At 53.6% G+C, this 56828-nt stretch carries 60 protein-coding genes (1 of these 60 running past the window's edge); 27 read left to right on the forward strand and 33 right to left on the reverse strand.

What is annotated here, in order from left to right; translation table 11 throughout:
- Positions 1–11 precede the first annotated feature (11 nt).
- The 5 genes from Q0835_RS25850 to cyoA form a co-directional block, all read right to left on the reverse strand.
- Positions 12–677, reverse strand: a complete 666-nt coding sequence (locus Q0835_RS25850; protein ID WP_298965708.1) for a hypothetical protein — start codon at positions 675–677, stop codon at positions 12–14.
- Positions 678–1129: 452 nt separating this feature from the next.
- A complete protein-coding gene (cyoD, locus tag Q0835_RS25855; RefSeq protein ID WP_298965710.1) occupies positions 1130–1435 on the reverse strand; it encodes a cytochrome o ubiquinol oxidase subunit IV in 306 nt (101 codons plus the stop codon).
- Between the two features lie 10 nt (positions 1436–1445).
- Positions 1446–2054 (reverse strand): cytochrome o ubiquinol oxidase subunit III, encoded by a 609-nt coding sequence (cyoC, locus tag Q0835_RS25860; RefSeq protein ID WP_298965713.1) that lies wholly within the window; start codon positions 2052–2054, stop codon positions 1446–1448.
- Positions 2051–4093, reverse strand: coding sequence for a cytochrome o ubiquinol oxidase subunit I (gene cyoB, locus Q0835_RS25865; protein ID WP_298965716.1), 2043 nt, complete (start codon positions 4091–4093; stop codon positions 2051–2053). Before cyoB ends, cyoC begins: the two co-directional genes overlap by 4 nt.
- Positions 4093–5025 (reverse strand): ubiquinol oxidase subunit II, encoded by a 933-nt coding sequence (gene cyoA, locus Q0835_RS25870; RefSeq protein WP_298965718.1) that lies wholly within the window; start codon positions 5023–5025, stop codon positions 4093–4095. The genes cyoB and cyoA overlap by 1 nt, the downstream gene beginning before the upstream one ends.
- A 329-nt stretch (positions 5026–5354) precedes the next feature.
- On the opposite strand from cyoA, the gene Q0835_RS25875 reads away from it, so the two are divergent.
- From Q0835_RS25875 to Q0835_RS25905, 7 genes are all read left to right on the forward strand, one after another.
- Positions 5355–5540 carry a DUF4089 domain-containing protein gene (locus Q0835_RS25875; RefSeq protein ID WP_298818142.1) on the forward strand — a complete coding sequence of 62 codons (186 nt, stop codon included), beginning with the start codon at positions 5355–5357 and terminating at the stop codon, positions 5538–5540.
- Positions 5537–6949 (forward strand): AtzE family amidohydrolase, encoded by a 1413-nt coding sequence (locus Q0835_RS25880; RefSeq protein WP_298965721.1) that lies wholly within the window; start codon positions 5537–5539, stop codon positions 6947–6949. The genes Q0835_RS25875 and Q0835_RS25880 overlap by 4 nt, the downstream gene beginning before the upstream one ends.
- Before the next feature lie 143 nt (positions 6950–7092).
- Entirely contained in the window at positions 7093–7875 is a 783-nt protein-coding gene (phnX, locus tag Q0835_RS25885) for a phosphonoacetaldehyde hydrolase (RefSeq protein ID WP_298965725.1), read from the forward strand.
- A 205-nt stretch (positions 7876–8080) separates the two neighbouring features.
- Positions 8081–8899 (forward strand): trypsin-like serine protease, encoded by an 819-nt coding sequence (locus Q0835_RS25890; RefSeq protein ID WP_298965727.1) that lies wholly within the window; start codon positions 8081–8083, stop codon positions 8897–8899.
- Between the two features lie 163 nt (positions 8900–9062).
- The gene (locus Q0835_RS25895) at positions 9063–9824 is read left to right on the forward strand and encodes an NAD kinase (RefSeq protein WP_298818134.1); all 762 of its coding nucleotides are present in this window, start codon (positions 9063–9065) and stop codon (positions 9822–9824) included.
- A 105-nt stretch (positions 9825–9929) separates the two neighbouring features.
- Positions 9930–10454: an Hpt domain-containing protein gene (locus Q0835_RS25900; protein WP_298965730.1), complete on the forward strand. Its 525-nt coding sequence runs from the start codon at positions 9930–9932 to the stop codon at positions 10452–10454.
- 72 nt (positions 10455–10526) lie between these two features.
- Entirely contained in the window at positions 10527–12263 is a 1737-nt protein-coding gene (locus tag Q0835_RS25905; RefSeq protein WP_298965731.1) for a caspase family protein, read from the forward strand.
- Between the two features lie 14 nt (positions 12264–12277).
- Here the strand turns inward: Q0835_RS25905 and Q0835_RS25910 are convergent, their stop codons facing one another.
- The 4 genes from Q0835_RS25910 to Q0835_RS25925 all read right to left on the reverse strand — a co-directional run bounded on the left by Q0835_RS25910 (position 12278) and on the right by Q0835_RS25925 (position 16356).
- On the reverse strand, positions 12278–13432 hold the full coding sequence (locus Q0835_RS25910; RefSeq protein WP_298965734.1) for a DUF2336 domain-containing protein: 1155 nt from the start codon (positions 13430–13432) through the stop codon (positions 12278–12280).
- Positions 13433–13524: 92 nt separating this feature from the next.
- The gene (locus tag Q0835_RS25915) at positions 13525–14835 is read right to left on the reverse strand and encodes a transglycosylase SLT domain-containing protein (protein WP_298965736.1); all 1311 of its coding nucleotides are present in this window, start codon (positions 14833–14835) and stop codon (positions 13525–13527) included.
- Between the two features lie 317 nt (positions 14836–15152).
- The gene (locus Q0835_RS25920; protein WP_298965737.1) at positions 15153–15755 is read right to left on the reverse strand and encodes a flavin reductase family protein; all 603 of its coding nucleotides are present in this window, start codon (positions 15753–15755) and stop codon (positions 15153–15155) included.
- A 4-nt stretch (positions 15756–15759) separates the two neighbouring features.
- Positions 15760–16356, reverse strand: a complete 597-nt coding sequence (locus tag Q0835_RS25925) for a nitroreductase (RefSeq protein ID WP_298965740.1) — start codon at positions 16354–16356, stop codon at positions 15760–15762.
- A 315-nt stretch (positions 16357–16671) separates the two neighbouring features.
- Here Q0835_RS25925 and Q0835_RS25930 point away from each other — a divergent pair, with 315 nt between their 5' ends.
- Complete coding sequence (locus Q0835_RS25930) at positions 16672–17763, forward strand: hypothetical protein (protein WP_298965743.1); 1092 nt, start codon at positions 16672–16674, stop codon at positions 17761–17763.
- Between the two features lie 47 nt (positions 17764–17810).
- Here the strand turns inward: Q0835_RS25930 and Q0835_RS25935 are convergent, their stop codons facing one another.
- From Q0835_RS25935 to Q0835_RS25945, 3 genes are all read right to left on the reverse strand, one after another.
- On the reverse strand, positions 17811–18659 hold the full coding sequence (locus Q0835_RS25935) for a lysophospholipid acyltransferase family protein (protein WP_298965745.1): 849 nt from the start codon (positions 18657–18659) through the stop codon (positions 17811–17813).
- Positions 18660–18813: 154 nt separating this feature from the next.
- Entirely contained in the window at positions 18814–20784 is a 1971-nt protein-coding gene (gene thrS / locus Q0835_RS25940) for a threonine--tRNA ligase (protein ID WP_298965749.1), read from the reverse strand.
- Positions 20785–20964: 180 nt separating this feature from the next.
- Positions 20965–21417, reverse strand: coding sequence for an Lrp/AsnC family transcriptional regulator (locus Q0835_RS25945; RefSeq protein WP_298965752.1), 453 nt, complete (start codon positions 21415–21417; stop codon positions 20965–20967).
- A 134-nt stretch (positions 21418–21551) separates the two neighbouring features.
- On the opposite strand from Q0835_RS25945, the gene Q0835_RS25950 reads away from it, so the two are divergent.
- A complete protein-coding gene (locus Q0835_RS25950) occupies positions 21552–22451 on the forward strand; it encodes a DMT family transporter (protein ID WP_298965756.1) in 900 nt (299 codons plus the stop codon).
- A gap of 39 nt (positions 22452–22490) precedes the next feature.
- On the opposite strand, the gene yidD is transcribed toward Q0835_RS25950, so the two are convergent.
- Together yidD and Q0835_RS25960 are read right to left on the reverse strand one after the other, a co-directional pair.
- Complete coding sequence (gene yidD / locus Q0835_RS25955) at positions 22491–22841, reverse strand: membrane protein insertion efficiency factor YidD (RefSeq protein WP_298965758.1); 351 nt, start codon at positions 22839–22841, stop codon at positions 22491–22493.
- A 20-nt stretch (positions 22842–22861) separates the two neighbouring features.
- Complete coding sequence (locus Q0835_RS25960; RefSeq protein ID WP_298965836.1) at positions 22862–23314, reverse strand: iron-sulfur cluster assembly scaffold protein; 453 nt, start codon at positions 23312–23314, stop codon at positions 22862–22864.
- A gap of 297 nt (positions 23315–23611) precedes the next feature.
- Here Q0835_RS25960 and folE point away from each other — a divergent pair, with 297 nt between their 5' ends.
- Together folE and hisI are read left to right on the forward strand one after the other, a co-directional pair.
- Positions 23612–24247, forward strand: coding sequence for a GTP cyclohydrolase I FolE (gene folE / locus Q0835_RS25965; RefSeq protein WP_298818108.1), 636 nt, complete (start codon positions 23612–23614; stop codon positions 24245–24247).
- Positions 24248–24290: 43 nt separating this feature from the next.
- Positions 24291–24746 carry a phosphoribosyl-AMP cyclohydrolase gene (hisI, locus tag Q0835_RS25970; RefSeq protein ID WP_298965760.1) on the forward strand — a complete coding sequence of 152 codons (456 nt, stop codon included), beginning with the start codon at positions 24291–24293 and terminating at the stop codon, positions 24744–24746.
- Between the two features lie 28 nt (positions 24747–24774).
- Here the strand turns inward: hisI and Q0835_RS25975 are convergent, their stop codons facing one another.
- The gene (locus Q0835_RS25975; RefSeq protein WP_298965762.1) at positions 24775–26094 is read right to left on the reverse strand and encodes a methyltransferase; all 1320 of its coding nucleotides are present in this window, start codon (positions 26092–26094) and stop codon (positions 24775–24777) included.
- Positions 26095–26435: 341 nt separating this feature from the next.
- Here Q0835_RS25975 and Q0835_RS25980 point away from each other — a divergent pair, with 341 nt between their 5' ends.
- Entirely contained in the window at positions 26436–26954 is a 519-nt protein-coding gene (locus Q0835_RS25980) for a ferredoxin-type protein NapF (protein WP_298965765.1), read from the forward strand.
- Positions 26955–27079: 125 nt separating this feature from the next.
- Here the strand turns inward: Q0835_RS25980 and Q0835_RS25985 are convergent, their stop codons facing one another.
- The gene (locus tag Q0835_RS25985) at positions 27080–27511 is read right to left on the reverse strand and encodes a CBS domain-containing protein (RefSeq protein ID WP_298818100.1); all 432 of its coding nucleotides are present in this window, start codon (positions 27509–27511) and stop codon (positions 27080–27082) included.
- 98 nt (positions 27512–27609) lie between these two features.
- On the reverse strand, positions 27610–28398 hold the full coding sequence (locus Q0835_RS25990) for a rhomboid family intramembrane serine protease (RefSeq protein ID WP_298965769.1): 789 nt from the start codon (positions 28396–28398) through the stop codon (positions 27610–27612).
- Positions 28399–28999: 601 nt separating this feature from the next.
- On the opposite strand from Q0835_RS25990, the gene Q0835_RS25995 reads away from it, so the two are divergent.
- From Q0835_RS25995 to Q0835_RS26005, 3 genes are all read left to right on the forward strand, one after another.
- Positions 29000–29644, forward strand: coding sequence for a PAS domain-containing protein (locus tag Q0835_RS25995; protein ID WP_298818096.1), 645 nt, complete (start codon positions 29000–29002; stop codon positions 29642–29644).
- Between the two features lie 349 nt (positions 29645–29993).
- Positions 29994–30629 (forward strand): PilZ domain-containing protein, encoded by a 636-nt coding sequence (locus Q0835_RS26000; RefSeq protein ID WP_298965771.1) that lies wholly within the window; start codon positions 29994–29996, stop codon positions 30627–30629.
- Positions 30630–31034: 405 nt separating this feature from the next.
- Positions 31035–31649: a transglutaminase-like cysteine peptidase gene (locus tag Q0835_RS26005; RefSeq protein WP_298818092.1), complete on the forward strand. Its 615-nt coding sequence runs from the start codon at positions 31035–31037 to the stop codon at positions 31647–31649.
- Positions 31650–31857: 208 nt separating this feature from the next.
- Here the strand turns inward: Q0835_RS26005 and Q0835_RS26010 are convergent, their stop codons facing one another.
- Both Q0835_RS26010 and Q0835_RS26015 read right to left on the reverse strand, forming a co-directional pair.
- Entirely contained in the window at positions 31858–32385 is a 528-nt protein-coding gene (locus Q0835_RS26010) for a gamma carbonic anhydrase family protein (protein ID WP_298818090.1), read from the reverse strand.
- A 5-nt stretch (positions 32386–32390) separates the two neighbouring features.
- Positions 32391–32714, reverse strand: a complete 324-nt coding sequence (locus Q0835_RS26015; protein ID WP_298818198.1) for a hypothetical protein — start codon at positions 32712–32714, stop codon at positions 32391–32393.
- A gap of 213 nt (positions 32715–32927) precedes the next feature.
- Between Q0835_RS26015 and Q0835_RS26020 the strand changes: the two genes are divergently transcribed.
- Positions 32928–33617 (forward strand): hypothetical protein, encoded by a 690-nt coding sequence (locus Q0835_RS26020; protein ID WP_298965776.1) that lies wholly within the window; start codon positions 32928–32930, stop codon positions 33615–33617.
- An 88-nt stretch (positions 33618–33705) separates the two neighbouring features.
- On the opposite strand, the gene Q0835_RS26025 is transcribed toward Q0835_RS26020, so the two are convergent.
- On the reverse strand, positions 33706–33921 hold the full coding sequence (locus Q0835_RS26025) for a DUF3126 family protein (RefSeq protein ID WP_152501308.1): 216 nt from the start codon (positions 33919–33921) through the stop codon (positions 33706–33708).
- Between the two features lie 133 nt (positions 33922–34054).
- Entirely contained in the window at positions 34055–34879 is an 825-nt protein-coding gene (cysE, locus tag Q0835_RS26030) for a serine O-acetyltransferase (RefSeq protein ID WP_298818085.1), read from the reverse strand.
- A gap of 179 nt (positions 34880–35058) precedes the next feature.
- Here cysE and Q0835_RS26035 point away from each other — a divergent pair, with 179 nt between their 5' ends.
- Complete coding sequence (locus Q0835_RS26035; protein ID WP_298965778.1) at positions 35059–35871, forward strand: enoyl-CoA hydratase-related protein; 813 nt, start codon at positions 35059–35061, stop codon at positions 35869–35871.
- Between the two features lie 94 nt (positions 35872–35965).
- On the opposite strand, the gene Q0835_RS26040 is transcribed toward Q0835_RS26035, so the two are convergent.
- Together Q0835_RS26040 and Q0835_RS26045 are read right to left on the reverse strand one after the other, a co-directional pair.
- Positions 35966–36850 (reverse strand): alpha/beta hydrolase, encoded by an 885-nt coding sequence (locus Q0835_RS26040; RefSeq protein WP_298965780.1) that lies wholly within the window; start codon positions 36848–36850, stop codon positions 35966–35968.
- Positions 36851–36907: 57 nt separating this feature from the next.
- A complete protein-coding gene (locus tag Q0835_RS26045; RefSeq protein WP_298818079.1) occupies positions 36908–37663 on the reverse strand; it encodes an alpha/beta hydrolase in 756 nt (251 codons plus the stop codon).
- 216 nt (positions 37664–37879) lie between these two features.
- Between Q0835_RS26045 and Q0835_RS26050 the strand changes: the two genes are divergently transcribed.
- The 5 genes from Q0835_RS26050 to Q0835_RS26070 all read left to right on the forward strand — a co-directional run bounded on the left by Q0835_RS26050 (position 37880) and on the right by Q0835_RS26070 (position 41647).
- Positions 37880–38125, forward strand: a complete 246-nt coding sequence (locus Q0835_RS26050; protein ID WP_298818077.1) for a zinc-finger domain-containing protein — start codon at positions 37880–37882, stop codon at positions 38123–38125.
- 15 nt (positions 38126–38140) lie between these two features.
- On the forward strand, positions 38141–39343 hold the full coding sequence (locus Q0835_RS26055) for an FAD-dependent monooxygenase (RefSeq protein ID WP_298965783.1): 1203 nt from the start codon (positions 38141–38143) through the stop codon (positions 39341–39343).
- A 75-nt stretch (positions 39344–39418) separates the two neighbouring features.
- On the forward strand, positions 39419–40162 hold the full coding sequence (locus tag Q0835_RS26060) for a competence/damage-inducible protein A (RefSeq protein WP_298818073.1): 744 nt from the start codon (positions 39419–39421) through the stop codon (positions 40160–40162).
- A gap of 15 nt (positions 40163–40177) precedes the next feature.
- Positions 40178–40687, forward strand: a complete 510-nt coding sequence (gpt, locus tag Q0835_RS26065) for a xanthine phosphoribosyltransferase (RefSeq protein ID WP_298818071.1) — start codon at positions 40178–40180, stop codon at positions 40685–40687.
- 276 nt (positions 40688–40963) lie between these two features.
- On the forward strand, positions 40964–41647 hold the full coding sequence (locus Q0835_RS26070; RefSeq protein ID WP_298965786.1) for a L,D-transpeptidase: 684 nt from the start codon (positions 40964–40966) through the stop codon (positions 41645–41647).
- A 21-nt stretch (positions 41648–41668) separates the two neighbouring features.
- On the opposite strand, the gene sfsA is transcribed toward Q0835_RS26070, so the two are convergent.
- Together sfsA and Q0835_RS26080 are read right to left on the reverse strand one after the other, a co-directional pair.
- Entirely contained in the window at positions 41669–42373 is a 705-nt protein-coding gene (gene sfsA, locus Q0835_RS26075; protein ID WP_298818066.1) for a DNA/RNA nuclease SfsA, read from the reverse strand.
- A gap of 45 nt (positions 42374–42418) precedes the next feature.
- Entirely contained in the window at positions 42419–43843 is a 1425-nt protein-coding gene (locus Q0835_RS26080; RefSeq protein WP_298818196.1) for a TrkH family potassium uptake protein, read from the reverse strand.
- 428 nt (positions 43844–44271) lie between these two features.
- Here Q0835_RS26080 and Q0835_RS26085 point away from each other — a divergent pair, with 428 nt between their 5' ends.
- On the forward strand, positions 44272–46389 hold the full coding sequence (locus Q0835_RS26085) for an EAL domain-containing protein (protein WP_298965799.1): 2118 nt from the start codon (positions 44272–44274) through the stop codon (positions 46387–46389).
- Position 46390: 1 nt separating this feature from the next.
- On the opposite strand, the gene Q0835_RS26090 is transcribed toward Q0835_RS26085, so the two are convergent.
- The 4 genes from Q0835_RS26090 to Q0835_RS26105 are packed head-to-tail and all read right to left on the reverse strand — an operon-like array spanning position 46391 to position 49575.
- Complete coding sequence (locus Q0835_RS26090; RefSeq protein WP_298818060.1) at positions 46391–47065, reverse strand: class I SAM-dependent methyltransferase; 675 nt, start codon at positions 47063–47065, stop codon at positions 46391–46393.
- Positions 47062–47874, reverse strand: a complete 813-nt coding sequence (gene phnE / locus Q0835_RS26095) for a phosphonate ABC transporter, permease protein PhnE (RefSeq protein WP_298965801.1) — start codon at positions 47872–47874, stop codon at positions 47062–47064. The genes Q0835_RS26090 and phnE (Q0835_RS26095) overlap by 4 nt, the downstream gene beginning before the upstream one ends.
- A gap of 13 nt (positions 47875–47887) precedes the next feature.
- The gene (locus Q0835_RS26100) at positions 47888–48703 is read right to left on the reverse strand and encodes a phosphonate ABC transporter ATP-binding protein (protein ID WP_298965803.1); all 816 of its coding nucleotides are present in this window, start codon (positions 48701–48703) and stop codon (positions 47888–47890) included.
- Positions 48703–49575 (reverse strand): PhnD/SsuA/transferrin family substrate-binding protein, encoded by an 873-nt coding sequence (locus Q0835_RS26105; RefSeq protein ID WP_298965805.1) that lies wholly within the window; start codon positions 49573–49575, stop codon positions 48703–48705. Before Q0835_RS26105 ends, Q0835_RS26100 begins: the two co-directional genes overlap by 1 nt.
- Before the next feature lie 295 nt (positions 49576–49870).
- Between Q0835_RS26105 and phnC the strand changes: the two genes are divergently transcribed.
- The 4 genes from phnC (at position 49871) to phnE (Q0835_RS26125) (ending at position 53532) form a co-directional block, all read left to right on the forward strand.
- The gene (gene phnC, locus Q0835_RS26110; RefSeq protein WP_298965807.1) at positions 49871–50692 is read left to right on the forward strand and encodes a phosphonate ABC transporter ATP-binding protein; all 822 of its coding nucleotides are present in this window, start codon (positions 49871–49873) and stop codon (positions 50690–50692) included.
- A gap of 90 nt (positions 50693–50782) precedes the next feature.
- The gene (gene phnD / locus Q0835_RS26115; RefSeq protein WP_298818050.1) at positions 50783–51694 is read left to right on the forward strand and encodes a phosphonate ABC transporter substrate-binding protein; all 912 of its coding nucleotides are present in this window, start codon (positions 50783–50785) and stop codon (positions 51692–51694) included.
- A 60-nt stretch (positions 51695–51754) separates the two neighbouring features.
- Positions 51755–52669: a phosphonate ABC transporter, permease protein PhnE gene (gene phnE / locus Q0835_RS26120; protein WP_298965809.1), complete on the forward strand. Its 915-nt coding sequence runs from the start codon at positions 51755–51757 to the stop codon at positions 52667–52669.
- 2 nt (positions 52670–52671) lie between these two features.
- Positions 52672–53532: a phosphonate ABC transporter, permease protein PhnE gene (gene phnE, locus Q0835_RS26125; RefSeq protein WP_298818046.1), complete on the forward strand. Its 861-nt coding sequence runs from the start codon at positions 52672–52674 to the stop codon at positions 53530–53532.
- 19 nt (positions 53533–53551) lie between these two features.
- Here phnE (Q0835_RS26125) and Q0835_RS26130 read toward each other — a convergent pair whose 3' ends face one another.
- The 4 genes from Q0835_RS26130 to Q0835_RS26145 all read right to left on the reverse strand — a co-directional run.
- On the reverse strand, positions 53552–54382 hold the full coding sequence (locus tag Q0835_RS26130) for an ABC transporter permease (protein ID WP_298965811.1): 831 nt from the start codon (positions 54380–54382) through the stop codon (positions 53552–53554).
- A complete protein-coding gene (locus Q0835_RS26135) occupies positions 54375–55142 on the reverse strand; it encodes an ABC transporter ATP-binding protein (protein WP_298965813.1) in 768 nt (255 codons plus the stop codon). Before Q0835_RS26135 ends, Q0835_RS26130 begins: the two co-directional genes overlap by 8 nt.
- A gap of 63 nt (positions 55143–55205) precedes the next feature.
- Positions 55206–56216: an ABC transporter substrate-binding protein gene (locus tag Q0835_RS26140; protein WP_298818040.1), complete on the reverse strand. Its 1011-nt coding sequence runs from the start codon at positions 56214–56216 to the stop codon at positions 55206–55208.
- A 24-nt stretch (positions 56217–56240) separates the two neighbouring features.
- On the reverse strand, positions 56241–56828 hold the 3' portion of the coding sequence (locus tag Q0835_RS26145) for a GntR family transcriptional regulator (protein ID WP_298965815.1). 81 nt of this gene lie beyond the right edge of the window; 588 of the gene's 669 nt are visible here — the last part of the coding sequence; its start codon lies beyond the right edge, outside the window; it ends in the stop codon at positions 56241–56243.

A 56828-nucleotide genomic window follows, 5' to 3' on the forward strand; every position in this document is an offset into this window, starting at 1 on the left:
GTCATTCTTATTCACTTCACGCTAAAGCGGGCTCGTCTGAAGACGAGGGGTTTCCTCCAAGGCGTGGATACTAAATACCCCGAGGTCCATAGCATCGACTGGGTGTTCAGCGAAAACACCGGTTCAATTGCCAATATGTAGAGGAACAGGGACAGGAAACTGCCGATGTTGCTGGCTCCGTAAAGGAAATAGGGATCATCGGCATGTGAATGACCGGACCGCGCAAACCAGGCTTGAAGCATTGGGGCATTTGCAGAGACCGCAAAAAACGGCACGCCTATGGACGACGCGAACAATCCCAATATCCAAAGTTCCTGATGTTCGTTGGGTGGCGAAATCCAATTTTGCGATAGCCCCAGAGGCAGAAATACAAATGCGAATACAAGCACACTTCCGTGCACCAAAATTGCTTTTTGAAACGAGAAATACCTCACCAGCAGATGCGCGTAGGTGTAGGCCAATAGCAGGACGCCTTGAAAAAAGACCATGGCGACCGACCAGACCCCCGGCGACCCGCCGAGTTTTGGAACAACCAGTTTTGTGAAATAGGGCTGCACCGAAAAGAGCAGAAAAGCGCTCAGAAAAATTGTTGTTGCAAATGCCGGTAAAATCGATGCTCGCAACAAGGCATTCGAACTTTGCCGATCAAAAAAATACTTCGCATTTGAATAAAACACTCGTGACACCTCTCCGCAAATGCAGAGATTTACTAGCAAATCGACAAGTAAAGAAAAGCTGAAGCATTTCTGACCGGAAGACACCGGCCACAGTCGGAAACCAGTCCGGCGATCAAGCTAAAAAAATCCATATACTATTGAAAAATAACATAAATTCTCTCAACAGCGCAAATCTTCAGCTTACTTCATACGAGATTTACGACGATCAAAGATTAACTTCACGCGCCTTTTTCGTCGATTTCATAAAATACAAATACTTGCAAAAACAAATAAATATTCAATAAAATATGATTTTAATTTTAATGAAATTGAAAATATCCAAATTCACACCAACGATTACTTATAAATTCGCGCACGATGACTTGCTGCCTGTAAAAAGAAGAGACATAGGCCGACACACTCGGCGCGCCCTGAAATCACAGCAGTGCCGGAGGCATTCTCCATTCAGCTTCTCACATCATCCTATGGTGCAGATCGTTCATGATCCAAAGGCTGCCGCCAACCATAATGATGATCAGAACCGCTGCGAACGCCAGAAAGAACAGATTTTCAGCCGGGGTCGATTTGAAATTAAGATGAAGGAAGAAAACCAGATGCACCATCACCTGCAGCACCGCAGCAACCGCGATTACTGCATAGACTGCAGGGCCAGTCAGCAGGCCACCCCAAACCACTGCAAAAGGTATTGCTGTCAAAACCACCGCCAGGACGAAGCCGACGAGGTAAGTGGTCAAACTGCGTTCAGCCGTTGGGGTCATGTCGCTTTCCTCACATCACACCGGGCAGATAGACGACCGAGAAGATCCCGATCCAGACAATATCGAGGAAGTGCCAGAAAAGACCAAGGCGAACCAGCCGAGATCGCACCGGCAAAGTCAGTCCCTTAATCAGAACCTGACCAATCATCACGCAAATTCCGAGTGCTCCGAAGGCGACATGCAATCCGTGTGTTCCAACGAGCGTGAAAAAGGCGGACAGGAAACCACTAACCTCGGGACCCGCCCCTTTTTCGAGCATCCCCTGAAATTCAACAAATTCCATCGCCAGAAAACAAACGCCAAGCAGCAGTGTGACAATCAGCCAGAAAACAACGCGTCCGGACCGCCCGAGCGTCATCGCAATGGTCGCGAACCCGAAGGTGAGACTGGACAAAAGCAACAGTGCCGTTTCAAGTGCCGTGTGAGAAAGTTCAAACACATCGTTGGATGTCGGGCCAGCTGCGGAGTTATTCGCCAGAACCGCATATGTGGCAAAGAGAAGCGCAAAAATGACGGCATCTGTCATCAAGTAGATCCAGAACCCGAATTCTCGCGCTTCTAAAGAGGTCTTTTCTTCCTCTTCCAGAAGGACAGCATTCCCACTTGAAATGTCGGTCACATCCCCCTCCCCGGAAGCGCTTCACCCGATGCTTCTCCCAGCGGCACGAAATCTCGCATATCGTGCAGATCCGCCGGTGATATCTGTGCAAGCCTTGCGCTCTCGATTTTCGCGACTTCTGCTGCTGGAAGAACAAACTCAGAATTGTCGTCACACGCCCGAATGCCGACACACACCAGTGAAAGCACAAAACAAAGCGCTACCAGCCACCAGATATACCAGACAAAGGCAAACCCCAGCCCGAATGCCAAAGCGCCAAGAATAGGCCCAAGTGGTGTGCTTTTCGGCATGACAATGTCTTGGTACCGAACAGGTGGAGCATAGGCAGTACCGCGGATTTTCATCTCGTGAAAAGCGTCAATATCGCTTACGTCGGGGATGATCGCAAAGTTATAGGGTGCGGGCGGAGAAGAGGTGGCCCATTCCAGCGTTCTGCCGTTCCATGGATCACCGGTGATGTCCCGCGAAGACCCCCAGTTCCTCGCGGACACGACCAGCTGGATGGCGATGCAGGCTATTCCGATCAGAACGCAGATTGCACCAAGTGCTGCCACAACGAGATAAGGCTGCCAGTTCGGGTCCGCATAGTGCTCCATGCGTCGGCTCATGCCCATGAAACCGAGCACGTAGAGGGGCATGAAGGCGAGATAGAAGCCGATAAGCCAGAACCAGAATGACCGGATCCCCCATTTACGGTCCAGTTTGAACCCGAATGCCTTCGGAAACCAGTAGTTCAGACCGGCGAAGTAGCCGAACAGAGCACCCGGGATGAGCATGTTGTGAAAATGTGCGACCAGAAAGGTCGAATTGTGCATCAAGTAGTCGGCGGGGGGCAAAGCAAGAAGCACGCCCGTGACACCACCTATGACGAAGGTGACCATGAAGCCGATTGTGAATACCATGGAAGGGTGGAACTCGATCCGTCCCCGGAACATGGTGAAAAGCCAATCGAAGATTTTGACCCCGGTCGGCACCGCAATGATCATCGTGGCAATCCCGAAAACCGCGTTGACATTGGCCGAAGACCCCATCGTGAAGAAATGGTGCAGCCAGACGGTAAAAGACAAAAGTGCGATACACGCGGTTGCATAAACGAGCGACGGATAGCCAAACAACCGTTTGCGGGAAAAAGTCGCCACCACCTCGGAGAAAATGCCGAAGGCCGGAAGGATGAGAATATAAACCTCCGGATGTCCCCAGATCCAAAGAAGATTGGCATACATCATCATGTTGCCGCCGTCGCCATTGGTGAAGAAGTGGAAGCCCAGTGTCCGGTCCAGCGTCAGCTGCGCGGCAACCACTGTCAGCGCCGGAAAGGCAAAGGCAATCAGGATCGAAATGCAGAGTGTCGTCCATGTGAACATGGGCATGCGCATGAATGTCATGCCCGGACAGCGGTTCTTGACGATCGTGACAATGAAGTTGATGCCTGACAGCGTGCTGCCAACGCCGCTGACAATCAACGCCCACAGCCAGTAGTCCACCCCGACACCGGGACTGTATTCAATGCCCGAATAAGGCGGATAACCTGTCCAGCCCGCCTGCGAAAACTTGCCAATCACCAGCGAGACCAACACAAGTGCTGCACCTGTCGCGGTCATCCATAAGCTCACGGAATTCAAGAACGGAAAAGCTACGTCGCGCGCTCCGATCTGTTGTGGAACGATGATATTGATCAACCCGGTCAGAAAGGGCATCGCCACGAAAAAGATCATGATGGTGCCGTGGGAAGAGAAGATTTGTTCAAAATGCTCTGGCGGCAGATAGCCCTCGCTGTTGAGCGCGATTGCCTGCTGGGCCCTCATCATCAGCGCGTCGACAAAGCCGCGTACCAGCATCACGAGCGCCAGGATGACATACATGATACCGATCTTCTTGTGATCGACGCTTGTCAGCCAGTCGGTCCAAAGAACTTTCCAGGCACGCAGATACGTAATCAGCAAGAAGACCGCAACGCCGCCCGCAACGGTTACAAACGCGCCGCCCATGGCAACCCAGGAATAAAACGGAAGAGCCTCAACGGTCAGGCGACCAAGCATCAAGAAGCTCCCTCTTCTGTACTGTCATCATGATGATGGGGTGTGCTCACCGGTGCATATTTCTTCATGATGTTCCTGAAAAGCTCGGATTCGTATGAGCTGAAATAACGCACCGGATCGGCAACGCTTTGCTTGTGCAGATCTGTGTAAACATCCGCATCAAGCGCTGTGCCTGTATCGGACGCCTTTCCCTGCCATGCCTGGAAATCCGGCTCGCTCATTGCATGAGCCTTGAAGTGCTGATCGGAGAACCCGTCACCGGAAAACATTGTGTTTCGGCCCATGAAGACGCCAGGCCCATCAGCCATGAGATTGATTTCGGAGCGCATACCCGCCATCGCGTAGATCTGTCCGCCCAGGGCCGGTATCATCAGCGAATTCATAACCGTGTCGGACGTGATCTCAATGGAAACTGGCCTGTCTGCGGGAAACGCCAGTTCATTGACGCTTGCCAGACCGAGTTCGGGGTAGAGAAACAGCCACTTCCAATCGAGTGCAATCGCCTGCACCTTGAAGGCGGGTTTGTCGGAAACAAGGGCTTTGTACGGATCAAGCTTATGCGTTGAGGTCCAGACAAGCGTCCCCAATGCAACAATGATGACCGCAGGCACAAGCCAGACAACGGTTTCGATTTTCCACGAACCCTCCCAATTCGGCGTGTAGGCAGAGTTCTCGTTCGACCCACGGTATCGCCAGGCGAAATAGAGCGTCAGCAGGATTGCCGGAATTGCGACAATCATCATCAGCCCAAAGGCCGTGAAAAGCAGATCTCTTTCTGCAAGCGCGACAGGTCCTTTGGGTGAAAGAACAGGCGCGTCCGACAGCGAGCAACCACTCAGCAGAAGCAATAAAAAGATCGATATGATCGAAATTCGTGCGCTCACAAAAAGCGAGTCGCGTCTCCGCACCCAGTCGGGAATCACTTCAATCATTGCTCCTCCTAAAGAGGATGAAGAAATCAATGCAAAGATTTGAGCCTACTAAAGAAAACGATCGGCCGACTCAATCAAAATTGCCCCAAGTACGCCTGCTCACACAAAAGAACGAACCGCGCAATCGCAAGCCTAGCTGAGCGGAGTTCTCAATAAAAGGGTAGCTTTCCCAAAAAGTTGAGCAGAAAAAGGTTCAATGCCTGTCTTCACACCCAAATTTATATCGACAGGACACTTTCTTTCACCCGTTCACCCAATTCTTCACTGGACAGAACATGGCTGCCTTTGAATGATGCGCCCTGTAATTGTTGACAAGATCAGGACGCACCATGTCGAAGCCATTTCAAGCCGAAGACCACGTTGCTCACATGGAGCAAGCCCTTGGCCTCACGATTGAGGATGATTGGCGCCCTGTCGTGGCAATGCACATTACTGCAATTGAAAAAGCTGCACAGTCCGTTCTTGAGTTTCCCCTGGAAGACGACATTGAAGCAGCACCGGTGTTTCGTCCATGAGTGCTGAACAAAACGCGCTTCGTTCCTGGACGGCGACCCAGATTGCGGATGGGGTATCATCCGGCAATATCAAGGCACTTGAGGTCACCCATGCCGCCTTAAAGGACCTTGAGGTCCTGAACCCCAAAATCAATGCTTTCACGGAGACCACACCGGAACGCGCGCTAGCCGAGGCCAGAAACGTTGATGACGCCATTCAATCCGGAGCACATTTGCCGCTCGCAGGCGTGCCCTATGCCGTCAAAAATCTTTACGGCATCAGAGGCATAACCACACGAGCCGGCGCAAAAATCACGCAAGAAAATGCACCCGAAAGCAACGATGCCACGCTCGTCAACAAACTTCACTCCGCCGGCGCCGTCCTCGTAGGAGCAACGCATATGGGTGAGTATGCCTACGATTTCACCGGTGAAAATGCGCACGACGGTAACTGCTTGAACCCACACAATACGGCTCACATGACCGGAGGCTCATCCTCAGGGTCCGCAGCGGCAACAGCATCGGGCATCGTTCCATTCGCTATGGGTTCAGACACGAATGGTTCTATTCGGGTGCCGGCTTCCTTTTGTGGCCTCTTCGGACTGAAACCCACTTATGGAAGGTTGAGCCGGGCCGGAACCTATCCGTTTGTCGGCAGTTTCGATCACCTCGGGCCCCTCACCCGCTCTGCGGAAGATCTGGCTTTGATATTTGATGTGCTTCAGGGGCTGGATCGGGCTGACCCTGCACAAACGGACCACCCTGAAATCGAGACGCATCAACGATTGAACGAAGGTGTCGACCAGCTGAGAGTGGCAGTCGCGGGAGGTTACTTTCGCGAAAATCTCCTGCCTGCTGCGCTTGACGCAGTCGATCTGGTCGCAAAAGCCTTGGGGGCAAGCCACGAAATCGATATTCCCGAGGCAGCGAGGGCACGGGCGGCGGCGTATGTAATCACCGCCGCGGAAGGGTCGACATTACATCTCAATCGGATCCGTGAACGACCACAGGATTTTGACCCCGAGACGCGGGACAGATTTCTTGCTGGTACTATGGTGCCAGCGATCTGGGTCCAGCAAGCTCAACGCTTTCGCAGCTGGTTCCGCGACATGATGCACGGCCTTTTTGACAAGGTCGACATTCTGATCGCCCCAGCAACGCCCTTTCAAGCACTCCCCTCAGGCACAAAAACTTTCACGCTCAACGGCGAAACAGTCCCGGCACGCCCTAACATCGGTATCTTTACCCAGCCGATTTCCTTTATCGGCCTTCCGGCTGTCACTGTGCCTATTTGGCTGGATGGCGAAGACTTGCCCATCGGCGTTCAGCTGATAGCGCCCGCCTGGCGGGAAGATCTGGCCTTGAGGGTCGCACACCATCTTGAAAAAGCCGGCACGGCCCGAGCTCCGATTGCAAATCTGGGCGTGTGAAGGGCATGGGAAATCTAAGGCTTCTCCGTCGCAGCAGCGACATATGAGACAGCTAATAAGACCAGTAGCAACTACACAGAAAAGGGTCGTTGGCGACCATTGACGGCGAAACCACTGCCGGCTCGCGCAGCGCAGGAAAAGACATGAGTAAATTCAAAGCCGTTGTGTTCGATTGGGCTGGCACAATGATCGATTTCGGATCCTTCGCCCCGATGGGCGTCTTTATCAAGGCGTTTGAACACTTCGGGATAAATGCATCAATCGAACAGGCACGTGAACCTATGGGCAAACCCAAGTGGGATCACATTCGCTCAATGATGGACGACCCTGAAATCGCCGCACAGTGGAACAACAGGTTCGGCCAGATGCCAACTGATGCTGATGTCGATAGGGTCTATGAGGTTTTTGTCCCGATGAACGAAGAAGTCGTGGCAGATTATGCAGATCTCGTCCCCGGCGCGGCCGACGTGGTAAAAACTCTTCGCGACAAAGGCCTCAAGATAGGCTCAACCACCGGCTATACGCGTTCGATTATGGAACGGGTTATTCCTGTGGCGGCCGCGCAAGGTTATGAACCGGACAATCTGGTGTGCTCTGATGATCTACCAGAAGGAAGACCCGGTCCACTCGGCATGTATCAATGCTTTGTGGATCTTGTGGCCTATCCGCCAGGTGCGGTCATAAAAGTGGACGATACCGAACCAGGGATAGCTGAAGGCGTTTCGGCAGGATGCGTTACGGTCGGGCTTGCTTTGTCCGGGAACTATGCGGGAAAGACCGCGGATCAGCTTGCCGAGCTGTCAGATCCGGAGATTGAGGCTCTAAGAGGCTTTGCAACTGAAAAACTGAAGTCAGCCGGCGCGGATCACGTAATCGATACGGTTGCGGACTTGCCGGACTTGATTGTTTCACTTGAGCGCGAATAAATGCCCGGTGCTCTTTCACGCTGAAAGGTTCCCGAATTTTCAATCAACGGCACGAGGCCACTTTCGCGTTGGGCCACTTTTCAGCAGCACAAAACGGTCTGAGCGAGGGCGCATTTGCCGGTGCCTCCTGAAAAACAGGCCGCGCGGTTTGAATTCAAGTCCCGTTAAGGCGTCTTGTCCAAGATGCCCTCGAACAGGATCAACCATGACAAGATTTTTCTTGCGGAAATTGAACGCATTTCAAAAGCCGTTTCGGTTCACTCCGCTCGCATTTGTTCTGTTGATTGCAACTGGTCTTGCCATACCGGCTTCCTTTGCACAAACGGATCGAAGACTTGAGGTCATCGACAGCAAGGAAGACCCCTGGCCTTCTATCGGGCGGGTCAATGTCGCCGGTTACAGAACCACCTCCATGTGCACCGGCACCCTGATTGCACCCAACCTTGTCCTCACAGCCGCACATTGCTTTTACGACAAGCGAACCCTCAAGCCATTTCCAACGAAAGACGTCCTTTTCATCGCCGGTGTGCGCCGGGACGAATTTGCGGCACGGTTGGAGGCCGCCTGTCTATTGACCGCAAAGGGATACCAGCCCAAGAAGCAACCACAGCTGCGCGATGTGAGATTTGACATCGGCCTCATCGTGCTGAAGCAAAGGAGCGACCTTCACCCGATTGCACCTCTTGAGATCGCTGAGGCCAAATCTCTATCGAAAGAAACACGCTTTCAATCTGCTGGATATCGCCGTAGCCGACGGTATCTGCCAACACTGGTGAAGGACTGCAAGGTTCTTGGAACAAGGGAAGACAGCTGGGTTACCAATTGCCCTTCAGAGAGTGGGGCATCTGGTGGACCATTCCTTGTGGAAACGGAAAAAGGCCCCAGGGTTGCAGGTGTCATGTCTGCAAAACTCAACGAGGAACGGTCCGTCATTGTTCCTTTTCTGGAATGGCAGGACCTTCTGAAAAATCCAAGCTGCACAGTCGATCCGGCAGTAAAGTCTTCAAACGAAAGCCAGAACTGAGAAAATTTCGCTACCGCTTCTCAAAAAGCCGGGTAAGGTAAAGTCCGATTTTCGTCTGACACGATTTCGCAAAGCGGGTCTACGCCGCCTTGACGCTTAGTTATTTGGGCCAATGAACCATTCCTCACATATTCCGCAATCTTCCAGTCATCGACCTGTTTCTATGGCGAAACTTGGCTTTGTTGCCAGCGACACCGAGGAAGCACAAAAGGCACAGGAAGATCTGTCAGCGCGCTACGGCGGTGTACCGGCTCATGATGCCGACGTCATAGTCGCCCTTGGCGGTGACGGCCTTATGCTGCAAACGCTCCATGAGCACATGGGCAGTGGCAAACCTATCTACGGCATGAACCGTGGCTCTGTCGGTTTTCTGATGAATGAGTACCGCGAAGATCAACTGCTTGAACGGCTATCAAAAGCTGACGTGACAACCATCCGTCCGCTGGAAATGACCGCGACAGCGAATGATGGGACGATCCACAAAGCCCAGGCGATCAACGAAGTGTCACTGCTGCGGCAAACTTCTCAAGCAGCACGCCTGAAGGTCTCCGTAGATGCCCGGTTGCGTCTGGAAGAATTGATCTGCGATGGCATTCTGGTCGCGACACCGGCAGGCAGCACTGCCTATAACTTGTCCGCGCACGGGCCGATCCTCCCGATAACCGCGCAACTCCTGGCCTTGACCCCGATCAGTGCCTTTCGGCCCCGCCGCTGGCGTGGTGCACTTTTGCCAAATCGGGCGCGGGTCGACATCGAAATCCTGGATCCCAAAAAGAGGCCGGTCAGCGCCTCGGCGGATCATACCGAAATCCGCCACGTCACCCACGTGTCAGTGTGTGAATCGACAGAAGCCGTGGGCGTGATCATGTTCGATTCCGATCACGGCTGGGATGAACGAATTCTGACGGAGATGTTCCGCTATTGACGGGGATTCTTCTGTTTCGCGCCAGAACGGCAACTGACTGTTAAGTATGAATGCCCATACTTGCGGGTATCATTTGCCGGCATCGCGACAAGGACGAACGCTGCAATGGCTAACGACGCCAAAGATCAGAATTACGAGATCGTGTCGCCACCGACGGATCTGCGCAGCAAGGTTCGGGAACTATCTCCCCGCGAGGCCAAAAAGTTTGACCCGGTCAAGGCAGCCGAAGCAGCATTGAACCGTCTGTCCTCTCACTTTGGCGGATGGATGGACAACGAGACCGTAGCGCTTAACGGCGCTTGGGAAAACGTTCAGGCCAACGGGATTTCAGAAGAAACCATCGAGCCACTTTTTCAGGCGGCACATAACATCAAGGGTCAGGCCCTGACACTCGGTTTTCCGCTCGTTGGGCAGGTCGCAGCTGGCTTTTGCCAGCTGATTGAGAACGTACCCTCGCCTGACTCCTTGCCGACCGAACTTGCCGGACGTTATGTCGAAGCGATCCGGGCTATGGTCATGGAAGGCGCTAAGAACGATGACAACAAAACCGGCGTAGCGCTCCTGGAAACACTTCAAAGCGTCACCGACGCCTATCTCGCACAGTTCCCGACCAAGACAAACGAAGACTGATTGGCACAACGCCCGGAATTTGACACAAATAAACCCGCCCAATAAGCTTTAATGCTTATGGGAGGCGCGCTTTTGAAGCACTTTCTGACAATATTTTTTTATTTTGTTTTGCTTCTTGGGTCTGCTTTCGCCGAGCGGCGTGTGGCCTTGGTCATTGGGAATTCAGACTATCAGAACGTCCCTCGGCTTCAGAACCCCAAGAACGATGCAGATGGCATGAGCAGGAAGCTTACAAGCCTCGGCTTTGAAGTAACGACCGGCATCGATCTGAGCCTCACCGAGATGCGAACCACTATTCATTCTTTTGTAAAAAATCTTAAGGGAGCCGACCTAGCTTTGTTCTTCTACGCTGGGCATGGTTTGCAGGTTAACGGATCCAACTATCTTGTGCCGACCGACGCCCAACTTGGTTCCTATCTAGATCTTGAATTCGAGGCGATGCCAGCCGACCTGATCCTGAGCGCAATGGAGCGCAGCGCCAGTGTGAACCTCGTTTTTCTTGATGCTTGCCGCGACAATCCTCTTGCGGAAAACCTCGCTCGATCGATGGGTACACGATCCGGGTCAGTCGGCAAAGGACTGGCAAAAATTGGGTCTGGCGTGGGCACATTAATTTCCTTCGCAACCCAGCCTGGAAACGTTGCTCTGGATGGTCGCGGTGCCAACAGCCCCTTTACGAATTCATTGTTGAAGCACCTTGGTACACCCGGACTTGATATCACGCGTGAGCTCGTTCTAGTTCGCCGTGATGTGTTGGCCGCAACAAACGGCAAACAGGTACCATGGGAGAACTCTTCACTCACAGGTGAAGTCATTTTGAGACAACAAGATCCGCAAATTCCAATTGAACCCAAAGTGGATCCACAAGTCGAACTAACCTTTTGGAATTCGATCAAAGACAGCAAATCCGCTGCGTATTTCAAGTCTTATCTGAAGCGATATCCCGAGGGCCAATTTGCAGAGATCGCAAATCTTCGTATTCAAGAAATCAAAGACCAAAAAGCAGACGAAATCAGAGCACACGACAACCAAAGAGACGCAATAGAAGTCGCTTATTGGCAATCTATTCAAAATGCCATCGAACCAGCGATGTTTGAGAGCTACCTCGGCAAGTACCCCGAGGGTGTCTATGCGCATTTAGCGAGATTAAAAATCGCCGCGCTTAAGAAACAGAACATCGCACATTTACAAGAGAAAGCGCTAAGTGCTCCGTCGCAAGGTTCAGGTCCCGCAGAACCGTTGTCGCCTGCTGCACCTATTGAAAGCACACATCAAGTTGCAAGCCTTCCGGCACTGAATGCACCCCAAGCGCCACAAGTCGAGTTTTCAGAGAAGCAGACGGACACCAAAGAATTGGCAAGAGCCATGCAGATCGAGTTGAATCGTCTTGGGTGCTCTGTCGGTCAGGTAGACGGAATTTGGGGCAAACGCAGCAAAAACGCCCTTAAGACCTATACGAAGGAAGCAGGATTCGAGTTTTCCTCTTTGGATCCAAGTCCCGACTCTTTGGAAAAACTAACTCAGTCAAAAGGCCGTGTTTGCCCACTGGTGTGCGGACGCTCGCAGGAGCTAAAGAATGGTAAGTGCGTTGCTGTAAAGGAGCCAGCTTTTAGCAAACCCGAGACAAGAAAAAATGAGAAAACGACAAAATCAGCAAGCAGCTGCCCCAGCGATCCCACGGCCGATTCATTTCGCTATCGTGCTAGGCGACGACCGGGAAGTGACAGCCGCTACTACACGCATCCATGCGGGCGAAGCGCCCACTGCACTTCACAAGCCAATCTTCCAAGAAAGTGTTTCTGGCAATAGAAACAATTGAAGGATCACGCCGCGGCAGTAATGGCCAAACCGCTGTTTTTGACCAGCAACCTTGCTTCAAGCCTCGCTACGTCAATCGCGAACCGGCGCAGGAATGCCGTGACGTCTTCATCCGCGCCAAGCGAACCGTCCTGCATTTCAGCAAGAAGTGTTTCGGTCAGCATCCGGGCCTCATCCAAAGCCAGATCATAAGTGAAATCAGCTTCGGCCTTGCGCGCAACGTCGATAGCCAACAGGAACGCACTGTGAGATCTGAGTGGAAGGCCAGCCTTGCGAAGCACGGCCTGCAATGCGGACCGGCGAACGGTCATCAAAAGCCTGCAAAGCCTCGGCAAAGGCACCTGCCCCAAATTGGCCAGCGCCGCAGCGAAGAACCTTAACCGACCACAGCAGACCGCACGCAGCAAAAGTCGTGTGGTCAGTTTTTCATTCACACGCAGATGCTCGACAAACTCCGGCAGGTCTTCAACGCCCGCTTCGAGCGCAAGCCGGAGCACGACCTTGTCTTCTGCATCGCTCAAGAAAGTATGCCGCTGGTTCTCAGGCACCCTTTCCAGCACGATCGGATGATCATCCAGATTTTCTGCAAGACGCATCAGCAGCTCGTAACGCATTGCCAACGGCAGATCGCGGGTTCGCAGAAGTTGATCGCAAATATCCGGCCGATCTTCAAAACGTTGGGCAAGCCTTAAAAGCGACGATTGAAGAACATGTGCGTTGGTATTTTGAAGCAAGGAACGGCATGCCGGCTCACTGCCGACCTCGCAGATGGCTGCGCTGATGCTTGCCGACAGATCGCTCCGCGAAGCGATTGCACACTGAACGGCATCGCTGCCCTCAGCAAGAAGGTCGACAAGCTCCGCTTCCGAAAGCATAGGCGACGACTTCAATATGGGAATTGCGACTTCGTCGACATCGCTGGCCAGGCAACGGATGACATGACCGGGCGCATGTTCGCTGGACGCGAGAATATTCGCGATCGCCTTTCGGACAGACCGGCTGGGGTCATCCAGCAGAATTGTCAGTGCGGCAGCCATACTGGTCCGCTCCTGGCTGCCCATTTCGGCGTCCAGATATCGCTGCGCAAACTCTTGCGCGGCCTGAATGTCCAAGGTGCAGTCATTGTCATCGTTCAGCTGCAGAATGTCGTGTACGGTCATGGCGGTAAAACAATCTTCCCAAGTGTCAGATACATCCTGACATCAAAGGCTTAACGATCGGTTCACCATAATTTTGACAATAACCAGCATCTTCACGCCGGTGGCAGGAGGTCTTTTTGCTCTTCCTCCGCCTTGAGCCTCAAAAAGCGGGTCAAATCCAACGGTCCACCCTGGTCGGCCAAGGCCAGCTCCTGGGCAGCGACCTGGTTCGATGTGCCTGACAATGCACTGAAGCGCTCCGCTTCCTCAACGGCCGCAAATGCTGAGGCGAATCTCGGATTGACACCGGCTTGTTTAGAAGCTTCGTCGTTTCGGAACAGGGCCTCAAACGGGTTCAAGGTTTCGGCGGCCTGGAAGGCTGACAACACACGTGAATTGGCGGCCTCTCCATTGGAAGGGTTTATCGAGGCGTCTTTCGGGTCGTGCGGAGCCGGTCTGGCACCTGCTGCTGCAACAACCTGCTCCTGCAAGAAGACAGCGCTCGGCGAGGCCTGGTTCGTTTCACCCGTCAGGCTATCCGGTATCGACAGCTTTGCCTTTGCAAGCTCGACCGGGTTGTTCTCGGGAAGTGCTGGAACGCCCTGCTCAAACGCGGCAAGCTGCGGCGCAATTTGCGGTTTGCCCCGCATCGCGAAGGCAGCAGCCGGGTCTCCGGCAAGGTGATCGATCTGCTGCAGATTGAGGGAGGGAAGATTTTGGACAGGTTTGGCATTCGGCAGGGTTGCCACCTGTGTCAACGCTCCGGATGTCCTCAGGTTTTTCTTCCCACTCACCTCGGCAATCATCGTTACGGCATCATGTTTTGAAACGATGACTTCGTAAACTTCCTGCATCGACCGTGCCGTACCGTTCCGATTATAGAAGATCGGCTTGTTGGCTCTGGCCTGAGCTGAGAAGACAGAATCCGCACGCGTGTTTGGATTGGCGTTGGTCGCATCTATGAGCTTGCTGGCACCGTGCGCACCCAGGAAGTGCGCCATGTAGAGCTCGCCGTCCGTAGGCGATCGACCGATCTTCTGCTCAAGGTATTGAGAATTCTTTTGCGTCAAAGCACCGGCCATCATCGACGAGATTTCCGGATCCTTTCTCAGATCCAGGATTTCGCGGCGCATATTGGCATCGCTTACGTAGTACTTCCCGCTTTTGGACCGCTTGATATGTTCAGAGTAGTTTTCCAATCCATGCTTGGGTCCAGCTTCCTTCATTGTTTCCAACCAGGTGGATTCAATGAACTGAAACAGACCTGTCGCACTCGAAGTCTTGGCCTTCGCAGACGGATTGAAAGACGACTCTCGCGCGGCCGTCTTTACCAGATAGTCGAATGACGTACCTGTTGAAGTACTCGCAGACTGAAACGCAAGCTCGATCCGAGACGCGACCGAGGTAGTGTCAGCGACATGCATGACCCTGTCTCCTCGACGGAACTGATTTATTACTTTGTTAACTTTCGCGCCGAAAAGGTTAACAAAACCTTAACAAGTCACAGCCAAGTGTGCTTACAACTTCTGACTTCGGCTTTTTCTGACAAAGTTGAGCAGTTCCGCTGAAATTGGCGTCGGTACATGTGGAAATTCAGCAAAAACCTAGAGTTTTCTTTGGATATCCAGCTCAAATCTTCGACTCAACTCAAGCCTGATAGCGCTCCTTTGCGTGAGTCGGCAACCGGAAATGAAAAAGGCGCCGCTGCAGCCTGCGCCTTTTTCAAACAATAGTTGCGACTTCAGGTCTTGGGACGCCCCATCTCAAACACTTTCTCGATGACCGCATAGTCCATGTAACCGAGCCGCGAGAGCGGTTTGTACCGCGTAACATCCACCCTCCCGTCGACAATGATACTGTCGTCGATGTGAACACCAACGACCTGACCGAATACCACCCAGCTGTCGGCCTCCTCGCCATCAAGTCCCTTCATTTGAAGGGTCTGCAAGTGCTTGCACTCCAGCGCGGTAACCGCCTTGGCCACTCTTGGCGGACCAACCAGGCGTGAAGGCGCCATTTCAAGGCCCGTCAGATCGAATTCCGACGTCTCATGTGGCACAGCCGCCGAGGACAGGTTCATTTCGTCCTTGAGATCCCAGCTCGCCATATTGCAGACGAACTCGCCGGTGGTATCGACGTTTGCGACGCTGTCCTTGTAGCCGGATGAGGAAAACAAAACGATCGGCGGCCGGTCACATACACAGTTGAAGAAACTGTAAGGCGCTAAATTTGTACGGCCACCCTTGTCCTGTGAAGAAATCCAGCCGATTGGCCGAGGCGCAACAATTGCCTTGAACGGATTATGTGGCAGGCCGTGATCGTTTTTCTCGGTATCGTAAAACATATGGTCAGTCTGCTTGTGTCCAGTTGGAGATCAATTGTGAAAGATCAGGGCGTTGACGCTCAACGGGAGGTTGCGTCGCCGTACCGATATGCACGAAACCCGCAAACCGCTCATTGTCACCGGCGCCCAAATACCGGCTTGCCTCTTCGTCAAACGCGAACCATTCGGTCAACCATTGCGAAACAAATCCTGATGCGGCGGCCGCCGTCACAAGGTTCATGCACACCGCGCCGGCCGAAAGCTGCTGCTCCCAAATGGGTATTTTCGGATGTACGGCTGCGGTGCTAATGACGCCGATGACGAGCGGTGCACGGGTGAATCGGCTCAACTCCTTCTGACGCTGCTCGCCGTCAAGTGGCCCGTTAAGGCTCTCATAGCGCGCAGCCAACCAGGTTCCGATAGCTTCACCCTGCTCGCCCGCATAAAGAACGAAGCGCCAAGGATTCAGTTTGCCGTGGTCCGGAACGCGTGCAGCGATTGTCAACATGTCCTGAATCCGGTCGTCGTCTGGTCCGGGAGACGACATTGTAACAGAAGGATGAGACCTTCTTTGCCGCAGAAACGAGAGAGTTTCCGGCGACATTGTGTCTTGATTGGGCATGAACTTATCCTGCTGAGATAGTTTCATTTGCAACTATCAACTAATTGATTAGCCGCAAATGTCAACTTCTATCTGAAACGTCTTGAATTCGCCCGAATTTAAGTCCCATTAGGGGCCGAAATTCAATCCGGTTTATTGAATAAAAATCCGCTGCTTTTTGTTGGCGTTTTCGGCGGATTGAAATGGACCGCTCTCCCAAGCTCCAACAAAAAAAGGCATTGGCGCAGCAGCTTTGGTCCCGACCGGCATCTGCGATTGGAATAAAATGCAAAAGACTGGTAAAACACGTCGAGTCAAAAAGATAATGAAACGGGCATGTTAAAAACACTTATTGTCTCAGGTGTGTACGGTTTGAAGAAACCTGTAGCAGCGGCAGCGCAAGCGATGCTTGTTTGCATGTCGCTCCTGTTTGTTAGCAGTTCCGCTTTTGCACAGACTCAAGACGCTCCTATGCCTCCGGCCATGAAACCGGACCCCAACGCACCCGTTGAGAACCCGATCATTAATTTGCTCGACCGTGAACCCGAGCCGCTGTTTTCGGACGTAATACTTCCTAGCCCATATGCTCCGACGAGATCCTCGGCGACAGACGTCGCAAGCGGTCTTCAGGAAGGCGCGCTCTATCTTATGGCCAAGCTCACCGCTGACGCTAAGCCACTCTATGATGGCCTGATCTGGCGGATCTATTCCGAGACAACAAATACGGATGGACGGCTGCAACTTGTGGCAACACACAAGGGCGGTGACGCGGAGTTTCGCCTCGAGCCGGGCTCCTATCTCATCCACACCGCCTACGGCTATGCCCAATCCACCAACAGGATCATGATTGGTAAGGAAGTCCAGTCAAAGATGGTGACGCTGAATGCAGGCGGCATCAAGTTCGGAGCATCTCTCAAGGACGGTGAAACGATTGATGGCAAACCCGTTTCTTTCGACGTGTATGGACTGGAGTTTGATGAACGCGGCGAACGGGATCTTATTGCCAGTAATGTAAAGCCCGGTTCGATTGTCCGTCTGAATGCCGACACTTATCATGTCGTCAGCCGCTACGGTGACGTCAATGCTGTGGTTCGTGCCGATGTCCAGGTTCTGCCTGGAAAACTGACCGAAGCGACGATCTTCCATAAGGCTGCGGGTATTACGCTGAAACTCGTCAACGAACGCGGCGGTGAGGCAATTGCCAACACCACCTGGTCCGTCCTGAGCCCCGGCGGAGATGTTGTCGTTGAAGCGACCGGGGCTTTCCCCGACTTCGTACTGGCGGCTGGAGAGTATGAAGCACTCGCGCGCAACAACGGCCGGACCTATCTTCACACATTCGAAGTCACTCCCGGTGAAGACCGGGAAGTTGAAGTGGTCACATCAGTCAGTGAATTGTCGTCTCAGCAAGCAACGATCAACAACTGAACATCAAAACCGATCTTAATGAAGGTCGGTCATCGGCAGTGCGCTTCCTAATCGCGTCGCCCGAGCAGTTTGCCAACGCTGTCGCCAGGCCCCATCTCCAATACCTTGGTCTGAAGAAAATCCATGACTTCCTTCTGATCCTTGAAACCTGACATGGTTTCGTAGGAAATCGGACTTCCGGCCCGTGCCGTGATCACCGTCCCGAGAATGCGCCTGAACTCACGCACCAGCAGCGACAGTCGCAACGTCAGCGAGTACTTGCTGACCAGATGAAACAACCAGGAATTCTGCCCCGCGAAATAGAGCGGTAGAACAGTCGCCCGCGATGATCGGATCATCTTGGCCGTAAATGTTTTCCAGGGCAGTTCTTCAGCACGGCCGAACGGCTTGGCTGCGGTCGCGACACCACCACCGGGGAACACGATGATTGTCGTACCTTCCTGAAGCAACTTCAGCGCTTCTTTTCGTGTCTGCATGTTGGTTTTCAGAGCCTGCTTGGTTTCTTCAAAATCAACGGGCAGAGAAAATGGCCGGACTTCGGGAACCTTCAACAACTCGTTGTTGATGAGGATCTTGAAGGGCCGGTCCAGCTGTTCAGCAAGCGCCAGGATCGCCAGACCATCGCCAATGCCGTAGGGATGGTTCGCAATCAGGACCAGCGGTCCTTGGGGAAGGTTCTTCGGCGGCCATTCGCCATCGGTAACGGCGACATCCAGATTGATCAGTCCAAGCAAATCGCTCCAGATGTAGTCGGACGTCCCGACCATAGTGTGTTTCCACACTTCATAAAGGTCGACAAGCTTGCGACGTCCCGACAATCCCTCAATGGCACGTATGGTCCACCGCTTCAGCGGCGGGTGCTCGGGATTTGCGTAACTGAATTCAGCGTAGTTCACGGCCGTTGTCTTGAACCTGATGGAACCCTGGTAAATCAGAAACCCAATACCAGAAGCTCCGTTTCAACAATGTGACAGCACATTGCCCCAGGGGATACCCCAGCGTAAGGGCAATGTGCAAGCTGTTAGAATCTCCTAGTTAGGAGACAACGCACTAGCGAAGATCCGGCGGTGTTGCTTCCTCGACGAAGGCTGCAACCGCCTCCTCCAGTCCCATGGCCTTCTGGTCCTTGGAACCCAGGCGGCGTATATTTACCGTCTTTTCTTCCGCTTCACGCATGCCGCAGACAATGATTACCGGAACTTTGGCAAGCGAATGTTCGCGAACCTTGTAATTGATCTTTTCATTCCGGAAGTCTGTTTCGACTTTCAGCCCTTTCGACTTCAAAAGATCGGCAACCTCCTGCCCGTAAGCATCGGCCTCTGAAGTAATAGTCGCAACCACGATCTGCAAGGGTGCAAACCAGAGCGGAAAGTGTCCGGCATAGTTCTCGATCAAGATGCCTAGGAAGCGTTCCATCGACCCGCAGATCGCTCTGTGGATCATGACCGGTGTTTTCTTTTCGCCGTTATTATCGACATAGAACGCACCGAAGCGCTCAGGCAGGTTGAAATCCACCTGCGTGGTACCACACTGCCATTCACGGCCGATCGCATCTCGCAAGGTGTATTCGAACTTCGGACCGTAGAATGCGCCCTCACCTGGTAGAACATCGGTTTTCACCCGTCCTTCGGACTCCGCCTCGATCCGCTTCAGCACATCGGCCATGATCGTTTCGGCATGATCCCAGGCTTCATCGGTGCCAACACGTTTTTCTGGACGGGTCGACAGCTTGACAACAATCTCGTCAAATCCGAAGTCCTTATAGACCGAGAGAATGAGATCATTGATCTTCATGCATTCGTCGGCCATCTGTTCTTCGGTGCAGAAGACGTGAGCATCATCTTGCGTAAACCCTCGAACGCGCATCAACCCATGTAGGGCGCCGGACGGTTCATAGCGGTGCACCACACCAAATTCGGCAAGGCGCAACGGCAGGTCACGATAGCTTTTCAAGCCGTGTTTGAAGATTTGCACGTGCCCTGGGCAGTTCATCGGCTTCAAGGCAAAGACACGATTGTCCTCGGCTTCAGGGTCAGCGGACTGCACCGAGAACATGTTCTCTTTGTACCAGGTCCAGTGGCCGGATGTTTCCCAAAGCGAAGTGTGCAGAACCTGCGGTGCATTCACTTCCTTATAAGTGTCTCGCAGCACACGGCGTTTATAGGCAATCAGGTTCTGGAACATGTCCCAGCCCTTTGGATGCCAGAAAACGACGCCAGGTCCCTCTTCCTGGAAATGGAACAGATCCATTTCGCGTCCGAGCTTGCGGTGGTCGCGCTTTTCCGCTTCTTCCAGCATGCGAAGGTAGCCTTTCAGCTCCTTCTCATTTTGCCAGGCTGTTGCGTAGATGCGGGACAACATTTCGTTGTTGGAATCACCGCGCCAATAAGCCCCGGCAACCTTCATCAGTTTGAACGCATCGCCGATCTGCTTTGTTGACGCCATATGCGGTCCGCGACACAGATCCAGCCATTGCCCCTGCTTGTAGATCCGGAGCTCCTGATCTTCGGGAATGGCATCGATCAGCTCGACCTTGTAGTGCTCACCCTTCGCGGCAAAGAAAGTTTTTGCGTCTTCGCGGCTCCAGATTTCCTTGGTGAACTGAGCGCCGCGACCGATGATCTCACGCATCTTTTTTTCGATGACAGGCAGCTCTTCCGGATGGAAAGGCCAGTCTTCGTTGGTATCCGGTTTGACGCGTTTGAAATCGTAGTAGAAGCCATTCTCGATGACCGGACCGATGGTCACCTGGGTTCCTGGCCACAACTCCTGAACGGCCTCGGCCATGACGTGGGCTGCATCATGCCGGATTAGCTCAAGCGCACGCGGATCTTCGCGAGTTACGATTTCAATCTGATGGTTGGCATCGATCGGATCTGAAAGATCTTTCAGCTCCCCGTCCAGCGTCATTGCGACCGCCTTCTTGGCGAGCGACTTGGAAATGCCTTCGGCGATTGCCAGGCCAGTTGTGCCGGCTTCGTATTCGCGCACGGAATTGTCGGGGAAAGTCAGTTGGATCATCTTTTTTCTCCTGCTCACTCCTGCAGACAAGGCAGGTAAGCTTTTCAAAGGTATTTGGATCGCCTGCTGATAGGGGATTCAGACCGGATCGGCAACCCTTTCCGCTAGGTAGAGGCTTATTCAGTGGCGGTATGCCGGCAATAGGTTATCAGAGCAGGCTTTGGTCTAGCACCACCCATTTCAATCGCTATCGCGATCAATGACCAAGGGCGGTGGCCGCCGCCGGATCGGCTGCGACTTCACGATAGAGGTGCTTGTTTCCGCCTTGTCTGAAATTTTGTCGAGGATGCCATCAAGGTCTTCGATGCTCGGAACTGCAAGACGCGCAACAAAACAGTCTTCACCCGTCACCTTGTCGCATTCGCAAAACTCGGGGATGTCTTGAATGAGCTGCTGCACAATGTGCAATTTTCCCGGCAATGGACGGATCCGCACGATTGCCTGGAGACTGTAGCCCAGCGCTTTCAAATCGACCTCTGCTGAAAAACCGCGCACGATGCCACGATCTTGCAATCGGCGGAGCCTCTCCGAAACACCCGGCGAAGACAGGCCCGCATGCGCAGCGAGGTCTTTCAATGACATACGCGCATCGGAAATCAAAGCCTCAACGATTTTTCTGTCCGCCGCATCCAACTTTATTTTCTTCACCTTTTTTGACAAAAAACCTTACTTAACAAGATCAGAAATAACATGAACCTAATTTCCATTATATATTCCGTCTATTCACTTTGCCATCCTTGGTAGTGTCAGAACCAAAGGAGGCTAGAGTGGACAAAACTCTCCGCGGCGCGGCAGAAATGACGGCGGCCATGACAATTCTGGGAACCATCGGCCTGTTCGTTGTCCTGTCAGGAGAAGGCGCAATTGATGTCGTTTTCTGGCGCTGCGCCTTTGGCGCCCTCACATTGCTGGTCATTTGCTCGGCCCAGGGCTTGCTGCGGGGCCAGCTGACACTCAAGACGCTTTTGATGGCCGTGCTCGGCGGATTCGCGATCGTCGTGAATTGGGCGATGTTGTTCAGTGCGTATGGCGAAGCATCTATCGGGGTCGCTACCGCCGTTTACAACACCCAGCCTTTCATATTGGTGGGTTTTGGAGCCTTGTTCCTGAGGGAACGTATTTCTTCGGCAAAACTTGGTTGGCTTGCGTTCGCATTCTTCGGCGTCCTGTTGATCATTCTGGCCAAACCTGCAACGGCCGACTATATCGGTTCCAATTATGCACTTGGGATTGCCCTGGCCTTGTCAGCGGCGTTTTTCTGGGCGGTAGCCGCTCTTCTCACGAAAAAACTGACTGGTACACCGCCTCAGTTGATCGCTCTGATCCAGGTCAGCGTGGGCATCTTGATGCTTGCACCGTTTGTAAGCTGGTCGGCTTTGCCACAGTCCGGGGCAGCCTGGGCTGCACTTGCAACCCTTGGCATCGTCCATACCGGCATCATGTATGTTTTGATGTATGGCGCGGTCCAGAAACTGCCGACCTATTTGCAAGGCGCGTTTTCGTTCCTCTATCCGATTGTCGCGATCCTGGTCGATTACGTCGCTTTCGGCCATCAGTTGCAGGTTCCTCAACTGATCGGCGCTGCTGCAATTGTCCTTTCCGCCATGGGGCTGACCTTTGGCTGGAAACTCTCAATTGGCTGCAGAAATGGCGAATGCGTATCCTGAAAAGTCAGACTTCGGATTCATACGAGGCGAATTGAGCCGTCAGTTCAGGCGATGGTCATCCGGAATATGACGTCCAGTCCACCGACCGTATCGCCAGGGACACCACCAACTCGCATCTTGAGGCAAGGCATCCGGGATTGGATCAAATCCGGATGCCCCCCAGGGATTGCATCTGAGAATGCGTGACAAACCGACCCACCCGCCTGCCCAGAAACCATAACGCCTGATTGACTGCTCGGTGTAGTCCGAGCATGTCGGCGCGTATCGGCAGGATCGCCCCATGACCAGGGAAAGAGAGTGGCGGTAAATCCAGATCAAGCCGATCGCTATGCGGCCGGGCACCGTGAGCGGTTGGGAGGTTTCTTTGTCGGGAGAGACTGGTGAACACATGTCAGCGCATGTGATTGCCCTTAAGCAACCACACTGTCCTGACCCACCTTGGCCTCGATTTGATCAAGGGCGTCGACAACGGCATCAAAGGTCAAAAGCGTCGAGGCATGACGGGCCTTATATTCACGCACTGGCTCGAGAAATTTAAGATCTTCAAAACGTCCGGCCGGCGCTTCGCCTCCCTCCTTCAGCATGGCTCGCATCGTGTCGCGAATATCACGCAATTCATCGGTGCTGGCGCCAATGACATGACGCGCCATGATCGAGGAAGAGGCTTGACCCAATGCGCAGGCTTTTACGTCATGGGCAAAATCCGTCACTACACCGTCTTCGACACAAAGATCCACAATAACGGTTGACCCACAAAGTTTTGAATGGGCCTTTGCGGTGGCGTGAGGATGCTCAAGACGGCCGATCCGTGGGATATTACCTGCAAGTTCAAGGATCTTTGCGTTGTAAATGTCGTCCAGCATTCTCGCCTCTTCGTGAAAGCCAGTGATCGCGTGCCACATTGATGGCATGGTGCTTTCATATATATAGATCAGTCGCCACGGCAATTTCGCAAGGGGCAGAGTGGTCGCAGTTGGAAATTATGCGTGATGGATGCACGTTTGATACCGACTAAACCCGCTCAGAAACTGTGCGTTCGCTTTTTGTGTGGAGTATGATAATGGACCCGGCTTCAATAGAAAATAGAGGGCCGTCCCTTTGATCTGTGCACAGGCAAGCGCCGTATGACGAGTGAAACGGGTAATTTTGCGAGGATCCCCATGGATGCTGTCCTCAAGCCGGTTGAAAAACCGTTTGAAAGAAAATCGCCGGATCAATTGCACCGGCCAAATCGTGAGGAAGTTGAAGCGGCAGTGCGAACCATTCTTGCCTGGACTGGGGATGATCCGGACCGTGAAGGTCTGGTAGAAACTCCAAAACGGGTCGCCAAGGCACTGAGCCAGCTTTACAGCGGGTATTTTGAAGATCCTGCCGAACATCTTGAGCGTACTTTCGAGGATGTCGGGGGATACAAGGACATTGTACTTGTGAGGGGCATCCCCTTCCATTCGCATTGCGAACATCACATGCTGCCGTTCATCGGCGAGGCCCACATTGCCTACTATCCGGCCGAAGGCGTTGTTGGCCTTTCGAAGCTCGCCCGCGTTGTCGACATTTTTGCAAAGCGTCTGCAAACACAGGAAAACTTGACGGCACAGATCGCATCGGTCATTGACGATGCCCTGGCGCCGCGGGGACTGGCCGTGATGCTGGAAGCTGAACATCAATGCATGACCATGCGCGGCGTTCAGAAACAAGGCGTCTCAACAATTACCACCCAGTTTACCGGAGTATTCCAGGACGACCCGGCCGAGCAGGCCAAATTCATGTCTCTGGTGCGCGGCAAGGGCATTTGACACCAAGGCCCTTGCCGGAATTTTTCTGACAAGGGCTTTTCTCATGACTGACATCGTTTTTTCCGAGCGCAGCGACAAGGAAACGGTCGAAACGGGCGATCTTCTGATGCCCAAGTACGACGCTGACGGACTTATCGTTGCCGTGGTAACAGAACATAAGTCCGGCGAAGTTCTGATGGTCGGTTACATGAATGCAGAAGCGCTCAAACGAACGCTTGAAACCGGCGAAGCCTGGTATTGGAGCCGCTCACGTAGAGGCTTCTGGAAAAAGGGTGAAACATCCGGTCAGGTCCAGACCGTTCATGAAATCCTGACCGATTGCGACCAGGATGCCCTGGTTCTGAAGGTGTCGGTCGCCGGCAATGGCGCGACCTGTCACGTCGGCTATCGCTCATGCTTTTTTCGCAAAGTGACCAGCCCGGTATCGGGTAAAGCACGGCTGGAGCGCGTTGAAGCGGAACGTGTTTACGATCCGAACGAAGTTTACGGCAAACACTGACGTTGATCGCAAAAAGGTGGGGCGGACATTAGCCCGCTTCCAACGAAACCTTTGGATCCTTGAAAACATGAAAAACCAGACCTTCGACGCCCTTGCCAAATTCTTTGCGCAGGACTGAAGTCTCCTCTGGTCCATATCTCAACCCCACAGCCTCGACTGTTCGCCCGATATGGTCTGCATTGTGGGCGTAACGCCCGCTAGCGTTCAGTTTGAACGCCTCTTCGCCTGTTTCCAGTACTTCAACACTGGCCACCAAGATGCCTCCCGGCTTCAGTGCCTTTTCGAGCGCTTCAAAAAACGGTGTCAGATCACCCAGATAACAGAGTGTATCCACGCAGACGCATAAATCGAATTGAGTTGGCAGATCTGCATTCAGAAATGCAATCAGTTCTCCCTCCACCAGAAAGTCATATACATTGCGTTGGGCTGCCTTCTGCAACATGCCAGGAGACAGATCCACCCCCGTCAGCCGGCCACTTACATCGCGTATCAAGGGACCGCACAAACCGGTCCCACAACCGAGATCCGCAACATCTGGAAACTGTGCGCCGGACTGTGCAGCAAGAAGATTTACGGCATTAGCCACTCTTTGAGGCGTGTTATATTCAAGTATTTCAAGCACTTCATCAAAACTGTCTGAAAAACTGTCGAAATGCGATTTGACATAGTCTTCCGGAACTTGCGCCAGTTTCTCTCCACGCGCAGCTGCCAGATGAAACTTGAGCGAGGTGTCTTCCGGATTTTGGTCAACCAGTTTTTCCAGATGTTCGGTTGCACGATCCCCATGGCCGAGCTCATGTAAAAACCGCACCGCCCTGACTGCGTGAAAAGGCGATTCGACTCCGAGCGTCAGGCCTTTGTCGAGTGCTTCGGCTGCCTGGTCGAGCATACCCGCCCGCCCTGCAGCCAGACCGAAGATACGCCAGGCATCCCCCTTGTCCGGATATCGGTCCCTCAGATCGGCAAGTCTTCTCAAAAGCTCCTGACTGCGGCCAGCTTCTCCGGCTAAAATTCCAAGGTTGTGCCAAGCGTCCTTTTGGTTCGGATCCAGTTCTACGGCCAAAATATACTCAGCAAACGCTTCCTCCCTGCGGCCGATCAGTTTGAGAATGTTGCCGAGATTGTTCCTGGCAAACGCGTTGTTCTCGTTGACGTGCAACGAATGCCGTATGAGCGATAGTGCGTCTTCGGGGTCATCTTTTTTGAAAAGCAAAAGTCCGAGGTAATGAAGTCCGTCGGGATGATCCGGATTGACAGCCAGTACATCCTTGTATGCGGCCAAGGCCTCTTCGCCATTTCCTTCCCGGTGCGCTTCCAGACCTTCTGCAAATCGCGTTTCGATATCCAATGACTTGCCCCCTCAACGGCCACTGACTCGCAACTAGCGGCTCTTGCTCTGCATAACTTTAAGGAAGCTCACAACCGTTCGCTATATTTTCTTTCAAATTGGCGTCTCTGGTTTGAAAAAATCATTCCGAAACAAGTTGAAATAGATGATTTTCTCAAAACTATTGCAGTATAAAAACATGAGTGTTTCTCCGCACGTTGGAATACTGATCAGCACTCGTATTTCATGTTACGTTTGCGTATTAGTCCGAATATTTTCCAATGCCGTTTTTGCCTACACTTATCAAAATCAAGAAATTCGAATGTCGACACCGGTCGAAAACCTGATCACGGGAGGGGATCATGTCTATCGAGCGAGATTTTCCAGCAGCGCGTTTGAAGCTTCGAGATGTATCCAGCTCGCCGGAAGACAGGCCTATCAGGCCTCCCTGGACAACCGAAACATCAATTCAGAACCATTGCACAGGCTGCGACGCGTGCGTTCGTGCCTGCCCGCAATTGATCTTGCGGCCTGACAAGGACAACAAACCATTTGTCGATTTCGATGCAGGAGAATGTACGTTCTGCGAGAAGTGCGCACTCGCCTGCGAAGAACCGGTCTTCGACCTTGCCAAAAGCGCCCCTTGGAAACACACATCAGTTGTGGCTTCCAACTGTCTGCAGAACAATGGCACAAGCTGCCAATTGTGCAGCGATGTTTGCCCGGTCTCAGCGTTCAAGATTGAGACGGCCGGAGCCCGAGAAGGTCATATCGTGGTAGATGCAGGACTGTGTACAGGATGCGGCTCCTGTGTCAGCACCTGTCCTTTGGGTGCGGTTTCTGTGAAAGAATTGCCGGAAGCAAACCCTGTAGCTGCCTGAAGAGCTTTCTCGTCAACGGAAATATTCTGGTCTGCTCGCGCAGGAAACGCGGCAACTCTGACTCGCCAGAAATTGCCGCTCGAGAGTTTTCTCAAGGACGCGGCTCGATCAAAAGCCGCTTTAGTCTAGGCCATTGTGATGTAGCTGCGCATTTGTTCAGCTTCCAACTCAACCTGAGCAATCTTGTATTTGACGACGTCGCCGATTGAGATCACCCCCGTCAGCTTGCCGTCCTTGACAACAGGCATGTGACGGAAGCGTCCCTGGGTCATCCGCGCCATCACTTCGTTGACACTGTTTTCTTCAGTGCACGTGACAACTTCTTTCGTCATCACGGCGGTGACTGGAACATTCAGCGAAGACGGACCCTTGGTTCCAATCGTCCGGACAATGTCGCGTTCAGAAATGATGCCTTCTATTTCCTTGTCGCCATTGCAGACAACCACGGCACCAATCTTGTGTTTTGCCAGGGTTTCACAAATCTCGCTCAGAAGTGCATCGCTCCGCGCGGTAATTGTGTCGTGGCCTTTCCCACTCAAAATTGCGGCAACGGTCATTTATAAACCTCCCATGGCATCAATCCCCGATACAGGCGGGGTTCGCGCATCATTGCAAAAAAAACAGTCCGCGCAAACCGTTCTGATGCCGCAGTTGGTCAGGAAGATCGTCGCTGTGGAACAGGATCGAAAAACGGAAACAGGGCGAGACCTGCGAGGAAACCGCCAATGTGGGCCTGCCAGGCGACACTTGCAGGTTGCCCCGCCACGGGTCCGCTCATAATGCCGAAGAAGAGGTTCAAACCGAACCAGACCGCGACAAAAACAAGAACCTGTTGATTGCGGAAGCATTCGGCAAGCGGCTGTGCAGGAACAAAATAGGCTGCTTGATCTGATCTACGGAATGCGCCGAGCGGCCCCCCCAGTTCGAACACGAACCGGATTGCAGCGGCCATCTGACCTGATACGGCAGCAGAAGCACCGATCATCGGTGCCGATTCCCCCCAATGTGTGGCCAGATGCGCAAAAGCGCCGCCAATCGAGCACACTGCAGAAAACGCCAAAAACCGCCCAATTCCAAACCGGCGAGCCACCGCGCTGCCGAAAATCGCCATCCAGAGCAGATTGAAAATGATGTGCATTGCGCTGCCATGCAGCAACGAATAGGAGATGAAGCTCCAGAAACTGGAAACCATCTCTAGAAACGACAGGCTGGAAAGAGCCGTGAATTTGACCGGCCAAAATGCAAACAGATAAAGAATCCAATTGTCCCAATTGGCTGGCAACACAATTGTACGCAGCAGATGAATGACGATCATCGCGGCTGCGAGCCAGATAATGATATTGGGCAAATTGAACACCGGGGGTTCAGATGGACGGTTCTGCCTCTGATCCTGCTCAGCTTTCTCGCGTCGGGCGCGTTCTTCGTCAAATCGATATACGTTCATCAACCTTCAGCCTTTCCATCTCTCTTCTAAGCCAGATCAACAACAAAACAAGTGCAGCCTTCATCGGCACGCCCTGCATCGTGTGACATGGTGAATTTCAGTGAGAGATCGGAAGCAGCTTTCACGCCTGTCAGAAGCTGCTGCGGAAATAACAAAGCGCCGGCTGTCGCAAACGACAACCGACGCTTCGTAACGCCCCCCTTAAACCGGTCGCGTCCCCACAACGCTCCGTCAAGGACAATGGTCCACGTCTCCGGCGCAATTATCACGAAGTGGCGTTTTCAGCTCTTTTCTTCGCTTCGCTGCCTGAAATACCAATAACAGGCTCCTCCCACCCATCATCAGCGTGAACTGATCGTTAAGCTGCCAGCCCCCACCTCCAAAAACAAGCTTTACCGATCATTAACCTTAATTTCTGCCGTCAGCAGTACCAGCGACCGGAATGAGCCACCGCACAGACACCCAATCGCCTCTCAACTTGGCATGCGCCCTGCTTTGTATGGAGCAAACACCTACAGGGAAACAAAAAACGTCCCGTTTTGAAACAAGAACTGTCTTGAGACGAAACAAAGGGACCAAATCGGCATAGAGGCGATACCAGATGAAACACGGCGTGACGCAAACTCTTTATTCGTACTGGGACAACCTGCGCGGCGCCCGCCCTGCCCCGAACCGCAGTGAAGTCGATCCCGGTGAAATTCGCGGCCTGTTGGGTGACACTTTTATTCTGGAAACAAACGGCCCCAGGGACGTACGTTATCGTCTGGCCGGAACCCGTTTGTGTTCGGCTCATTGCCGTGAACTGAAAGGCCGCAACTTCCTGCGAGGCTGGAACGACAAGGACCGGGAAGCGCTGGAAAGCCTGATTGCCGCAATCACTGAAGATGCTGCTGCCGCCGTTATTGGTATCAACGGACACACTGAACGCGACCAGATCCTCCAGATGGAGATGCTGCTGGTGCCATTGAACGTACCTGGTGAAGGACGCATCCGCATTCTTGGCAGCTGCACTCCCATGGAAAAACCATACTGGATCGGTCTGCACCCGGTCCTGAAACAATCCATTAGCAGCCTGCGCCTGGTCTGGCCCGACGAACGCCCCTATTTTGTCGACGCACCAGTCGCTCTCAATCCAATCGTTCCGCGCTTTACTGCCGAAGGCATGTCCATGCCAACACCGCCCCTGCCAAAGGGAGCTGAAAAGAAAGTCGGTCATCTGACAGTCTATTCTGGCGGAAAGTCCTGACCACTCTTGAAGCCGCCGGTTCATCAATTTGCCACCGGCGGCACTTGTCTTCGCATTGCTGCACGCTTCATTTGCGTCTCAGTTTCCCAAAGACTTGTTCGACTCACCGCATCAAAGACCTGTCCCGGCTTGCTGCAAATGACCCTAAAAGCTCGTTTTACGCGAAATTTCGCCCGAAACAGCCAAATGAAAACAATTTAGTCACTCCTAGCCCTAGATCTACGCGTCTTGTGAGGTACACTCTTACACATCGTTAACCCCAGCTGCCTAAAGTGATTCAAACACGTCTTTTGAATCGCATCCCTGGCCGGGGAAACGTGATTTGCGCGCGGATTTGGATAGAGCAGGCATGACCGCCGGATTGGCAACAGCTACAGAAGGAAGCAGATCGCTTCAAGTCACTGATCGCCGGCGACATCAACGGGTTCAGGTAAACATACTTGGCCGGTTCATGCTCGAGGATCGACGTGAGTATCCATGTCAGGTCATTGATATGTCTCCGGGCGGTCTTGCCATGATTACGCCGGTGACCGGTCTGGTCGGTGAGCGTGTCGTTGCCTATCTGGATCATCTGAGTCGCGTTGAAGGTCGCATTTCCAGACTGATCGATGGTGGATTTGCGGTCGAGTTGCGCAACACTGTTCGAAAACGCGACAAGATTGCCAACGTCCTTACCTGGCTTGCAAACAGGGATGAGCTGAACCTTCCGGAGGATCGTCGTCACGATCGCTTCGTTCCAAAGAATCCGATGACAAAGATGATCCTGCCGGACGGCTCCGAGCATGTCTGCCGCATCATTGACGTTTCTTTGTCGGGTGCTGCAATCGCAACCGACATACTCCCGGAAATGGGTGATGGCATCACCCTGGGCAAGATGTATGCGCGCGTGGTTCGCAAGATCGAAGGCGGCATCGCGGTTGAATTCGCAGCTGTTCAAAGCCGTGAACTTCTTGAACAGCACATTTCGGCACCCGAAGAGAGCTGATCCTCCAAAATCTTGTTATATTTCATAAGGGCCGTCCTCTTTTGAGTGGCGGCTTTTTGCTGTTCAACAACAGCCACTTCATTTCTTGCAGTTTTTTTGATTTTTTTTGCCGTTTTTGATCGAGTCATCTGCTCCGTTTTCGGCCCTCGAGACATCGTACTGCCGCGCACCCCCTGACAGAAAAAACTCTGATCCTGTCACCAAAAGAATCACATTTACAATGATTTACAGGACTTAGATTCAATTTTAGATAATTCTGAATCAAGTTTTATTTAAATAAAGCTCAAATAAAAATAAAAACAAAATCAAACAATCATCAAATACATTTAGCTTTTTACTTTGAAGATTTTCTCGAAGTAAAAAGCATTGAGCCATCGTTGCGTCAGCCTTGGGGAGGGCGTTACGATGAATTTACTTCGGAATATCTTATTCACATCTACTCTTCTGATGAGCGCATTTGCAGCTGGAACCTCTGCACAGGCTGATCCCAGCCGGTTCATGGACATGAAGAAGTCTGTGAAAGCACCCATTGGACACAAGCAGTTTTGTCAGGACAATGGTTGGGCCTGTCCGCGTGAACGCTATGACCCTGTCGTCGTGCAGCTCAATGAAGAGCTTTGGCAGCAACTCATTGCCGTCAATGCCGAAGTCAACCGCAGGGTCAGACCGATGACGGACAATGATCTCTTCGGCAAGGAAGAACACTGGTCCTACCCGGTCAACGGCTACGGCGATTGCGAAGAATACGTTCTGGAAAAGCAGCGCGTGCTGATGGAGGCCGGTTGGCCCAAGAGCGCCCTGTTGATCACGGTCGCAAAGGACGTCCAGAACTCCGGTCATGCGGTGCTGACTGTCCGAACGGATCATGGAGACATGATTCTCGACAACCAGATCGAAGCCGTGTTGCCCTGGTACTCGACGCCTTATCGCTACATCAAACGCCAGTCCGCCAGCTCACCAGTGGCCTGGACAGGTATTTCGGACACGCGCGTGACCACGGTCAGCAGCGTCTCCAGGTAATACGATCAATCCTGCAACAGCAGGAGACTTACTAGGATTGGGATTGGCGCTGCAACTGACGTTGCGCCTACTTGGACGATCCGGTCGCGTCCCCACCCTCCCCATCCCTACCACGACCGGATCCAGGGAACCGGCCCGCCCCCCGCAGGCCGGTTCCCGTTCATTTTGGGTTCGAGATAGAGAGATTTCGAAAGCCAGGACTTGAAGATCAGGTCTCGGACAAGCCCGCCTTGAACCGTTTCCAGTTTCGGACATAACCTTGAGCGGACTTGGTAATGTCCACGGCTGCTTCCGGCGGCAATTCGCGGACAACCTTTCCTGGAATACCGACTACGAGCGAGTTGTCAGGGATCACCTTGCCCTCGCCAATGAGCGCATTCGCACCAATGATGCAATTGGACCCGATAACAGCACCGTTCAGCACAGTGGCTCCCATGCCGATCAGGGAATTGTCCTTGACCGTGCAGCCGTGCAGGATCGCATTGTGACCAATGGTACAGTCAGCTCCGACTGTCAGAGGGAACCCCATATCCGTATGGAAAACGCAACCGTCCTGCACATTTGATCTTGCACCAACGCTGATCGGCTCATTGTCACCGCGCAAGATGGCGCCAAACCATACGCTCGCCTCTTCAGCAAGACGAATATCCCCAATGAGGCTTGCACTTGGTGCCACCCAATAGGCTTCGCTTTCAGGGAAACTGGGAAACCGGCCTTCCAGAGCGTAAACGGTCATCAGTCTTAAAATCCCGCCACAATGAGCGCGACATTCATCACCATCACACCCGAGCAGACACTCCACATGCCCGCAATGGTTGATGAAGCGACAAGCCAGCCAAGTGGCCGTTTCTCAATTCTGCGTCCGCGAATGGCGTTTCTCATGATGATGAAAGGCCCGGCAAATACACACAGAACGATTCCCGTCAGAAAGCTCAAAAGCCCTTCTCCACCAAAGTTGAACTTCGGGGGTTCTTTGGTGACAAGCTGGTAAAGACTGCCAAGGACTCCCGCCGCCACGAAGCCGGCACTCGCGATGTATCCAACGAGAAGTAGGTCCAACAACACGCCCATTAACCCCTTGTTAACCTTCCAGGCAGGAAAGTGATTAAGAAATACTAAACGGTCAAGTGCAAACACCGTGCCGGAAAGCTGAATGGGCGAAAACCCCGAAAATCGGCCGGCCTTGCCGGTCCCCAATCCTTCCTATTGCGGGACAATTGTTCCGCTTCGGGACAGTGTGTGCCATATCAGTGCAATGCGCTTGGCGGAGTTGGGCCGTTGATCCCAGTCACACTGCCGGAGCCTATTGGAAACCGTTCTCGCATTTTCACCTATCTGTCTGTCGCCATTTGTCTATTGGCTGCGGCCCTTATTTTTGAGCGTGTTCGCTTTTGGACAGATCATTTGCAAATGGCGGGAAACATTCCCGCTGAGCCGCTCCAGATAGCCATTGGACCGACTGGGTTTGCCGTACCTCCTGAATACGTGATCAGTCAGCGCAGAAATCTGCTCGAGCAGTCTTCGACATCCAACTATGTCCAACTTGCGATGACATGGCCCGGTCTTGGGCCACAATCGAACAGAAGCAGTCTTTTGGGCGAAGAGGTGATCCGGATCGAACTGGAACACAATCCAGGTCGTGAGAGTCTGAGAGCGCGCCTGGATCCGTTTTACAGACGACTTGCGCGCGGGGGCGAAATATCCGGTCCAGGCGGCCTCAAGCTTCTGAACCTCGCCCGCCTTGGTGGCAAGCGATCCGACATGATCGTGTACGACCCATCAAAACAAAACGGGTTTATTGCCAGATGTCGGCAACAGAGCTCTACCTCAAAGGCCACTTGTCATCGCGCGGTCCAATTCTCCTCCGGGCTCGACCTGCGCTACAGTTTTGACAGGTCTCTCTTGCCGGACTGGCGACGCCTTGACAGGGCGGTGCTCTTGAAAATCGACAGTTTCAAGACCCGCTAACCGATACCAACCGGCAAAATGAAACAAAAAAGGCGGCAATCCCTTGGGATGCCGCCTTTTTGAAAGCTTGTGTGCAGATCAAGTGAATTCAAACGTCTTCCAGGTCGATCTCCAGGATCGCCATCTGGAAGTTCCAGCTGAGATCTTCATCCTCATCATCCCGGAAAATCACGCCGATGAACTCCTCGCCGATATAGACTTCAGCGCTGTCGTCCTTGCGCGGACGCGCACGAACCTGAAGGCTTGCGAGTTCAAATTTTGATTGCAGATAAGCTTCAATCTTGCGGATTTCGTCGGGCTTCACAGGGCTCTCCTGTTGGTACTTTGGAAAAATATCTGGCGCGGACCCTACAGGACAGGGCGGAAATACAAAAGGAATTCCGCCCGCTATCCCCGTCTTCCTGATGGCCAAATCTCAAATGACGAGCAACCCTTTCTCAAGAGCCCTCGCTCAGCAACTGGTTCATGCTGCGGGCAGGCTCAGGACACCCGGCTTTGCCGACAATCTTGGCCGGCACGCCCGCGACAGTGGTATTCGGCGGCACGTCTGACAGGACGACGGATCCCGATGCGATGCGCGAGCAGTGACCTATCTCCAGGTTGCCGAGAACCTTGGCCCCTGCCCCCAACAAAACACCGTGGCGGATTTTTGGATGACGATCGCCGCCTTCCTTTCCTGTGCCACCGAGCGTAACGCCCTGCAAAATGGAAACATCATCTTCGATCATCGCCGTGCCGCCGACAACGATGCCAGTGCCATGGTCGATGAAAATACCTCGCCCGACCGGAACTGCCGGATGAATGTCGATCTGAAAGACTTCAGAAGCACGGCTTTGCAGATAAAGGGCAAAATCCCGACGCCCCTTGCGCCACAACCAGTTGGCAAGTCTGTGTGTCTGGAGCCCGTGGAAGCCTTTGAAGTAGAGCACAGGCTCCAGATACCGGAAGCAAGCCGGATCGCGATCGAACACCGCGACGATATCCACCCGGAAGATCTTGGCGAGCTCCGGTTCGTCCGCAAGCGCCTCCAGATAGGTCTGCCGGATAAGAGAAGCAGAAACGATATCACGGCCAAGCCTGTCACCGAGCCGGTGAAGAACAGCCTCTTCCAAGCTGTCGTGATTTAGAACGGTCTCGTACACAAAGGACGACAGCGCGGGCTCTGCCGTGACCATCGCCTGAGCTTCGTCTCGCAATTGCTGCCAGACCGGATCGTGGGTCGGAACTTGTTTCAAGCCGGACTTGCTGATCGGTGCCGACATGGCCTGTCTCCTTTTCAAGCCGTCACAATGGTGCCTTGCGGCTGAAATCCTAAAATAGGACTGACGGCTGATATTCCCAAATGAAACTTCCTGATATCAGATATGAAACCCTTTTATGAACCTGGAATTAATTCAATTTCCGGTCACCAGCACGATCTGACGCGTCTATTGGAGCGCCAATGCCAGACCTTTCCTCGAATTCTGCGCGATCCGACAATCCGCTTTTGGTTGTGCGCGGACAAGTTGCCGAACTTCTCATAAACGCACCGGACCGAAAGAATGCACTACCGCTTGCGGCCTGGAGCAGGATCCCCGAACTCTTGGCAGAACTTGCCGAAACTCCCGACATTCGGGTGTGTGTAGTCAAAGGTGCAGGTGGAAGAAGCTTCTGTGCCGGTGCTGATATATCGGAGTTCGAAGCCATCAGATCGACGCCTGAGGCTGCCAAACACTACGACGACATCAATGTGGCGGCATTTAAGGCATTGAAGGCACTGGACGTTCCCGTTGTAGCAGCCATCGAAGGGCCATGCCTGGGCGGCGGCCTGGGCGTTGCCCTTGCCTGTGATCTTCGCCTGGCCACACGCTCTGCTTTTTTTGGCATTCCTGCAGCCAAGCTAGGCTTGGCCTATCCGCCAGAAGCTCTGGGAGACCTTATGGAAGCCATTTCTTCTTCCAACGCCAAGCATCTGCTATTCACCGGAGAAAGCATTTCCGCTGAACGAGCTCTCCAGATTGGCCTTATCAATGAAATGGTTGAGGACGGGGTTCTTGATGAACGCATGACAAGGCTGACAGACAGTTTATGTGCCAATGCCCCCTTATCGCTAAAGGCCGCCAAAGGCGCGATCAATTTGCTCAATCGCCCAGATGGCACACGAGACCTTAAGCCTGCACTCCAAGACGCCCAAATGTGCATCGACAGTGCCGATTACAAGGAAGGGTATCGCGCGTTTCTGGAAAAGCGCAGGCCGGTGTTCAAGGGGATCTAGGTGGCCGGTAAAACATGCCAACTCTCTTTGAATTAGCCTGAATCATTTCAGAAGGAACTGCCGCCAACACAATGATTTAAATGACTTCTTGAAATCAAACAGGCTCGGCCTTGACCTTGAGGGTCAGCAAGAAATTCTCAACTGCGGACGCAAAGACATCGTTCTTGTCTCCGGCAACCATATGTCCTGCATCGCGGACATCAGAGAATTGGGCGTGCGGCACAAGGGCTTGAAACTCGCGAACGTGTTCCATCGAAACGAGTTCTGAATTTTGTCCCCTGATCAACAGCACAGGCAGTGCAAGCTTGCTCGCCGCAGTCACAAAACCTTCTTGGGTCACTGCCGCTTCCTTTGGCGTCTGCCCCTGTTTCGACTTCAGGAAGGCCGGGTCCCAGTGCCAACGGTAGCGGCCGTCATCATGAAGCCGAAGATTCTTTGAAAGCCCTGACAAATCCTTGGGTCTTGCCCGGTTAGGAAGATACTTGGCAATCGCATCCGCAGCTTCTTCGACGCTGGCAAATCCCTCCTCGACACGGTCTCCCATGAATCCGATGATCTTGCTGACACCGCCCAAATCAATTCGGGGTGTAATGTCGACCAGAACCAGCGCCGTCAGCCCCCCTGGATTTTCCTGCCCCTCAGAAAGCATACCCGCAAACCCGCCAAGAGATGCTCCAACCACAACGGGCTTGGCGTGGTATATTTCTTGGATTTGCCGGGTAACCGCAGCCAGGTCCTTGGCAAAGTCGGTGAACGCATAATTGCCACTTTCAACCCAGCTGCTTTCTCCGTGGCCACGCTGATCGAGTGAATAGACAGGATGCCCGAGACCGGCAATACGTTCGGATGCTGCGTCCCAGGAATGACGGGTCTGCCCGCCACCATGCAACATGACAACAGGCAATTGCCCCTCGCCATATAGATCGGCAACCAGCTTGTTGGTTTCCGCGCCTTGGAACTCCACCCGTGTCGAACTCATTTGATCTCTCTGATTGCCCGTGTCCGGGACGACCTTCCTTCTGCTGTCTCCAGCCGGTCAGGCCTCTACGTTGTTCAAGAAGGCAAGCACACCTTGTTTGTGTACCTTGTCACCGACAGCCACCATGTGATCGCGCCCTGGTATCTCAAGGACATCCGCATGCGGAATGAGAGCCGCCAGTTTCTGGGGCGATCCGGCTATCTCATCTTCCGTTCCCACAGCAACCAGCACAGGCCGCTCAATTTTTGAAACATCTTCTTCGCTGATTTTCTGACGCGACGATCGCATGCAGGCCGCCAAAGCCCGTCTGTCGGATCCCGTTTGCTCTGCAAAGGCCCGGAATGCGCGACCGGAGCGGTCCACGATGTCCTGTATCCGATCCGTTTCCAATGCCGCGGCAATCGGCTCAGGGTCGCCGACACCGGCGATCATGCCGTACCCCAAGCCACTGAACACCGCACGGCGGATCCTGTTGGGATGATTGAGTGTCAGAAACGCTGAAATGCGCGCACCCATCGAGTACCCCATGACATCCGTCTGCGCGATCTCAAGATGATCAAGAAGCCGTCTTGCATCCTCCGCCATGACGGGAGCGCCGTAAGCACTAGGGTCATAGAATTTCTGGCTTTCCCCATGGCCGCGGTTGTCGAGCGCAATTACACGACGGCCGTCTTTGACAAGAAGATCCACCCAACCTGGATACTTCCAATTGACATGTTTGTTGGAGGCAAAGCCGTGAATCAGCAAAATCGGATCGCCTTCGCCCTCATCCAAATAGGCAATCCGGACGCCGTCATACTCGAACTTTGGCATAAATGAAATAACCCTTACGTAAACGGAATATCTATTTATCGACCAGATTAGGATGTTTGAACCTGGTTGGCAAAGCCGAATTACGAACGACAGCAGAAGGACAACATGACGCCGTGGATCGCGGCGACGTGCCACTACCCTTTTGCATTGCGAATGGATATGGTTCGCAAAACTTGATATCCGGGGCGAAGCTCGGAAACGAAAAGGAAAGTGACAATGGCGGATCAGGTCGTCCCGCATTTCCAGAACACCAGCGGACATGACTCCGTTGCGATCGGCGCGCGCGAATTCATGTGCATCGGCGCTAATCCTCCTTTTGATCATCCCCATGTCTTTCTGGATATGGGCAGCGAAAACGAAGTGGTTTGCCCCTACTGCTCAACGCTTTACAAGTTTGACAGTACACTGCAGGCCAACGAGTCCTCCCCAACAGATTGCAGCTGGACACCAGCTGCCGCCTAACGTCAAAGCGCCTAGATGAGCACCCATAGCGACGCGTCCCATCCGGTTATCATTGCAGGAGCCGGAATTGGCGGCCTCACCGCCGCCCTCGCCCTAAGGCAAAACGGGCACAGCGTTGTCGTCATGGAAAAGGCACGCGAGCTTTCCGAAGTCGGAGCCGGCTTGCAACTGTCACCCAACGCCTGCTCAGTGTTGGACAGGCTAGATATTCTCAGTTCCCTGAAAACCGCTGCGTACGCGCCAGAAAACTTGAGACTCTGGTCTGGCGAAACCGGCCGGCAGTTGGCCAGGGTGAGGCTTGGCGCCTATCTCGAAAAACGTCATGGCCAACCCTTCTGGGTCATTCACCGGGCGGACCTGCAACGTACGCTGCTGGAGAAAGTGCGCCAAACACCGGGCATAGATCTTCAGCTCGGTGCTGAAATCCTCGACCTTTCGCCTTCTCCTTACGGGCATCTCGTCTGCATTTATCAAACAGAAGAGATCAATGGGAATTTGGATTGCAAAGCACTTATCGGCGCTGATGGTGTCTGGTCAAAGACCCGCAAGCTCGTTCCGGCACATCAAAATGCGCACTTTAGTGGCCAGGTCGCATACCGGGCCACTATTCCGCTCGATAAGTTGCCGGCTCGCTGGTCCGGCGATTCCGGATTGTGGCTGCACAAGAACTCTCATCTCGTCCACTATCCGATCCGCGGCGGACGCGAACTCAATATCGTCGCGCTTGCCGAGGAAGCCTGGCAGGACGAAACCTGGTCAGCCAGGGAAGAAAAAGAAACCGTACTCAGGGTTTTCAAAAACTGGCCGGCAGACGTCAGGAACCTCCTGAAGGCGTCTGAAACCTGGCTGAAATGGGCGCTGTGCAGCGTTGATGCCTCAGGGCCCTGGACCCACGGACACCTGGCCCTGATAGGCGATGCCGCGCATGCAATGCTGCCCTATATGGCCCAAGGAGCGGGCATGGCCATCGAGGACGCGGCAATTTTGGCCAAACACCTGCCAGCAGACGTGGAAAACGTGCCGGCCGCGCTCAGGGCATTTGAAAGGGAACGGAAACCGCGCGTCAAACGGGTTCAGGAAACTGCATCAGGAAACGCGCGCACATTTCATCTGTCCGGCATACCCGCATTTGCACGTGATACGTTTCTCAGTTGGTCCAAGCCTGAGGCCTTGACGGCCCGTTATGATGATATTTATGGCTGGACACCTGAGCGATAACGAAGGCTTTTGCTTGAGCCAGAGAAGAAGCTGGGATAAAGCCAATCCCCATCCATGTGTCAGGGAGTGCTCAAGATGACCGGCCAGCAGGCAGATGACGTTGTAACCGCTGCGTTTCTGGTCATCGGGGATGAGATCCTGTCCGGTCGGACCAAGGACAAGAATATCGGCTTCGTTGCCGATTACATGACGTCGATTGGAATAGACCTTAAGGAAGCCCGCATCGTTCCGGACGAAACCGATGAAATCGCCAACGCTGTCAATGCATTGCGCGCCAAGTACACCTATGTCTTCACTTCGGGAGGCATTGGCCCCACCCATGACGACATAACCGCTGAGAGCGTCGCCAAAGCTTTTGGAGTGCCGCTGAACCTTGATCCGAGGGCGGTCGCGCTGCTTGAGAGCCATTATGCGCCGGGCCAGTTCACACCGGCCCGTCAGCGTATGGCGCGTATTCCGGAAGGCGCGGAACTGATTGAAAACAAGGTTTCCAAGGCACCAGGCTTCAAAATCGGCAATGTGCATGTAATGGCCGGAGTTCCGTCGATCATGCAAGCGATGATGGATGCAATCGCACCGACATTGACCACAGGCAAGAAAATGCTGTCGGAAACGGTATCAGCCGACATGCCTGAAAGCCGCATCGCGGAGCGACTGTCGGCCATTCAGGATGCCCATCCGCAAACGCTGATCGGTTCTTACCCCAAAGCCTCTGAAGGCAAATTCACAACACAGATCGTTATCCGCTCACGGGATGAAGACGTCCTTATGGCTGCGACCAAGGATGTGGCCCAGGCGGTAGCCGAACTTTCGGGATAATCTGAAGGACAAGACATGGAAAACCCTGCACAAAACAAAGCATTCCCGGTTTCCTGGGACATGTTTCACAGAGATTCCCGCGCCCTGGCCTGGCGGCTTTCCAGCGAAGGTGAATGGAAGGCGATTGTCTGCATCACCCGCGGTGGACTTGTCCCCGCCGGTATCGTTGCTCGCGAACTCGGAATACGCACAATCGAGACAGTCTGCATCGCCTCCTATCACGACTATGAAAACCAAGGTCAACTGCAGGTCATCAAACCGGTTGACCCGAAGGTGGTGGACCTTGAAGAAGGTGAAGGCAGCGGTGTCCTTGTCATCGATGACCTCGTTGATACGGGCAAGACACTGAAGGTCGTGCGTGAAATGCTTCCCAAGGCGCACTATGCGACAGTCTATGCCAAGCCTGTTGGCGTACCCATGGTGGACACCTTCATCACTGAAGTTTCCCAGGACACCTGGATCTATTTCCCGTGGGACATGGGCTGGCAGTTCCAGCCGCCGCTCTCCAAAGATACGGCTGGTTAATCGCGGCCAAAAGGGCACACTCTCAAAAGATGCGTTCATTTGCGCTGTTGCTCACTGGAAGGTGAAGCCAGCGCCACTATTCCGCCCGAAATATCTTCATAACGCTGCATGCGACCGGTCAGACGAGACATCTGGCCGGTCGTTCTGAATCTGACAACGTCACAAAGACATGCCGGCACCTCGTTTGGTTTCAATATCATGTCACAGCGGTTTGTCAGTCAGCCGAACTCTGTTCTCAGACCAAACTGTTTTGGTCGCATAATATCGGGATCTGGAATGCTGAACCGACGCCTGTTTCTCGCCTCTGCCACGGCCGCACTGGTAGCCGGATGCTCTTCAGGCAGCCGGACAGGAAGGTTGCCGCTCCAGTCTTCGCCTTCAGACACGCTTCCCCAGGCAGGTCGACGCATTCCGGCGGAATATTTGCAAATGTACCGGGCCATGCCCGAGGAGCGGTTTCCGATACCCGCAGTCGATCTCACCAAGATAGACCCAGCCTACTACAGACGCTTTGTCGATTATTCTTCACCGGAACCAGCAGGAACAATAATTGTCGACACTCCAAACCGGTTTTTGTACCTGACCATGGAAAACGGCAAAGCAATGCGATATGGCGTCGGCATTGGTCGGGCAGGCTTTGCCTGGGGCGGCAAGGCTCGCATCCAATACAAGCGAGAATGGCCCACCTGGACACCACCAGCTGAAATGATCGCCAGGGAACCGGAACTCGAGGAGTTTCGCAATGGCATGCAACCCGGTCTGGAGAACCCGCTCGGGGCAAGAGCGCTTTATATCTTTGAAGGCAACAAGGACACGCTTTACCGTCTGCACGGCACATCGGAAACCTGGTCGATTGGCAAGGCTGTCTCCTCAGGATGCGTTCGGCTTCTCCAACAGGACGTTATTGATCTTTATAACCGCGTACCTGATGGGACACCCATCTTTGTCCGCCAGGCTTGATCGGGCCTCGCCGAACCCTTCTTAAATCTCGATTTCTACCGGTTTGACTGCATCAATACCGTCCAGGCGGACGTCGCACCCGATCGCATACGTTTCGACACCGGCGGTGCGGGCGGTCTCAAAGGCCGCCGAATAGACCGGGTCTATGTCGCCGGCAAGGCTCAGCCGATCGCAGTCCGGGCGTTGCACGAGAAAAACCATCGCCGCCCTGTGACCTTCAGCAACCATGTCGGCAAGTTCGGCAAGATGCTTTGCACCTCTAGCGGTGACGCTGTCCGGGAACTCCGCAAGTCCCGACTTGCGCATCAGGTGAACGTTTTTGACTTCGACATAAGTCTTGGCCCCATTTTCGGCCTCAAGAAGTACGTCAATCCTTGAATTCTTGCCGTATTTCACTTCCCTGCGCAGAGTTTTGAACTCTTTCAATGCGTCGATGCGCCCGTCTGCGAGGGCCTCCTCAACCAATTTGTTGGGATGTGACGTGTTGATGCCCACCAGGGCACCATCCGCCTCGATGACTTCCCAGGAGTATTTCAGTTTGCGCTTGGGATTGTCAGAGAGCGAGAGCCAGACTTTGGAACCAGGTTCCTTCAATCCAAGCATCGAGCCGGGATTGGCACAGTGCGCGGTCACCGCCCCGCCATCACCGTCCAGAATGACATCTGCCAGGAAACGCTTGTACCGTTTGACAAGACGGCCGCTGACCAAAGGGGCAGAAAACTTCATCCCGTAAGTTCCTTAAGTGTCTGGAAGCAGAAAGCTTCTATTGGGTCACTTGGACCAGAAGTCCGGATCAAGAAGAACGAGAACTGTGAAGAGTTCAAGACGCCCAAGCAACATGGCAAATGACAGCAGCCACTTGGCGCCATCCGGCAATGGCGCAAAATGTCCAGCTGGTCCAATCACCGGCCCCAGACCCGGGCCGACATTTCCGACGGAGGTTGCCGCGGCTGATATGGCCGTCACCAGGTCAAGATCAAAAAACGACAAGGCGACGGTAATGATGCCGACCGAGCCCATATAGACAACGAGAAAGGCCAGAACCGAAAACGAGAGTTCCGGTGTCAGGCGCGTACCGCCATATTCTTCCGACATGATCCTGTGCGGCCGAACCATACGGCGCAAGTGTGCCCGCACAGTGCCGAAGAACACCAGAAAACGAAACATCTTGATCCCACCGGTCGTCGAGCCGGTGCAGCCCCCGACAAACATCAAGAGAAGTGCGATCCCGACAACCGGCGCACCCCATTGCGAGAAGTCGCCAAGGGCATATCCGGTGCCGGTCACGATCGAGACGACATTGAAGGTGGCTCTGAGCAATGCTTCATCGAAGGGAAAGCGCATGTTGACGCCGAGATAAACGGTAAGTGTCAACGAAACCAATGCCAGAAACCCGAGCAACGCCCGCACCTGCGGGTCACGCCAGAGCTGTAGCGGATGACCGCGCAAGGCCTGAATGATCAGGACAAACGGCAAGGCACCAATCACCATGAAGACGATAGCAACCCAACCCGATGCCGGGTTCGTGAAATAGCCGAAAGACTGATCGTGCGTCGAATATCCGCCGGTCGCTATTGTGGTGAGGGCATGATTGAAAGCATCGAAAAGCTCCATTCCGGTCGCAAGATAGGAGACGATGCAAAGGAACGTGAGGAACAGATAGGCAAGCCCGAGCAATCGGATCAGTTCTACCGATCGACTGACGATTTTCTCGGATCTGTCGGAGTTTTCGCTCTGGAACAGCTGCATTCCACCGATCCCAAGGAACGGCAGAAGCACGATTGCCATAACGATGATACCGACCCCACCCATCCACTGCATGATTGAGCGCCAGACAAGAAGTCCGGGTGGCAAGCCATCGAGCCCCGTCAGAACTGTGGACCCGGTTGTCGTAAATCCGGATACTGCTTCGAAAACCGCGTCTGCATAGCCGATGCCGAGCCACAGGAATGGCAGTGCACCGAAGGCTGGCAATGTTGACCAGGCCAATGTCGTCAGAATGAACGTCTGTCGGGTATCAAGACCCTGTCTGAGCGACCCGCCAACAGCCAGCGACAGCAGCATGCCAACCATTCCAGTCAAAAGCGCTGAAAATACAAATGCCTGCCAATCGGCGTTTTTCTGAGCAACGTCCACAATGGCCGGGATGAGCATGGCGGTTGCCAGACCGACATAGAGAAACCCGAGAACATTCAAAACTGGTCTGAGAGAAATCAAAAAATGGTCTTCCCCAAAAACCGCTGGACTGGGCGGCAACTGCCTCGTGACAACACACAGGCTTCCCCTCCTACCCCCTTTCGCACAATTTTCCAATGGCCGGAAAAGACCTCGTCGCAAAGATCCACCCTTCCGGAAGCGCGCCTTTGGTCCCAAACGCCATTGGAGTGCCGGGTTTTTGGGCCTCCGCAAAGAGTGATCACTTATTCCCGATATAGGCCAGTTTATGCAGTCGCGTTCAGAATTTCGTAGCTATTGAGACATACTTTTACGTGCCTGAAGCCATAAAACTCTTTATGCGGGAATCTATACAAGGAATTGCAGAAATAAGCAGACTGGGTCCACGTTCAATAGTCCTTCGGATCAGCATCGTACTGGTAATACCGGTCCTTTGCAGCGTGGGACTCGTGGCAGGTTTGAGTTATTTCGAACTCACCAGAACATCAACGTTGATCGCAGCCGACCGGATCGAACGCACCGCTCGAGAAGCCGTTGCCATCTTGGACCTCGGCACTTCCAGTCTATTCCATCCCGTATTTGACGACAAAGGCAATCCGGCCTCTTTGAGGGCCATTCAGGACCCTGATGTCGCGCAATTGGACTCAGATCGGGATCTAAGTCATCTCCTAGGCACCATAAGTCACTCTATCCAGGGGTCGGCGAACCTCTTCAGATGGTCTGGGGCGACAAGGGAGTTCACGCACTTTGCTGAGGATGTTGCCAATGCAAAGAGTGAAACGACAAGATCAGCTGTGATCGACCTGCACAATTCGGCCTATTCCAGCCTTGTCGCAGGACAGTCATTCCGAGGCAAAATTCCGCTTCAAGGACGTGAAAGACTGGCCTATGCAATTCCAATCCTCAATGCCGATGGCAGCATTCAAGGCGCGTTTGCTGTCGATGTCGGACCCGTTGATGCGCTGACCGAGGCGGAAAACAGGCTTAAAACCAGAATCATGTCCGCTGTCATCATCGTGCTGACGGGAACAGCGTTGATCGGCGGCCTTTTGCTTCGCCTTGAGTTGCGGCCCTTGAGCGTTCTAGCCGAAACAGCGGAAGAAATTGCCAACGGCAAACAGCCCGACAAGATCCCCTACTCCGACCGTCAGGACGAAATCGGCGACTTGGCGCACGGACTGGAACGCGTGACAGATCTTCAGGACAAGCTTCACAAGCTCGCCTATATCGATCCGGTGACCACAGCCGGAAACCGGGCGCGCTATTTCGCGGATCTCAACGCGGCGCTTCAGCGAGCGCGAACCGGTGCTTACTCGGCTTCGTTGATCCATTTGGACTTCAATGGCTTTTCCAAGATCAACGATGCCTTTGGGCAGCAGGTCGGCAACCGGGTCCTGCTGCAAGCCTATGCGCGTCTTACCAACATTTTTGGACCAAGCGCGACGATCGCCCGCATCTCCGCTGATGACTTTTGTATTCTGTTGCCCTTCGACAGCAAAGGAGCAATCGCCGAAGACTATGCCAAACAGGCCATCGACATGTTGTCGGCCCCTTTCCTGCTGGAGGAAGGCGATATTCGTGTCGAACCGAGCATCGGTATTGCACTTTTGCCAACAGACGCGATCGACGCGGAAACGGCCCACAGGGTAGCTGGTCTTGCACTTCGCTCCGCCAAGGAGGGGGATGCGCCAAGATACAGGTTCTTTACCGCACCTTTGAACGAACGGCTCCAGGCAGAAATGCTGACGGAGACACTTTTGCGAGCCGCTCTCAAAACCCGCCAGCTTCAGCTCTTTTATCAGCCGCAGGTCTGCCCCCGGCAAGGTAAACTGATCGGACTGGAGACCCTGATCCGTTGGCCCCATGAGACACGCGGCTTTATCCCGCCGAACGAGTTCATTCCGATCGCGGAAAAGACAGGCCTCATACTGGAACTGGGCCAATACGTTCTGAACGAAGCCTGCAAACAGGCAGCTCAATGGACACAGTCAGGTTTCGATTTCCGCCAGATCTCAGTCAATGTGTCACCGCTGCAATTCCGTCAGACGAATTTCGCCAAAACGGTCAAACGGACACTCCAGACTTATGGGGTGCCGGCAAATCTTCTCTGTTTGGAAGTTACCGAGAACGTCTTTGTCGACACCAGCGAAAAGCTCGTCCTGAACATCTTGTCGGAACTGCAAAAAACTGGAGTTCAGCTGTCTCTCGACGACTTCGGATCTGGTTATTCCTCACTGACGTACCTCCATCGTTTGCCGTTCCAGGAACTGAAAATTGATAGAGCTTTCCTGACCCATGCCGACCGGCACGTGCAGAAGGAACAACTCTTTCAGGCAATTGTCGGGCTCGGACGCAGCCTGGGCCTCAGAATTATTGCCGAAGGTGCCGAAACTGCAGGCGAATATGCGCTGACAGCCGCGCATCGGTGCGACGGTATTCAGGGTTATTTCTGTTCCGCCGCCGTACCTGCCGGTGATATCGAAGCCAGAATTAGGGCATTCCAGCGATCGCTTGGTCACCAGACCGAGGAAACAATCGAAACCTCGGCAAGTGCGCGTCCGGCCTAGATCAATCCCTCCGATCTGCAATCATGTGCCAGTGCCAGGACCCAGGTTTTCTATGCAACTTGTCTTCCAGAGAGCGAAGTTCAAATGCCTCAAAAAGGTGAACCAGCTCGGCAGCTGAACAGTAAAAATGTGGATGGTCCTTGTCGTCGTCCCCTTCTTTAACAAAAGTATCGGGAGCGATCTCTGTACCGAGTCCGAAATTGCTGTTCCGTTTTGAAAGCATCGTGCCCTGATAGGTCCCACCCGGCTTCAGAACGCGAGCAATTTCGGTAATCGCCTTTTTCACGACATCCGGGTTACCGTGATAGATGACGTTGAAAGACAAGACATAGTCAAAGCTGTTGTCCTCGAATGGCAATGCTGTCATCGGCGCGACTTGTGTCCGGACAGCGAGCCCAGACTCAGCAGCACTTCTTTGGACTTGCGTAAGCCCCGTTTCAGATAGATCAATCGCATGGGTTTCAAAACCGGCCCGCGCAAAAGCGAGCGCATGCCGGCCCACACCGCAGCCGAGATCGAGGGCTTTGACCGGTGCGTCTGCCTGCAGCTTTTCGATCAAACTTGCAACGTCCTCATTGGGACGCGTCCAATCGGCTCTTCCCTCTTCCGTTTGCCAGCGTTTATCCCAGGCTAGGTGAGCTGTATCGGTCCTTTGCTGAAATTGAGATTCACTCATCGCGAGGTTCCTTCCAATAGACGTGTGCGGCTAATGCTCCCGATCCTCTCAACGAGAAGAACCAGAATGAAAATCATCAAGATGATGGTCATGGCGAGTTGATAGTCGAAAAAATCCATAGCCACTTTCAGTTCGATGCCGATCCCGCCCGCGCCAACGAGGCCGAGTACGACTGACGAGCGAGTGGCCTTTTCAAGAGCGAACAAAGACGTCGTTATGAACGTGGGCATGGCTGCAGGAACGACAGCGCAAAAGACAGTGTCTATTTTCCTGGCACCAGCTGCCGTAAGAGCCTCCTGGGGCCCTTTTTCAGCATCTTCCATTGCTTCGGCAAAAAACCTGCCACAGAAACCAATGGTGTCGACCGCAATAGCAAGCGTTCCTGCGAAAGGCCCCAAACCGACTGTAATGACAAAGACCAGCGCCCAGACCAGATCTGGAACAGTGCGAAAAAATGCAATTAGCAACCGCGCACCAGTGTAGATGGCTCGAGATGGCATCGAGGTGCCGATCAATCCCCTGGCGGCCAGTATTGCCAGCGGGAGACTTACAACGATACCGATAAAAGTGCCGGCAAGTGCCATCTGAAATGTTTCCAGCAAAGCTCCGGAAAGTTGCGGCATTCGTTCGAAAGATGGAGGCCAGGCGCGTGCTAGAAAGTCCGCCATTGCCGGACCACCTGAGACAAGTGCTGAAACCGACCAACCCGCTCCTTGAAACGCCCAGATCATAAATGCGGCCAATGCCACATATGTGGTGAACCGCAATGCACCCGGTCGCTCAATTCTGCCTGGCAACTTGTGCGCCACTGTGTGTCCTCGATCAACCATAGTGCTTGTTGAGGTCCCCTGAATGGAGGGTTGAACTTGGCGCGTTCAAAACAATTTCGCCTTGCTTGATCGCTAAAATCCGATCCGCATAGTCGAGCGCTTGCTGAACATTGTGCGATGTAAACAGCAGCGTGATCCCTTCTTCGCGGGTCAACTGGTGAAAGAGATCCATCACTTCCCTGCCGGCGACAGGGTCAAGGCTAGCGACTGGTTCGTCTGCAACGATCATTCGCGGCCGTTGCATCAAGGCTCTCGCTATGGCGACGCGTTGCGACTGACCCCCTGAAAGTTGATCGGCTCGCTTCATCGCCTGATCAGCAAGGCCAACCCGTTCAAGGCAAGCCATTGCCCGAGCACGCAATTCGTACGAAGTAAACGAGTGCGACCATCCGCGAATTCCACCGGAACGACCAAGATTGCCATGAACAACATTTGTAAGCGCGGACAAACGCGGCACGAGATTGTGTTTTTGAAAAACAAAGCCGACTTCAGCCCGTACTGCCCTGAGCTGTTTCTGACCCGCACACGAGATGTTTTCCTCAAAAAGAGAGACTGTCCCAGCTTCCGGTTCGATCAGCCTTAATGCACAGCGCAGAGCAGTAGATTTACCGGCACCGTTGGAACCGATCATTGCCACGGCTTCGCGGTGATGAACTGCAAATGTAACTCCGCAAAGAACGGCCTGACCTTTGCCGAAACTCTTGTGCAGACCCGACACGTTCAAATCGACGGAAGTACTGGCCGGCACCGGAACCGGGTTTACCGCCGGTGCTTTCGCACCGGCGGACTTGAACAGGGCTTGCGCCATCATTCGCCAATAAACTTGTCGTATTGCGGGAAGCCGGCTGTGGTATACATGGACCGGACAAGATCGTAAGCACCGTCTTCGATGGCAACCAGGTCCATTCCACCATACTTGTCGTTTTCCTCATGCGATATGATCGCCGTGATGATGGCTTCCTTGTTGTCCAGAATTGCCTCGCGAACATCTTCCGACAGGGACTTATCGACATGCGAAGCGACCATCAGCATGTCATTTGGGAGATCACCGGAACGTGCAATCACCCGAAAAAAGCCGTTGGGAACGGTTTCATCTTTGTTTCGCACACCTAGCCAGGAATTGTGATTGATACCCATGCCGGCAACATCGCCTTTTTTCAAAGCTTCATGGGCGATGTTGCGAGAAGTATGCAGATTTTCGACGTCTTTGACGGGATCCACGCCATAGTCTGCCATCAGCTGCATCGGACAAAGCATATTGGACGTCGAACCGATATCACCGAATGCGACCTTTTTACCCTTGAGATCCGCTGGCTTGGTGATGCCACTGTCTGCACGCACAACGATTGCACAGAAATAGTCGGGACGACCAAGTCCGACGAGCGGGGTCGCTTCGGTAAGTTTGTTGATGACGATGTATTCGGCCGGACCGGTAACAACAAAGTCGACGCGTTTGGCGCGCAGAGCTTCAGCTGCTGCCGTGCGGCTTGTGACCGGAAAAAATTCGAAAGAATGATCGGTTGCACTCTCAAGAGCCTCTTTGAAAGGACCCCATTCAACCTGCAAACGCTCCAGCCCTTCAACATCAGTAACCGCGAGTTTGAATGTATCAGCGAAAGAATATGAAACAGACATCGCAAGCGCTGCAGCCGCGAAAACGGCGGATTTCAAGATACTCATTGTGGGAACTCCTCATTTTGCTCAACCGAAGTGGCGAGCAAGAAGAGCGTAGCGACTAGCAAGTCTTTGAATGTGAAATTATCATGTAAATTTTACGAAATTTTCCAAAAAGAAAAAAACGTCAACTTACAATATTATGAAAAAAGGGAATTTATGTTTGTTTTGCCTCCCTTTACTCCTTTACCGGCAAACAAAACGGATGAAGCTTTCACAAAATTTCATAAAAGTATAACCGTTTAGACATCTGAACCGCCAGGTTTATTGCTAGTTGGCACTCCGTTTTCCGGAGGGGCCAATGTTACTCGTTGAACAGCTATCCAAACAGTTCGGGGACCTGACCGCGGTCGATGCGGTGTCTCTTGTCATTCCCAAAGGCCAGATGGTCGGCGTTATTGGTCGTTCAGGCGCAGGCAAATCCACGCTGTTGCGGATGATCAATCGGCTGACCGATCCAAGTCAGGGATCTATTGTTTATGAAAGTCAGAATGTCACAGCCTTGCGTGGCCGCGAGCTCAGGCTTTGGCGTGCATCCTGTGCAATGATTTTCCAGCAATTCAATCTCGTCGAGCGCATGGACGTCCTGACCAATGTCATGGTGGGACGGATAGCTCGCACTGGCTTCATGCGATCGATGACGCGCTCCTTTACCGAAGCAGACCGAAGTCGTGCCATAGACGCGCTGGACCGGTTGGACCTGGTGCCTCAAGCGCTGCAGCGTGCAGGAACATTGTCCGGCGGACAGCAGCAAAGAGTTGCGATTGCCAAGGCCCTCGTTCAGAACCCGCGCATTATGCTCGCAGATGAGCCTATCGCCTCGCTCGACCCGGCCAATGCTACACGCGTGATGGATGCGCTTCGGGAAATCAACCGGACCGATGGCCTTACCGTTTTGGTCAACCTGCACACACTCGACACGGCTCGTGCGTATTGCGACCGCATTATCGCCATGCGCGCTGGACAAGTGCGGTTTGACGGTGCGCCGGAGGCATTGACCAGCGAAAAAGTCAGAGAAATCTACGGTGCCGGCGAACTCGGCACTGACTTCAACGAAGCCGTGACGTCGACGTCGATTTCCTCCGGCTCGCATCGCCCGCAAATCAAGGCCGTTGGAACCTGAAATCCGCGGAAACGAAGCTTCGCTTTCGCAAACTCGGATCGGCACATGCCGAATCAACCGCCGGAAGCCCGGCATCAAAGGAGCACTACGATGAAGGTCATTCTCGCAGCAGCAGTATCTGTTGTCGTCCTCGCCGCCTCCCCGGCAATGTCGGAAGGCTGGAAAGATCAGTACAAGACCGTCAAATTCGGCATTCTGTCCGGCGAAAATGAAAAAGACAGGATTGCGCGCTACACACCGTTCGAGAAGTATCTTGAAAACCAGCTCGGCGTGGAAGTCGAGATCTTTACCGCCGGCTCCTATGATGGTGTGATCCAGGCAATTGCGGCCGATCAGATCGAGTTCGCATTTTTTGGCTCGTCTTCATATGCGGCTGCCTATACTGAAACCAATGGTGGCGTGGTTCCGCTGGTGTCACGGCTTCAGAAAGATGGTTCCACAGGCTACTACTCGGTGGTCGCGGTCCGCTGTGACAGTGGCATTGAGGCGCTGGAAGACCTCAAAGGCAAAACCCTGGCCTTTGCCGACCCGGATTCCACATCCGGATACGCTGTTCCTTATTTTAACCTGGCCAAGCAGGGCTTTGATCCAAAAACGTATTTTGGAGCCGTTCCATTTTCCGGCGCACACGAAACCGGCGTCCTGGGTGTCTACAACAAACAGTATGATGCGGCAGCCACCTACATCACCAACGAAGCCGACGGCATTCCGCAGCGCATGGTCACCAAGGGTATGATTGAAGATGGCTCGATCTGTATCATTTGGAAGTCTCCGGAAATCACCTCCGGCCCGCTTGCCGCACGCGCCAATCTGCCTGAAGACCTGATGGCCGACATGCGCAAGGCCGTCATGGATATTCCGGAAAATGACACTCTGGCATTCATTGAAATGACCGGTGGTGAAGACTCTACTCAGGAGGGCTGGATCGAAGTCGATCACGATCGCTACCAGTGGATTGTCGACATGCGCGACTGGCTGAAAAAACAGCGTCGCGGCGGCTGATAGGCACGGCTGGAGGGGTGTCACGGCACCCCTCTTCCCGACAAACCGGACCTGATAGTCATGACCTCAGCATCACCTGCTATTCAGCAGTTCGAGCTTGATTACGCCGCCGTGCGCAAGTCGGCCCTGCGCACGAACACGATATCAACGGTGTTTTTTGCACTCTGTTTTGTCGTGACTGCATGGATGGGCGGTTTCTTTGACATGACGGATGTCACACTTGCCAACGGCGACAGAGTGTCGATGTGGAAGATCTGGGCCGGACTGCCGCGTCTCGGCGAATATCTCTACAAGACACTGCCTGTGCTGCATTGGGAAACCCTGTGGGGCGATCTGGTCAATTGGTTCTGGCGCTGGAAAGTCTGGCTGCAATTGCTCATTGAAACCATTCTGATTGCCTATATGGCGACGCTCCTTGGAGTTGTCGGCGCATTCTTGCTCAGTTTTCCGGCAAGCCGCAATCTGGCACCCAACCGGATCATTTTCAACGTTACCCGCCGATATCTTGAGATCATACGCACCGTCCCCGATCTCGTCTGGGCACTGATTTTCGTTTTTTGCTTCGGCGTGGGCCCGCTTGCCGGGGTGTTGGCGATTGGACTTCACGCAACCGGCGCGCTCGGCAAGCTTTACTCCGAAGCCAACGAAAATGCAGACATGCGACCGGTTGAAGGCATCAAAGCCTCAGGGGGATCCTGGTTCGATCAGATCCGTTACGGCATCGTTCCACAGGTCATTCCGAACATCATCAGCTACACGCTGCTGCGCTTTGAAATCAATGTGCGCTCCTCCTCAATCATCGGATTTGTCGGAGCAGGTGGCCTGGGTCAAGAAATCCGGGTCGCCATGTCACTGCAGGAATACACCGATCTCTCGGCATTGTTCCTCATCATTTTTACAACCGTGATCGTCATCGACATGCTGAGTGAAAACGTTCGTCACCGGATCATCGGCCTGACCGGAAAAGGGGTTTGATCGTGAGCGACACATCTTCCGATCTGCAAAGAGCCAGATCTTTGGTGCCCGATGCCTTTGTAACGTCTCGCCGGACCAAACTCCTGCGCTTCTTGGGCACATCCGCCTTCATTGTTCTGACGGGTTGGTGCCTGTGGGCGTTCGATTTCTCGCCCATGCGGATAGTCGAAGGCGTAACCCGTTTCGGCAATGTGCTTTCCTTCATGTTTCCCCCTCATGTCTGGCAAAGCTGGACCGAATGGCAAGAGATCCTCAAAGGTCTTGGTGAGACTGTCGCAATGGCCTTCATGGGCACATTGCTTGGAGCGGTCGTTGCATTTCCGCTCGCGTTTCTGGGCGCCAAGAACATTATGCCGGCGTCATGGTTCCGTCTTGGTATACGGCGCGGCTTTGATGCGCTGCGGGCGGTTGAACAGCTGATCCTTGCTCTTGTTTTCATCCGCGCCTTTGGCTTGGGACCGTTGGCAGGCATTCTGGCAATTGCCGTGTCGGAGATCGGGACATTTTCGAAGCTCTTTTCTGAAGCCATTGAAAACACATCGAAGAAGCCCGTCGACGGCGTAAAAGCTTCCGGTGGCGGCAAGCTTCAAACGGTTCGCTTTGCGGTCTTGCCACAGGCGCTTCCCGTCATCTTGTCGATAATTCTCTATAATTTTGAATCCAACACACGCTCAGGAACGATCCTCGGCATAGTCGGTGCCGGCGGAATTGGTTTCCTGCTGGCGGACAGGATCAACGCCTATCGCTGGCCTGAGGCCTGGACCATTATCTTCCTGATCGTGTTCATGGTCTATCTGATCGACGGATTTTCTGGTTTTCTGCGCAAGCACATTATCGGCAAGGATGACCGGACAAGATCCTGAAACGGCTCGGTCACGCCACCTAAACGCGCCAGCCGAGCAACCGCCTTTCCAGAATTCCAATCCCTGCACTGACGATGACGCCAAGAAGCGAGAGAATGACAACACCCACAAAGAGGCGCTCAAGGTCGTAAAGCGAACCCGCCTCCAGAATATAAGCGCCAATGCCGTATTCAGCGCCCAACATTTCAGCTGCGACCAACAGAATGATTGCAATGGCAAGGCTGATCCTGAGACCTGACAAAATGCCGGGCATAGCTCCGGGCAAAACGATCTTGCGGACGATTGAAAGCCAGGACAGCCCGAAGCTCTGCCCCATGCGAATAAGGGTACGATCAACATTGTCGACGGCACCATAAGTCGCAACGACAGTCGGCGTGAACGTTCCAAATGCAATCAGAGCGTATTTGGACCCCTCACCTATTCCGAACCAGATGACAAAAAGCGGTAACAGGGCGATTTTCGGGATTGGAAACAATGCCGCAACCAGCGGCACGAGACTAGATCGCATGACCGAAAACAACCCGATCAGAACACCGATACAAATGCCCAGGAGCACACCGAACGTCGCGCCAATCACCAAACGGCTCAAGGAAGGCAAAAGATGCTTGAACAACAAGCCGCTGGAATAGAGTTCACCAAAGGTTTCCAGCACGTCGGAAGGCCGCGGCAACGTCAGCGCGGTAATCCAGCCTGTCCTTGTACCCCATTCGGCAATCGCGATCAGCAGAACAAAAACCAGCACGCCGATCCAGCGACGGTTCTTTGGAGCAAAGCCCCCGCCCCGAAAGGCCACGGGCTGTCTTTCAGCGCCGGCTGACCCTTTGGTTTCGTCCGTATGGATCTCAGACATTCATCAGCTCCGCATCCGCGGCCCGTGCTTCTTCTCGCATTAAGCGCCAGAGATATCTTTGCGGTTCATCGAGTTCCGGGTCACCGAACTCCCGAGCCGGCAAAGGCTTGTTGATTTCAACGATTTCCTGAATTTGCCCCGGCCGCCTGGAGAGAACGACAACCTTGTGCCCAAGACGAACTGCTTCGGCAAGATTGTGTGTCACATAAACGGCAGTGAACGGCTGACGCGACCAAAGGTCGACAAGATCGTCCATCAGGAGTTCCCGCGTTTGACTGTCCAACGCGGAAAGCGGCTCATCCATCAGCATCACAGCGGGTTTGACCGCAAGTGCACGAGCGATGGCAACGCGTTGTTTCATGCCCCCTGAAAGCTGCTTGGGCAATGCCTTGGCAAAGTCCGTCAGTTTTGTCCGTGCCAGGACATCCTCGATGATCTCGCGCGCCGCCGTACCACGAATTCCATGATCTTCCAGAACCAGCGAAACGTTCCCGGCGACAGAGCGCCAGGGCAACAGTGCAAAGTCCTGAAAGATATAGGTCAACGGATTCAGGCACCCTTCGGGTGCTTGTCCAAGCTGGACAACTCTACCGGATCGAGGCCTCTCCAGCCCGCCGATGAAACGCAGCAAGGTCGATTTTCCGCAACCGGACGGACCGACAATACAAACGATTTGCCCTGCGGGAATGTCGAGAGTGACATCCCGCAGAACTTCAAAGTCATCATAATGATGGCTTATGCCTTCAAGGCGTATATCCATGAACTGACCGTATCAAAACCTTGGCTCGAAGAGTTTTTCGCCGCGGCGAACAAATCGGCTTCATTAGCCGCCAATGGTTTCAACATAGGAAGTGTCCACAAGCTGGTCGATCGTGATGTCCTTGTCGACAAGGCCTTCTGACTGGAACCAGCTGAGTTGATCCTGCACCGAAGCAAGGTTCAAAGCAGCCCCTTTGTTCAACCGCATCGTTCCATTGATGATCGAAGGAGCAGCCTTTTCCCGCGGACGGTCGGTGTAGACGTATTTGTGGATCAGGTCGATCATCTCGTCCTGACTGGCCGTGCCGTCGATCATGGCAGCGGCATAGTCGTCGACACCTCTGGAAAAGCCTGAAAGGAAGTCTTTGGTCAGCGTCTTTTCGTTTGCCGCATTGCCCGCGGACGTAAAGACGGTCGTGACCTGATAGTCAGGCAGATAGTCAGAGACGTCGCCTACGATATGCCAGGCACCAGCCTTTGCCAGTGGTTTGGCAATGTGCGGAACGATTGACCAGCCATCAACCTGCCCGGATTTCATGGCTCCGATAATCGCACCGACTTTTTGCAATGGTGTAAAGGAAAGCGAAATGCCTTCTTTTTCGGCCATCTTCGCTCCCATATAGTGGAACGATGAGCCCGCCTGCGTAACTGCATACTTCTTTCCGTCGAGGTCCTTCAGGCTCTTTGTTCCGGCCTGATAGGAAGCATCGGAAATCAGGAATTTCTGACCGTCAATGCCCTTTTCTTCACTAAGTGCCCCGCCAATCACCTTGATCGCCCCTTTGTCGGCGAGACTGATCAAGCCGCCGGAAATCGCGGTGACTGCATAGTCGACATCGCCCGAGGCAATCGCGACGGCCATTGGCTGCGCGGCCTGGAAGAACTGAAACTCAACGTCCAGGCCCGCATCGGCAAAATAACCGCGCTCAAATGCGATAAAGCTGCCGGAGTGAGACGTGAAGCGCAATGCCCCAACCTTAATCTTCCTGTTTGACGCCAATGCCGGTGCGGATAGTCCTGTCACCGTTGCCGCGCCGATCAAGCCGAGTGTTTGGCGGCGATTGAATTTGGTCATTTTGTTTCCTCCCTGGTGTCGTTCTTAAGTCGTTTGGAGTGCTGCACGGATGTCTTCTTCCAATGTTGACAGTGCCAATTCATCGTTACGGGCTAGAATTGCCTCACGCAGTAATTGATGACGTTTTTCGCGCACCGCAAAGTCGATTTGTCCCTCACGCAACAAAGCGAGCAGATACCGCCGCGACTGGTTGTAAAACTTGTTAGCGGTTTCGATCAGGCGACAGGACCCGCAGGCTGAAAGAAGTGCCGCAGATAAAACCCGGGAGGCTTCATCCCAATCCAGAGCGACCGCGTCATTGAGTGTTTCTTGAACTGCAACATCGGCGCGGTGCAAGCCATGAAATGCCGCAACCACCCGCGACTCCCAGGCTACATTGCCGTTTCGCAGGGACCGCTTCAAGCCGAGCCGTTCAGTCTCAATCCGCATAAGCAATATGTCTTGAAGGTCGTCTTCCGTCGCCGAAGTCACCCGAAACCCGCGCTGATTGGTTGCCTCGACCATGCCTTCTGCGGCCAGGATCCTCAAGGTCTCGCGCATGGAGTGGTTCGAGCCGCCATAGCGCTGTCGAAGAGCCTCGATTTTCAGCCTTTCGTCAGGCCGCAGGACACC

Source organism: uncultured Roseibium sp. (assembly GCF_947499295.1).
In the GTDB taxonomy this organism is placed as follows: domain Bacteria; phylum Pseudomonadota; class Alphaproteobacteria; order Rhizobiales; family Stappiaceae; genus Roseibium.

Coding starts and splice junctions, on each gene's coding strand:
- cyoD (WP_298965710.1), bottom strand. CDS start 1,435: ATGACCCCAACGGCTGAACGCAGTTTGACCACTTACCTCGTCGGCTTC.
- cyoB (WP_298965716.1), bottom strand. CDS start 4,093: ATGCTTGGTCGCCTGACCGTTGAGGCTCTTCCGTTTTATTCCTGGGTT.
- cyoA (WP_298965718.1), bottom strand. CDS start 5,025: ATGATTGAAGTGATTCCCGACTGGGTGCGGAGACGCGACTCGCTTTTT.
- Q0835_RS25875 (WP_298818142.1), top strand. CDS start 5,355: ATGTCGAAGCCATTTCAAGCCGAAGACCACGTTGCTCACATGGAGCAA.
- Q0835_RS25880 (WP_298965721.1), top strand. CDS start 5,537: ATGAGTGCTGAACAAAACGCGCTTCGTTCCTGGACGGCGACCCAGATT.
- phnX (WP_298965725.1), top strand. CDS start 7,093: ATGAGTAAATTCAAAGCCGTTGTGTTCGATTGGGCTGGCACAATGATC.
- Q0835_RS25890 (WP_298965727.1), top strand. CDS start 8,081: ATGACAAGATTTTTCTTGCGGAAATTGAACGCATTTCAAAAGCCGTTT.
- Q0835_RS25895 (WP_298818134.1), top strand. CDS start 9,063: ATGGCGAAACTTGGCTTTGTTGCCAGCGACACCGAGGAAGCACAAAAG.
- Q0835_RS25900 (WP_298965730.1), top strand. CDS start 9,930: ATGGCTAACGACGCCAAAGATCAGAATTACGAGATCGTGTCGCCACCG.
- Q0835_RS25910 (WP_298965734.1), bottom strand. CDS start 13,432: ATGACCGTACACGACATTCTGCAGCTGAACGATGACAATGACTGCACC.
- Q0835_RS25915 (WP_298965736.1), bottom strand. CDS start 14,835: ATGCATGTCGCTGACACTACCTCGGTCGCGTCTCGGATCGAGCTTGCG.
- Q0835_RS25920 (WP_298965737.1), bottom strand. CDS start 15,755: ATGTTTTACGATACCGAGAAAAACGATCACGGCCTGCCACATAATCCG.
- Q0835_RS25925 (WP_298965740.1), bottom strand. CDS start 16,356: ATGCCCAATCAAGACACAATGTCGCCGGAAACTCTCTCGTTTCTGCGG.
- Q0835_RS25930 (WP_298965743.1), top strand. CDS start 16,672: ATGTTAAAAACACTTATTGTCTCAGGTGTGTACGGTTTGAAGAAACCT.
- thrS (WP_298965749.1), bottom strand. CDS start 20,784: ATGATCCAACTGACTTTCCCCGACAATTCCGTGCGCGAATACGAAGCC.
- yidD (WP_298965758.1), bottom strand. CDS start 22,841: ATGTGTTCACCAGTCTCTCCCGACAAAGAAACCTCCCAACCGCTCACG.
- Q0835_RS25960 (WP_298965836.1), bottom strand. CDS start 23,314: ATGCTGGACGACATTTACAACGCAAAGATCCTTGAACTTGCAGGTAAT.
- folE (WP_298818108.1), top strand. CDS start 23,612: ATGGATGCTGTCCTCAAGCCGGTTGAAAAACCGTTTGAAAGAAAATCG.
- hisI (WP_298965760.1), top strand. CDS start 24,291: ATGACTGACATCGTTTTTTCCGAGCGCAGCGACAAGGAAACGGTCGAA.
- Q0835_RS25980 (WP_298965765.1), top strand. CDS start 26,436: ATGTCTATCGAGCGAGATTTTCCAGCAGCGCGTTTGAAGCTTCGAGAT.
- Q0835_RS25985 (WP_298818100.1), bottom strand. CDS start 27,511: ATGACCGTTGCCGCAATTTTGAGTGGGAAAGGCCACGACACAATTACC.
- Q0835_RS25990 (WP_298965769.1), bottom strand. CDS start 28,398: ATGAACGTATATCGATTTGACGAAGAACGCGCCCGACGCGAGAAAGCT.
- Q0835_RS25995 (WP_298818096.1), top strand. CDS start 29,000: ATGAAACACGGCGTGACGCAAACTCTTTATTCGTACTGGGACAACCTG.
- Q0835_RS26000 (WP_298965771.1), top strand. CDS start 29,994: ATGACCGCCGGATTGGCAACAGCTACAGAAGGAAGCAGATCGCTTCAA.
- Q0835_RS26005 (WP_298818092.1), top strand. CDS start 31,035: ATGAATTTACTTCGGAATATCTTATTCACATCTACTCTTCTGATGAGC.
- Q0835_RS26010 (WP_298818090.1), bottom strand. CDS start 32,385: ATGACCGTTTACGCTCTGGAAGGCCGGTTTCCCAGTTTCCCTGAAAGC.
- cysE (WP_298818085.1), bottom strand. CDS start 34,879: ATGTCGGCACCGATCAGCAAGTCCGGCTTGAAACAAGTTCCGACCCAC.
- Q0835_RS26035 (WP_298965778.1), top strand. CDS start 35,059: ATGCCAGACCTTTCCTCGAATTCTGCGCGATCCGACAATCCGCTTTTG.
- Q0835_RS26040 (WP_298965780.1), bottom strand. CDS start 36,850: ATGAGTTCGACACGGGTGGAGTTCCAAGGCGCGGAAACCAACAAGCTG.
- Q0835_RS26045 (WP_298818079.1), bottom strand. CDS start 37,663: ATGCCAAAGTTCGAGTATGACGGCGTCCGGATTGCCTATTTGGATGAG.
- Q0835_RS26050 (WP_298818077.1), top strand. CDS start 37,880: ATGGCGGATCAGGTCGTCCCGCATTTCCAGAACACCAGCGGACATGAC.
- Q0835_RS26055 (WP_298965783.1), top strand. CDS start 38,141: ATGAGCACCCATAGCGACGCGTCCCATCCGGTTATCATTGCAGGAGCC.
- Q0835_RS26060 (WP_298818073.1), top strand. CDS start 39,419: ATGACCGGCCAGCAGGCAGATGACGTTGTAACCGCTGCGTTTCTGGTC.
- gpt (WP_298818071.1), top strand. CDS start 40,178: ATGGAAAACCCTGCACAAAACAAAGCATTCCCGGTTTCCTGGGACATG.
- Q0835_RS26070 (WP_298965786.1), top strand. CDS start 40,964: ATGCTGAACCGACGCCTGTTTCTCGCCTCTGCCACGGCCGCACTGGTA.
- sfsA (WP_298818066.1), bottom strand. CDS start 42,373: ATGAAGTTTTCTGCCCCTTTGGTCAGCGGCCGTCTTGTCAAACGGTAC.
- Q0835_RS26090 (WP_298818060.1), bottom strand. CDS start 47,065: ATGAGTGAATCTCAATTTCAGCAAAGGACCGATACAGCTCACCTAGCC.
- Q0835_RS26100 (WP_298965803.1), bottom strand. CDS start 48,703: ATGGCGCAAGCCCTGTTCAAGTCCGCCGGTGCGAAAGCACCGGCGGTA.
- Q0835_RS26105 (WP_298965805.1), bottom strand. CDS start 49,575: ATGAGTATCTTGAAATCCGCCGTTTTCGCGGCTGCAGCGCTTGCGATG.
- phnC (WP_298965807.1), top strand. CDS start 49,871: ATGTTACTCGTTGAACAGCTATCCAAACAGTTCGGGGACCTGACCGCG.
- phnD (WP_298818050.1), top strand. CDS start 50,783: ATGAAGGTCATTCTCGCAGCAGCAGTATCTGTTGTCGTCCTCGCCGCC.
- phnE (WP_298965809.1), top strand. CDS start 51,755: ATGACCTCAGCATCACCTGCTATTCAGCAGTTCGAGCTTGATTACGCC.
- Q0835_RS26130 (WP_298965811.1), bottom strand. CDS start 54,382: ATGTCTGAGATCCATACGGACGAAACCAAAGGGTCAGCCGGCGCTGAA.
- Q0835_RS26135 (WP_298965813.1), bottom strand. CDS start 55,142: ATGGATATACGCCTTGAAGGCATAAGCCATCATTATGATGACTTTGAA.
- Q0835_RS26140 (WP_298818040.1), bottom strand. CDS start 56,216: ATGACCAAATTCAATCGCCGCCAAACACTCGGCTTGATCGGCGCGGCA.